Annotated in this window: 34 protein-coding genes; 16 read left to right on the forward strand and 18 right to left on the reverse strand. The window is 39.7% G+C overall.

Annotated elements, in window-relative coordinates:
- Positions 1 to 7: 7 nt before the first annotated feature.
- The 3 genes from CXF89_RS06425 to CXF89_RS06435 all read left to right on the forward strand — a co-directional run bounded on the left by CXF89_RS06425 (position 8) and on the right by CXF89_RS06435 (position 2,516).
- A complete protein-coding gene (locus CXF89_RS06425; protein ID WP_121954120.1) occupies positions 8 to 640 on the forward strand; it encodes a c-type cytochrome in 633 nt (210 codons plus the stop codon).
- A 751-nt stretch (positions 641 to 1,391) separates the two neighbouring features.
- Positions 1,392 to 1,988 carry a Der GTPase-activating protein YihI gene (yihI, locus tag CXF89_RS06430; RefSeq protein WP_007582074.1) on the forward strand — a complete coding sequence of 199 codons (597 nt, stop codon included), beginning with the start codon at positions 1,392 to 1,394 and terminating at the stop codon, positions 1,986 to 1,988.
- Between the two features lie 12 nt (positions 1,989 to 2,000).
- Positions 2,001 to 2,516 carry a DUF2489 domain-containing protein gene (locus tag CXF89_RS06435; RefSeq protein WP_010553820.1) on the forward strand — a complete coding sequence of 172 codons (516 nt, stop codon included), beginning with the start codon at positions 2,001 to 2,003 and terminating at the stop codon, positions 2,514 to 2,516.
- A gap of 94 nt (positions 2,517 to 2,610) precedes the next feature.
- Here the strand turns inward: CXF89_RS06435 and hemN are convergent, their stop codons facing one another.
- A complete protein-coding gene (gene hemN, locus CXF89_RS06440; protein ID WP_121954121.1) occupies positions 2,611 to 3,984 on the reverse strand; it encodes an oxygen-independent coproporphyrinogen III oxidase in 1,374 nt (457 codons plus the stop codon).
- Between the two features lie 124 nt (positions 3,985 to 4,108).
- Positions 4,109 to 4,642, reverse strand: coding sequence for a ribosome biogenesis factor YjgA (gene yjgA / locus CXF89_RS06445; RefSeq protein WP_007582068.1), 534 nt, complete (start codon positions 4,640 to 4,642; stop codon positions 4,109 to 4,111).
- Positions 4,643 to 4,786: 144 nt separating this feature from the next.
- Here yjgA and pmbA point away from each other — a divergent pair, with 144 nt between their 5' ends.
- The 3 genes from pmbA (at position 4,787) to CXF89_RS06460 (ending at position 9,185) form a co-directional block, all read left to right on the forward strand.
- Entirely contained in the window at positions 4,787 to 6,136 is a 1,350-nt protein-coding gene (pmbA, locus tag CXF89_RS06450; RefSeq protein WP_121954122.1) for a metalloprotease PmbA, read from the forward strand.
- 72 nt (positions 6,137 to 6,208) lie between these two features.
- Complete coding sequence (locus CXF89_RS06455) at positions 6,209 to 6,694, forward strand: DUF721 domain-containing protein (RefSeq protein WP_024589904.1); 486 nt, start codon at positions 6,209 to 6,211, stop codon at positions 6,692 to 6,694.
- A 415-nt stretch (positions 6,695 to 7,109) separates the two neighbouring features.
- Complete coding sequence (locus CXF89_RS06460; RefSeq protein ID WP_121954123.1) at positions 7,110 to 9,185, forward strand: M13 family metallopeptidase; 2,076 nt, start codon at positions 7,110 to 7,112, stop codon at positions 9,183 to 9,185.
- A 275-nt stretch (positions 9,186 to 9,460) separates the two neighbouring features.
- Here the strand turns inward: CXF89_RS06460 and CXF89_RS06465 are convergent, their stop codons facing one another.
- The 4 genes from CXF89_RS06465 to CXF89_RS06480 form a co-directional block, all read right to left on the reverse strand.
- Complete coding sequence (locus tag CXF89_RS06465) at positions 9,461 to 10,528, reverse strand: phosphotransferase enzyme family protein (protein ID WP_121954124.1); 1,068 nt, start codon at positions 10,526 to 10,528, stop codon at positions 9,461 to 9,463.
- Between the two features lie 23 nt (positions 10,529 to 10,551).
- Positions 10,552 to 10,950 carry an 8-oxo-dGTP diphosphatase MutT gene (gene mutT / locus CXF89_RS06470; protein ID WP_007582062.1) on the reverse strand — a complete coding sequence of 133 codons (399 nt, stop codon included), beginning with the start codon at positions 10,948 to 10,950 and terminating at the stop codon, positions 10,552 to 10,554.
- 67 nt (positions 10,951 to 11,017) lie between these two features.
- Entirely contained in the window at positions 11,018 to 13,732 is a 2,715-nt protein-coding gene (gene secA, locus CXF89_RS06475; protein ID WP_007582061.1) for a preprotein translocase subunit SecA, read from the reverse strand.
- Positions 13,733 to 14,103: 371 nt separating this feature from the next.
- Positions 14,104 to 16,131 (reverse strand): methyl-accepting chemotaxis protein, encoded by a 2,028-nt coding sequence (locus tag CXF89_RS06480; protein WP_121954125.1) that lies wholly within the window; start codon positions 16,129 to 16,131, stop codon positions 14,104 to 14,106.
- Positions 16,132 to 16,247: 116 nt separating this feature from the next.
- Here CXF89_RS06480 and CXF89_RS06485 point away from each other — a divergent pair, with 116 nt between their 5' ends.
- Positions 16,248 to 17,018, forward strand: a complete 771-nt coding sequence (locus CXF89_RS06485; RefSeq protein ID WP_121954126.1) for a Rossmann-fold NAD(P)-binding domain-containing protein — start codon at positions 16,248 to 16,250, stop codon at positions 17,016 to 17,018.
- On the opposite strand, the gene hutH is transcribed toward CXF89_RS06485, so the two are convergent.
- From hutH to hutC, 3 genes are all read right to left on the reverse strand, one after another.
- Positions 17,015 to 18,550: a histidine ammonia-lyase gene (hutH, locus tag CXF89_RS06490; protein WP_121954127.1), complete on the reverse strand. Its 1,536-nt coding sequence runs from the start codon at positions 18,548 to 18,550 to the stop codon at positions 17,015 to 17,017. The two genes, CXF89_RS06485 and hutH, sit on opposite strands and share 4 nt — an antisense overlap.
- A gap of 2 nt (positions 18,551 to 18,552) precedes the next feature.
- A complete protein-coding gene (gene hutU, locus CXF89_RS06495) occupies positions 18,553 to 20,226 on the reverse strand; it encodes a urocanate hydratase (RefSeq protein WP_121954128.1) in 1,674 nt (557 codons plus the stop codon).
- Between the two features lie 66 nt (positions 20,227 to 20,292).
- Complete coding sequence (gene hutC, locus CXF89_RS06500) at positions 20,293 to 21,000, reverse strand: histidine utilization repressor (RefSeq protein ID WP_007582045.1); 708 nt, start codon at positions 20,998 to 21,000, stop codon at positions 20,293 to 20,295.
- A 119-nt stretch (positions 21,001 to 21,119) separates the two neighbouring features.
- Here hutC and hutI point away from each other — a divergent pair, with 119 nt between their 5' ends.
- Both hutI and CXF89_RS06510 read left to right on the forward strand, forming a co-directional pair.
- On the forward strand, positions 21,120 to 22,367 hold the full coding sequence (gene hutI / locus CXF89_RS06505; protein ID WP_121954129.1) for an imidazolonepropionase: 1,248 nt from the start codon (positions 21,120 to 21,122) through the stop codon (positions 22,365 to 22,367).
- Positions 22,368 to 22,487: 120 nt separating this feature from the next.
- Positions 22,488 to 24,152 (forward strand): bifunctional diguanylate cyclase/phosphodiesterase, encoded by a 1,665-nt coding sequence (locus CXF89_RS06510; RefSeq protein ID WP_121954130.1) that lies wholly within the window; start codon positions 22,488 to 22,490, stop codon positions 24,150 to 24,152.
- Here the strand turns inward: CXF89_RS06510 and CXF89_RS06515 are convergent.
- Both CXF89_RS06515 and rraA read right to left on the reverse strand, forming a co-directional pair.
- Positions 24,149 to 25,198: a formimidoylglutamase gene (locus tag CXF89_RS06515; protein WP_121954131.1), complete on the reverse strand. Its 1,050-nt coding sequence runs from the start codon at positions 25,196 to 25,198 to the stop codon at positions 24,149 to 24,151. The two genes, CXF89_RS06510 and CXF89_RS06515, sit on opposite strands and share 4 nt — an antisense overlap.
- Before the next feature lies 1 nt (position 25,199).
- Positions 25,200 to 25,697, reverse strand: a complete 498-nt coding sequence (gene rraA / locus CXF89_RS06520) for a ribonuclease E activity regulator RraA (RefSeq protein ID WP_002959955.1) — start codon at positions 25,695 to 25,697, stop codon at positions 25,200 to 25,202.
- Positions 25,698 to 25,902: 205 nt separating this feature from the next.
- Here rraA and CXF89_RS06525 point away from each other — a divergent pair, with 205 nt between their 5' ends.
- From CXF89_RS06525 to CXF89_RS06535, 3 genes are all read left to right on the forward strand, one after another.
- A complete protein-coding gene (locus CXF89_RS06525; protein ID WP_033026551.1) occupies positions 25,903 to 26,442 on the forward strand; it encodes a phosphatase PAP2 family protein in 540 nt (179 codons plus the stop codon).
- Entirely contained in the window at positions 26,439 to 27,470 is a 1,032-nt protein-coding gene (locus tag CXF89_RS06530; RefSeq protein ID WP_121954132.1) for an MJ1255/VC2487 family glycosyltransferase, read from the forward strand. The genes CXF89_RS06525 and CXF89_RS06530 overlap by 4 nt, the downstream gene beginning before the upstream one ends.
- 109 nt (positions 27,471 to 27,579) lie before the next feature.
- Positions 27,580 to 29,460 (forward strand): methyl-accepting chemotaxis protein, encoded by a 1,881-nt coding sequence (locus CXF89_RS06535; protein ID WP_007582034.1) that lies wholly within the window; start codon positions 27,580 to 27,582, stop codon positions 29,458 to 29,460.
- 86 nt (positions 29,461 to 29,546) lie between these two features.
- Here the strand turns inward: CXF89_RS06535 and CXF89_RS06540 are convergent, their stop codons facing one another.
- The 5 genes from CXF89_RS06540 to priA form a co-directional block, all read right to left on the reverse strand.
- On the reverse strand, positions 29,547 to 29,921 hold the full coding sequence (locus tag CXF89_RS06540) for a gamma-butyrobetaine hydroxylase family protein (RefSeq protein WP_010553804.1): 375 nt from the start codon (positions 29,919 to 29,921) through the stop codon (positions 29,547 to 29,549).
- 62 nt (positions 29,922 to 29,983) lie between these two features.
- Complete coding sequence (gene hslU, locus CXF89_RS06545; protein WP_007582032.1) at positions 29,984 to 31,312, reverse strand: HslU--HslV peptidase ATPase subunit; 1,329 nt, start codon at positions 31,310 to 31,312, stop codon at positions 29,984 to 29,986.
- Positions 31,313 to 31,323: 11 nt separating this feature from the next.
- The gene (gene hslV, locus CXF89_RS06550; RefSeq protein ID WP_002958366.1) at positions 31,324 to 31,842 is read right to left on the reverse strand and encodes an ATP-dependent protease subunit HslV; all 519 of its coding nucleotides are present in this window, start codon (positions 31,840 to 31,842) and stop codon (positions 31,324 to 31,326) included.
- Positions 31,843 to 31,921: 79 nt separating this feature from the next.
- A complete protein-coding gene (locus CXF89_RS06555; protein WP_007582031.1) occupies positions 31,922 to 32,449 on the reverse strand; it encodes an SPOR domain-containing protein in 528 nt (175 codons plus the stop codon).
- Between the two features lie 20 nt (positions 32,450 to 32,469).
- Positions 32,470 to 34,656, reverse strand: coding sequence for a primosomal protein N' (priA, locus tag CXF89_RS06560; RefSeq protein ID WP_024594431.1), 2,187 nt, complete (start codon positions 34,654 to 34,656; stop codon positions 32,470 to 32,472).
- Positions 34,657 to 34,886: 230 nt separating this feature from the next.
- Between priA and rpmE the strand changes: the two genes are divergently transcribed.
- Together rpmE and CXF89_RS06570 are read left to right on the forward strand one after the other, a co-directional pair.
- Positions 34,887 to 35,102: a 50S ribosomal protein L31 gene (gene rpmE, locus CXF89_RS06565; protein ID WP_007582029.1), complete on the forward strand. Its 216-nt coding sequence runs from the start codon at positions 34,887 to 34,889 to the stop codon at positions 35,100 to 35,102.
- Positions 35,103 to 35,628: 526 nt separating this feature from the next.
- Positions 35,629 to 36,870, forward strand: a complete 1,242-nt coding sequence (locus CXF89_RS06570) for a malic enzyme-like NAD(P)-binding protein (protein WP_121954133.1) — start codon at positions 35,629 to 35,631, stop codon at positions 36,868 to 36,870.
- Positions 36,871 to 36,953: 83 nt separating this feature from the next.
- Here the strand turns inward: CXF89_RS06570 and metJ are convergent, their stop codons facing one another.
- The gene (metJ, locus tag CXF89_RS06575; protein WP_007586263.1) at positions 36,954 to 37,274 is read right to left on the reverse strand and encodes a met regulon transcriptional regulator MetJ; all 321 of its coding nucleotides are present in this window, start codon (positions 37,272 to 37,274) and stop codon (positions 36,954 to 36,956) included.
- A gap of 289 nt (positions 37,275 to 37,563) precedes the next feature.
- On the opposite strand from metJ, the gene metB reads away from it, so the two are divergent.
- Positions 37,564 to 38,811 carry a cystathionine gamma-synthase gene (gene metB / locus CXF89_RS06580; protein WP_121954134.1) on the forward strand — a complete coding sequence of 416 codons (1,248 nt, stop codon included), beginning with the start codon at positions 37,564 to 37,566 and terminating at the stop codon, positions 38,809 to 38,811.
- A 5-nt stretch (positions 38,812 to 38,816) separates the two neighbouring features.
- Complete coding sequence (metL, locus tag CXF89_RS06585) at positions 38,817 to 41,162, forward strand: bifunctional aspartate kinase/homoserine dehydrogenase II (RefSeq protein WP_121954135.1); 2,346 nt, start codon at positions 38,817 to 38,819, stop codon at positions 41,160 to 41,162.
- 64 nt (positions 41,163 to 41,226) lie between these two features.
- Here the strand turns inward: metL and CXF89_RS06590 are convergent.
- A partial coding sequence (locus CXF89_RS06590; RefSeq protein ID WP_180961384.1) for a penicillin-binding protein 1A occupies positions 41,227 to 43,704 on the reverse strand: 2,478 nt, incomplete at its 5' end.

A 43,704-nucleotide genomic window follows, 5' to 3' on the forward strand; every position in this document is an offset into this window, starting at 1 on the left:
ATTCACCATGAAAAAAATAGCACTATCTTTAACAATATTGCTTGGTGCGTTGTCAGCAAGCAACGCAACAGCATTTGATGGCGATGTAAACGCAGGTAAAGAAAAATCAGCAACGTGTGCGGCTTGTCACGGCCCAGACGGTAATGCGCCGGTTAATATTTACCCTAAAATTGCAGGTCAACATCCAGATTATATCCTTAAGCAACTTCAGGATTTAAAATTAGGTATGACATCAGGCGGCAAAGAAGGGCGTATGGATCCAGTAATGAGCGCTATGGCTATGCCACTTAGCGAGCAAGACATGCAAGATCTAGCTGCTTATTTTTCTTCAATGAACATGTCTGAAGGTGCTACACCTAAAGATGTTGTTGAAGTTGGCGAGATGCTTTTTAAAGCAGGCGATGCAGAACGTGGAATTCCATCATGTGCAGCATGTCATGGCCCACGTGGTAATGGCTCGTCACTTGCTAAGTTTCCAAAAATTTCTTTTCAGCATCCAGGATATATCAAGGCTCAACTTGAAAAATTCCGTGATGGTACTCGTCATAATGACTTAAATGGCATGATGGGCGATATTGCAAAAAAATTAACAGATAAAGACATCGAAGTACTTTCTCAGTATTTAGGTGGCTTACACTAAAGTCGTATTTATTTAGCAGTTAATAATAAATAAACTACAATGTGTTAAAAAAAGCAGCCTAGGCTGCTTTTTTTGTGTCAAAAATTAACGATATCGTCCGTTTCAATGTAAGACATTGACCATGTCTGGTTGTAAGAAAAGTCTTCTTTTCATTTTTTATTATTGATTAACTTATTGTAATTTATGTTTATTTTTATATCTCAATGTAATAAAGATAATAAAAGTTATATAAACCAGTTGTAACAAAATCATTAACGAGTAAATTAACCACTGTCGCAAAACAACAATAACAAAACGGAAATAACTACCAAGGAAAGTAACGCGGCATGACTACATAGCATAAGATTAGTGCTACTAAAGGAAATAATAAAAAAGTGTCAGGATGACCGAAAATAATAAAAAACTCATGGAAGTTTAATAATAAAAAAAAATGGAATGTAACAAGGAACGTAAAAATAATAACAATACGGACTGATAATAATAAAAATAATAAAGACTAAAAAAAGTCGAAGGGAGAAGTGTCCAGATAATGGCGCTCAGATTAGCAGGCGGTAGAGATGTTTTCTCTACCGCCTTTTTATTTGTCCTGTTACAATACCCACCGTTTAAAATTAGCGATTAATTAGCTAAGGCGCTTTTAAATGAGAGACCCAACCTCTAAGCGCAAACTGAATTCTTCTGGCTAGGCCAGCACTGCGATGCCCATTAATTTGCGCTTCGCTCAAAACCTCTTAAGTGAGATGATCAAGATATGAGTAGAACTAAAAAGTCACGCAAAAGCCCAGCAAACGGACCTGTTCGTTTAAGCCAAGATAAGCTTAAAGAAATGCGCGCATTAAAAGAGCAGCGAGTTAAAAAAACCAAAGGCGCTAAGCCAGGTTCTCGTAACGCGCCAGATTTACTAGATAGCGAAAGCCATAATGCTGGTCACGCGCCTAAAGATAAGCGTGTAGGCAGTAAAAAGCCGGTACCATTAATTGCAACTGCGCCTGAGCCTAAAGTTGAAATGAAACGCAACTTAAAGCCAACTATTGAGCTGAAAAAGGTAATCGAGCCTGAATTTACACCTGAACAAGAGCTAGAAGCACTTGAGAATGACGAGCGTTTACTTAAATTAGTAGAGCGTCATGAAGAAGGTGAAATGCTAACTGGTAAAGATGCTAAGTACTTTAATAGCCGTATTGCTCGTCATCAGGCGCTATGTGAAATTCTTGGTATTGAAGACGAGGATGAAGACGAATTTGAAGATGACCTTGAAGATGATATTGAAAGCAAAGGCAATTCTGATTTCGATCAATACTTATCTGACGATTTAGCCAACGAATGGTTAGATGAAGACGACAAATAGTAAGGATAAATAATGAGTACCGCGGTAATTTTAGCCTTACTTTTAGGCGCTGCTATAATAGTTGGTCTGGCATTTTATGCGGGTCAGTTGCTGTATAAGTTAAATGCGCAAAAAAAGTTAATTGCTAAAACGCAGGCTGAACAAAAGCAAAAGCTTGAGAAGTCGCGTTTAAAGCGAAATGCCAAACTAGCCGATAGTATTCATTTAATTGCGCGTGCAATGAATGAAGAGCAGTGTGAGTTTTCTGAAGGCTGTTTACGTATTTGGGTACTTATGTCTCAATATGGCTTTGAGAGCGAGCGTGATTTAACGACACAATATCCTGGCATTTATAAAATGTACCAGGTAGTTAAAGAAATGCCGACACACGATGCACGTAAAAAATATGCTAAAAAAGAGATTTTTAAGCTAGATAAGGCTCGCTGGCAAGCTGAAGAAACACTTAAAGATGAAGTTAAAGCCGATTGCGCTAAAATTATCATCGAGTTTAAAGCCGCTCCTGGCAGCGATAAAGTGGTTTTTAACTAGCTTTAATTTTTCTAGTACTCAAAAAAAGCAGACCTTGGTCTGCTTTTTTTATGCGTAAAAATTTTCATACTAATTGCATTAAATTAGTGATCTGCTAAATCACTCGTGAAAAACGCGTCGCATTTATTTGTTTTTGTAAATGAGCATCGAAGCACATGCAAATAATACGAATGAATAAGTTGCCGCGTGGCGTTACGCTAATTTTATTATCATTTATAGTGACTAGTTCATCTTTTATAAGTGGCGTAAGCGCAATTAATGCATCCTCAAAGTAGTCATTAAATATAAGCGCATGCTTTTCGCTAAAGTCTTGTATATCTAATTCAAACTGGCAAATGAGCTGCTTAATTGCATCAGCACGAATTACATCATCATGTGTTAAGTGCATACCTTTATTAAGAGCACAGCCGATTTGTGTTTCTACGCTGTGGTAATAATGTTTTAATTCTTTTTGATTTTGTAAAATGGCAGTGCCAATTTGTGAAATTGATGATACGCCTAAGCCTAATAAATCACAATTTCCATGTGTTGTATAACCTTGAAAATTACGATGTAACTTGCCTTCATTTTGCGCAATAGCTAGTTCGTTATCGGTTTTTGCAAAGTGGTCCATACCAATAAATTGATAGCCTGCTTGCGTCATCTGCTCCAGCGTGTTTTTAAACATAGTGAGTTTATTATGTGCATTGGGTAAATCTGCATCTTTAATCTTACGCTGTGCGGCAAAGCGCTCTGGTAAATGCGCGTAGTTAAACACCGATACTCGGTCAGGGCTTAACTCAATAAGTTGCTCTATAGTTTGCTTAAAGCTCTCTGGCGTTTGCAGAGGAAGCCCGTAAATCATATCTGCATTAATAGATTGAAATCCCAGCTCGCGAGCTTGTGTAATTAATTGCTTAACCGTATCTGCATTTTGCGGGCGATTAACAGCAAGTTGCACGTCGTCGTTAAAGTCTTGAATCCCAAATGAGACACGGTTAAAGCCAAGCATTCTTAAATCAACAAGCATATTATCGGCAAGTGAGCGTGGGTCTATTTCAATGCCGCGCTCTGTTGTGCTTGTAAAATTAAAGTGCTGCTCTAAAAGCTTAATTAGACGAGTCATTTGTTTTGCGGTTAAAAAGGTGGGAGTACCGCCACCTAAATGTAATTGCTCAACCGTGTAGTTTTTAAATAAATGAGCTTGGGCAGTAATTTCTTTTGCTAAAAAGTCGAGATACGTATCGGCCTTAGATTGATGGCGGGTAATTATTTTATTACAGCCACAGTAGTAGCAAAGCTGGCTACAAAACGGGATATGAATATATAGAGAGAGTGAACGACTCGTTGACGATTCTACAGCGCTTAGTAGGTCTTGTTGTTGATACCCATCACGCAGTGATAGAGCGGTGGGGTACGAGGTATAACGCGGGCCAGACACATTATATTTGTTTATTAGGGTTTGATCCCAGTGTGGAAGTTTAATCATCACGCGCACCTAAGTATTTATTTAGGGGGTGATTATAAAAAAGTACGCAGTGAGGCGGTTTGATCTATAACAAAAAAGGTGCCGAAGCACCTTTTTTAATAAAATATCAATTAATGCGGTCTAATTAATACGTAACAGTATGGGCATCTTTGAGATATTGAAATAACTCTTTATAACCTTTACCCGGCTTTTCAGCTTTCGCTTCTTTCGCCGCATTACGAACCAATTGACGCATTTGCTGACGATCAAGAGACGGAAACTGTTCAATAGTCTCATTGATAAGGTCATCACCTTGTTCAATTAGGTCTGAACGTAATTGCTCAATTTTTTTGACCAATACTTCAGCTTGGTTATTTTTATTAAGCATTACATCGATAATCGCTCTAATAGCGTCAATGTTTTCTACAGTACGCAACGTTTTAGCGATGTAGTTTAAGTGACGGCGGTACGCGTCACTTTTATTACTTATTTTATCAGCAACAACCATTGCCGCTTTTAAATCGTCATTTAATGGCAGGCGTTCGCGCTGTTTTTTACCCATTTTGGCAATTTCAGTACCTAACTGATGAAACTCTTGCGCTTCGCGCTTAAGCTCCGTTCTTGATACATATTCAATTTCTTCTTCAATTTCAGCAGGCTTGCCTTTTTTCTTTGCCATGGGGTGCTCTTAAATAAAAATAACTTTTGCCATTATACATGAATATGATACTTAGGAATATTAGCTGATGTGATGCATTGAGTGTGTTAGCATTTAAATATAAGAAATGCGTGCATTATGCCTCTAAGGCTCAGGACTTAATTTATGAAAAGCCAACAAAACGATCCAATTTATTCTCAAATATCGCAAGTTAAAGATGCGGTAGCAGAAGTACTCGAACATGCTAAAAAATTAGGCGCTACAGCTGCAGAAGCTGCCATGTCTAGCACGTCTGGTTTATCGGTTAGTACACGAATGGGTGAAGTAGAAACCATTGAGTTTAACCAAGACGGCGGCTTAGGCATTAGTGTATATGTTGGTAATAATAAAGGCTCAGCATCGACAGCTGATTTAAATCCAAAAACATTGCGCATGGTAGTCGAAAAAGCGATTGATATAGCCAAATTTACATCGGATGACCCATTTAACGGCGTTGCTGACAAAGAGTTACTTGAATTTAATCCTAAAGATTTAGATTTATACCATCCTTGGGATGTAAGCCCTGAAGAAGGTATTGAGCTTTGTCATGCTGCTGAGCAAGCTGCATTAAACGCAGATGAGCGCATTGTTAACTCTGATGGTGCGAGTTTTTCATCTCACCAAGGATTACGTGTTTATGGTAACAGCCATGGTTTGATAACGGGCTTTCCACGCACTCGTCATAGCATTAGTACGATGGTAATAGGTCAAGATGGCGAGCAGATGCAACGCGACTCTGCTTATACTGTTGCACGCGATCAAGTGGGTTTAAATGACGCAGCAGCAGTTGGGCTTGAAGCAGCAGCTGAAACGCTAGCTAAATTAAATAGCCAAAAGTTAGGCACAATGAAAGTGCCTGTTATTTTTAGAGCCGATATTGCAAATTCATTGTTTGGTCACTTAGTGTCGGCAATAGGTGGTGGCGCACTTTATCGTAAATCAAGTTTTTTACTTGATAGCTTAGGCACACAAGTATTTAGTAATTGTGTGAATATTGCTGAGCGCCCACATATTTTAAAAGGGTTGGCATCATCACCGTTTGATAGCGAAGGTGTTAAAACATTCGATAGAGAAATTATTCAAGGTGGCGAGCTACAAACTTATTTATTAGCAAGTTATGCCGCGCGTAAAATGAATATGACCCCAACAGGACATGCTGGCGGTATACATAACTGGCTTGTTGAGCAAACTCATAACGATTTAACTGCACTATTAAAAACGATGGGCACCGGCTTATTAGTTACAGAGCTAATGGGGCAGGGCGTAAATACCGTAACGGGTGATTACTCTCGTGGTGCTGCTGGTTTTTGGGTTGAAAATGGTGAAATTCAATATCCTGTAAGCGAAATTACCATTGCTGGTAATTTAAAAGATATGTTTAAAGGCATATCTGCTATTGGTGGTGACATCGAACGCCGTGGTGGTATTCAAACTGGCTCAGTATTAATAGAGCAAATGCAAATAGCCGGCGCGTAGTATTAATACGCAGTGTATACTTAGACCTAGAGTATTATCTCTGGGTCTAAGTGAGCTTTTACGAGGTGTAAAATGGCTAAAGATAGATATGCACCAAAACCGCTAACCGATATTATGGCGGGGTTAAATAATCGTTTATCGGCTTATGCAGGCAAAAGCCAAGCACTTGATACACAGCAAACCCTATTAAAAGATTTTTTAGGCCCTAAGTTGGGTGATAAATGCCGAGTCAGCAATTACCGAGACGGTACGCTAATGATAGAGGCGGTATCTGCACCTATCGCGCTTAGGCTTAATTATTTAAAAATGGATATGCTTTCACATTTTAGAGCTGCCGGAATGGCAGAGCTCGGGCAAATAAAAATAACTGCAAATCCTCAAGCAACTCAGAGATTAAGTACAGCGAATAAGTCGGGCAGTCCTGCAGTTACCAACTCACGTAAAATGAGTGAGCAAACAGCTGATTACTTAAACGCGATAGCATCTTCTGCACCCCCTTCTTTAAAAGAAAAACTAGAGCGTTTAGCGCTTCACGGAAAAAATAAAAGTAAGTCTTAACTACCCACCATCTTGTTATTGGTGGGGCTAATTTGGCAGCTCACCGCATTCAAAATACTTTGTTACATATTCCATTTTATTGTTGGCTTAATGAGGTTTATGATACTGCGTGGGCTTTATATTGATCGAAAGCTCTTTGATACCCATTCCATTAAGTAAAAGCGTGTAGGCAGTGCTATTTTTACTCCTGCTATATTCAAGAATTTAATGGAGTTGGTATGTGATACCAACCTGCATAAGTCTTTGATCAATTTAACGAATTAAATTGCACTATAACGTCGTTAAAAATTTTTTATTTAGAGCAACTAGATACAAAAACTTTTGCCTGGTTCTAGCGTAATTTTCTTAACGTTAAATAGACCCCATATATAAGCAGATTGGTATGATTCAATTCTAACTAACAAACGGAATAATTATGAATAAAGTAACAATGGCTGCTGCAAGTATCGCACTTGCGCTTGGCTTGGTAGGTTGTGGTGAAAAACAACAAGAAACAAAAGTAACCGACACTCCAGTAGTAACAGCACCCGCTGAAAAACCACTAGAGCTTGGTATTGAATTAGCTAATATGGATAGTTCAGTACGCGCACAAGACGATTTTTACTACCATGTAAATGGTCAGTGGTTAGCTAAAACTGAAATACCAGGTGATAAATCTAACTACGGTTCTTTTTCGCAGTTATATGATGAGTCGCAAAAAGCGATGAAAATAGCCCTTGAAAGTGCAGCCGCAAACAAAGCCGCTAAAAAAGGCAGTGATGAGTACAAAATTGGTGCATTTTATAAAAGCTATATGAATAAAGATGCGCGTAATGAGCTAGGTATTACGCCATTACAACCGTCATTAGATACAATTGATAGCGTTAAATCTAAAGCTGATTTAGTGGGTTTAATGGCTAAAATTCAAAAACAAGGCGGTACTTTACCGTTTGGTTGGTTTGTAAATAACGATGCTAAAAACTCAAGCGAGTATGCATTGTATTTATCTCAGTCGGGTCTTGGTTTACCAGATCGTGACTATTACTTAAAAGATGACGAAAAATTCACTAAAATCCGCGCTTCTTACGAGCAATACATCACTGATGTTTTAGCTAAGTCAGGCGTTAAAAATGCAGCAGAAGCTGCTAAGAGCGTACTTGCATTTGAAAAAACACTAGCTGATGCTCAGTGGAGCCGTGTGCAAAGCCGTGATGCAACTAAATCTTATAACAAGATGACAGTAGCAGATGCAAGCAAGCTGATGGGTGACCTTGATTTAGCTGCATTCTTTAAAGATGCTGGCGTGAGTGCAAGTGACATTATTGTACGTCAACCTAGCTATTTAGAAGCACTTGCTACTATTTACAAAGACACTGATTTAGCGACGTGGAAAAGCTACTTAAAATTTCATTTTGTAAGTGGTTATGCAGAGCTACTTAGTGAAGATTTAGTTAACCTTAACTTTGACTTTTACAGCACAACACTTCGTGGCGTAGAAGAACAAGCACCTCTTTGGAAACAAGCGGTTGATGCATCTAACAGTGTACTTGGTGAAATTTTAGGTAAGGTATACGTTAAAGATAACTTCCCGCCAGAAGCTAAAGCACGCATGGAAGAATTAGTTGATAACGTAATTAAAGGTTACGGTGTTGCTATTGAAAATCTTGAGTGGATGAGCCCTGAAACAAAGCTTGCAGCGAAAGAAAAACTAGACAAATTTACGCCTAAAATTGGTTACCCAGACACGTGGAAAGATTACTCAGAGCTAGATATTAACTCAGATGAGCTAGTAGGTAACTACATTCGTTATAGCGAATGGGCATACGCAGACATGATTGCTAAATTGGGTAAACCAGTTGATCGCTCTGAGTGGCACATGACTCCGCAAACAGTAAATGCGTATTACAATCCAGTAAACAACGAAATTGTATTTCCAGCAGCTATTTTACAACCGCCATTCTTTAATTTAGAAGCGGATGATGCTGTAAACTACGGCGCAATTGGTGCAGTAATTGGGCATGAGCTTGGTCATGGTTTTGACGACCAAGGTGCTAAATACGACGGTGATGGCAACTTACGTAACTGGTGGAGTGAGACTGACCTTAAGCAATTTGAAGAGCGTACAGCGGCTTTAGTTGCACAGTATAACGAATATAAACCGTTTGAAGATGCAAGTGTTAATGGCGAGCTAACGCTTGGCGAAAATATTGGTGACTTAGGTGGCTTAACGGTTGCGCATAAAGCGTATATGCTGTCTTTAGGTGATAAAAAATCACCAGTGATTGATGGTTACACAGGCGATCAACGCTTCTTTATGGGGTGGTCACAAATTTGGCGTCGTAACTATCGCGATGAAGAGTTACGTAATCGTTTATTAACAGACCCTCATTCACCAAGTCACTACCGTGTAATCGGTATCTTGTCGAATATGCCTGAGTTTTACGAAGCGTTTGACGTAAAAGAAGGTGATAAAATGTATATCAAACCAGAAGATCGCGTAAAAATCTGGTAATTGCATATAAACAACAAAAAACCAGTAAGTTTTTTAGCTTACTGGTTTTTTTATATCTTGAATTTGTAAATAACCTGAACTATGGATAATAAATCTATCTCAAGCAGCTAGTTTCAGCGCTAACTGCGTTGAATTTACTTGCAATAGGCCAGCTATTGACGCGTAAATTCGCCTTGTTTTCAATAAAAATCTCTGGCTAGAGAAAATAAATTTAAATATCACCATGATTCAATACGTTAATAAATCTCTTAACCAGAGTTCAGGTTAAATAAGCTTTAGCTCATCAAGCATTGGTGCATCCATTTTTCGTTACTGAGTATATTTTTATAAAGCGCGAGTTGGTTTTGTGCTCGCTCTAAATTATGCTCTGCATGAGCCACTTTAAAGTACACATCGTTATTTAAGTAATCAGTTAAAAAGCGCACACTTAACATGAGCGGCATTATTTTAGCGCCTAACAGCAGGCTTTCTTGTTCTTTTGTACTCATGCCGCTTTTTAATGGCGTTACATAGCCTTTAACAATGGCTGAAAATATATCTTTTCGAATAATAACGTTGTGCAAGTTTGTTGAATCCTCGGCTTCGGGGGAGCAGAAAGTGCGTACCATGTCGCCAAAATCATAAAGCCTAAATCCCGCCATGCAGGTATCTAAATCAATCACTGCTTTTGCTTTGTGAGTTGCACTACAAAACAGCATATTATTTATTTTTGTATCGTTATGACACACTCTAAGCGGTATCTGCTTAGCTATATTACTAAGCTCAGTAATTAAATGCTGCTGTGATAAGCAATATTCTATTTCGTCAGCGCAGTGCTTTACTCTATTTACAGAGTTATTTGTGATTGCGGTATTTAATTGCTCAAAGCGCATCGCTAAGTTATGAAAATCAGGAATTACAGTATGTAGTTGTTGTGTATCAAAATCTTGTAATGCATGAGCAAATACGCCAAAGGCGTAAGCCGCTTGCTCGCTCTGTTGCGCATTTTTAACAACGTCTTCGCTGTAACTGTCACTAATATAGTTGAGGACGCGATAATGCGCGCTATCAATTTCTATTAAGTGTTCGTTGTTTTGTATGGCTATATGCTTAACTGTTTCAAGGGGGTAGTTGCTTTGTAGTTGTTTGGTATTTAAATGCTGCTCAATTAGTTTTGCATTACTTACTAACTGAGCAGGGTATTTAAATACCTCAGTATTAAGTTTTTGCACAATAAACTGTTTATCAATACACGTAAGTAGCCATGTACTATTTATATGGCCGCTACCAATCACACTAACTTGAGTTAACTCAGTATTTAATGCTAATTGTTCGCTTAGCTTATTTTGTATTGAGATGTTCATTGTGCTCACTTGTACCTAGTTTATTATGCGTATCGGGCTACTATTTTTTCGATAATTTCAGCATTAGCTTCAGGAAAATCATAATTTTCTAATTCACTAATTGCTACCCATTCACTAGGTTGCCCTTCAGCGCCATGTGCTTCACCGCTAAAGTTACTTACTACGTGTACATCTAATTTAACGCACTTATCGCCGTAGTCATGTTCAATCACCATAAGTTGACTAGAGCTGTGAATTGTTAATCCAACTTCTTCAATAAGCTCGCGTTTAAGTGCAACAAAAACACTTTCACCTGCTTCTACTTTGCCACCAGGAAATTCCCATAAACCGCCTTGATGTTGTTCATCTGCACGTTTACAAATGAATATAGCGTTATTTTTCTTAATAACACCAACAGCTACATGTACAATTTCTATAGTCATTACTTTAAAACTCCATAAAAAAAGCGACGCTAGCGCCGCTTTTTAATAAGCTAATAACAATATTGGGCTATTTTAATTTACCGCAACATTGTTTGAATTTTTGACCTGATTTACAAGGACAAGGGTCATTACGACCTACTTTTGGTTCTGTACGAGCCATTACAGTAGCTGTTTCTGGTGCTGGCGCTTCGCCACCTACTTGCTCAGCTTCTTCATGTTGGTATTCGCGAGGAGCATTTTCACTTTTACGGTGTTGCTCTTCTACTTTTTCAACATCTTCTTCTGCGCGTACTTGTACTTTACTTAGGATGCTTACAACATCTACTTTCAAGTTTTCAAGCATTTCAGAAAACAGCTCAAACGATTCACGCTTATACTCTTGCTTAGGATTCTTTTGCGCGTAACCACGTAAATGAATACCTTGACGTAAGTGATCCATAGCAGCAAGGTGATCTTTCCAATGCTGATCAAGACTTTGTAGCATAATCGCTTTTTCGAATTGACGTAAAACAGAATCGCCAACTTGCTCTTCTTTTTGCTTGTACGACTGCTCAACCGCCTGCTCAATACGCTCACGAAGTTTTTCTTCGTATAGTTTATTGTCATCTGCTAACCACTGAGTGATTGGCAACTCAAGTAAGAAGTCTTGTTTTAAACGCTCTTCAAGGCCAGGAATATCCCACATTTCAGCAAGGCTTTGTGGTGCAATGTACTGATCAATTACACTAGCAAGAACATCACCACGAATTGCTGTGATAGTTTCTGAAATATCGCCTTCTTCAAGTAGCTCATTACGTTGAGAGTAAACAACGCGACGTTGATCGTTTGCTACATCATCGTACTCAAGCAATTGCTTACGAACATCAAAGTTACGTGCTTCTACTTTACGCTGTGCATTTTCAATCGCACGGTTTACCCATGGATGTTCAATTGCTTCACCGCGTTGCATACCTAGTTTACGCATCATGTTAGTCATGCGTTCACCAGCGAAGATACGCATTAATGCATCGTCCATCGATAGGTAGAAACGGCTAGAACCGGCGTCACCTTGACGACCAGAACGACCACGTAATTGGTTATCTATACGACGAGATTCGTGACGTTCAGTACCAATGATATGTAAACCGCCAGCATCAATTACCGCATCATGGCGAATTTTCCAAGCTGCTTTAATTTCAGCAATTTGCTCAGCAGTTGGGTTCTCAAGTTTTTCAACTTCACTGTTCCAGTTACCACCTAACACGATATCGGTACCACGACCGGCCATGTTGGTTGCAATTGTTACTGTACCGGGTAGGCCAGCATCTGAAACGATATCTGCTTCTTGCGCATGAAACTTGGCATTAAGTACGTTGTGCTTAATTTTTTCTTTGCGTAAAAACTGTGATAAATACTCAGAACTTTCAATTGAAATAGTACCTACAAGTACCGGTTGTCCGCGGTCTTGGCAGTCTTTAATGTCAATTAAAATTGCTTCGTATTTTTCTTCTTGCGTTAGGTAAACTAAGTCGGCGCGATCATCACGAACCATTGGCTTATTAGTTGGCATAACAACAGTATCTAGGCCGTAGATAGATTGAAACTCAAAAGCTTCAGTATCGGCAGTACCTGTCATACCTGCTAATGTTTCGTATAAACGGAAGTAGTTTTGGAACGTAATAGATGCAAGTGTTTGGTTTTCGTTCTGAATATTTACACCTTCTTTAGCTTCAACAGCTTGGTGTAAACCTTCTGACCAACGACGACCTTCCATTGAACGACCAGTATGCTCATCGATAATGATTACTTCGTTTTCTTTTACTACGTAATCAACATCTTTTTGGTATAGCTTGTGGGCACGAAGGGCGGCATAAACGTGACTTAGTAGCGTAATGCTTGCTGCTGAGTAAAGCGAATCGCCTTCTTCAATTAAGCCGCGTTCAGTAAGTAGCTCTTCTACTTTAATTTGACCACGTTCTGTTAAATGAACTTGCTTAGACTTTTCATCAATAGTGTAATCGCCGTCGCCTTCAACACCTTCTTCGTCTTCTTTTTCTTGAAGTTCAAGTAAAGGAACGATGGTATTTATTTCAGTGTATAGCTCAGAGCTGTCCTCAGCTGGGCCTGAAATAATAAGCGGAGTACGCGCTTCATCAATTAAGATTGAATCCACTTCATCGACTACGGCATAAAATAATGGACGCTGAACACGTTCATCAATGCTAAAAGCCATATTATCGCGAAGGTAGTCAAAACCAAATTCGTTATTTGTACCGTACGTAATGTCAGCAGTATAAGCTAGCTTCTTCTGCTGTGGCATCATACCCGGTACGTTACAGCCTACAGTAAGGCCTAAAAATTCAAATAACGCACGGTTGGTTTCAGCATCACGTTTAGCAAGGTAGTCATTCACAGTAATTACGTGAACACCTTTGCCTGTTAAGCCGTTTAAATAAGCTGGTAGGGTAGCTGTTAGTGTTTTACCTTCACCGGTACGCATTTCTGCAATGCGACCTTGATGTAAAACCATACCACCTAATAACTGCACGTCGAAATGACGCATGCCATTTACACGCTTTGACGCTTCACGTACCACAGCAAAAGCTTCAGGTAGGATATCGTCAAGGCCTTGTCCGTTATCGTAACGTTCTCTAAACTCAGCTGTTTTAGCTCTTAAATCTTCATCAGAAAGCGCTTCAAGTTGCGTTTCTAGCGCATTGATTAGCGCGACCGTCTTTCTTAAGTTTTTAATAGTGCGGTCATTGCGACTACCAAAAAGCTTGGTAAATAAATTAGATATCATGATAAAACCGTTACAATGTATTCTTTGTCAGCCGAGTATCGGCTAACCCATTTTTAACAATTGGTAATTAATATGTGCTTTTAAATAACACTTAGAACATATTAATTAGCAATATTGTATTAAACCGCTCAAAAAGCACTGTTTATTACGTGCGCTACTATACCAGACTCTGCCAAACAACAAACTATCTCAATAAAAAGATCTGTGTATAAAATCGAAAAATTTGATCTGGTTCGTAAAAATAACTTTGTATTATTCAATTACAGTAGAAATAGCAGCGAACTGTAAAGATATGGTGCTAAATAAATTAAAAACAAGGGTTATAGCTGCGCTTAAGTTTGACGCTTAAACACAGCTATTAAATGAGTGTTTTATAATTTAAATTGGTTAACCGTTTTGTTAAGTGCTGCAGCTAAATCACTTAAGTCACGAGCTTCGTCAGCGAGGGTATGTGCATGGTCAGCGGTACTGTTCACTAAGTTATTAATTGCCGAAAGGCTCGTATTAATATCTTCAGCAACGACTGTTTGCTCCTCAGTTGACGTGGCTATTTGATGACTTTGGTCTTGTACTTTAGTGACCGACTGCGCAATATTGTGAAGTGAGCTAAGTACTTCTTTAGTTTGCAGTACTGAGCCCTCGGTTTGATCTTGTCCTTGTTGCATCATCACTGAGGCCTGTTGAGCTATTTGCTGCAAGCGCGAAATCATATTACGAATATCGTCAGTTGATTCTTGTGTGCGACTTGCTAGTGAGCGTACTTCATCAGCAACAACGGCAAAGCCTCGACCGTGTTCACCGGCACGAGCTGCCTCTATAGCCGCATTAAGTGCAAGTAAGTTGGTTTGATCGGCTATTGAATTAATTACGTCGACTAGCGCACCAATATTATTACTTTCTTGCTCAAGGCCTGCTACCACTTTAGATGCTTCACCAATATGTAGCGCAAGTTCAGTCATTACTTTTTGCGCCTGTGTAGAACGGCTTGCACCTTCTGCTGTAATTGCCTGAACTTCTTCAGCTGCGTTATTTGTATGTTGTGCATTACGTGATATTTCAAGCACAGTAGTCGCCATTTCAGTTACCGCGGCGCTGACGCTATCAACTTGCTGCTTCTCTTGCTGAATTTCAGAATTAGTTTGCTCAGAAACATGTCTTAGCTGAGCTGCTGCATTACTTAGCTGTTCTGCTTGCGCTGCGGTTTCTAGCATCATGGCGCGTAATTTATCAATAAAAGTGTTCATATGATTGGCCAGCTGTCCCACTTCATCTTGGCTATTAATATCAATTTTTTGAGTAAGGTCGCCTTCACCCGATGCTATATCACGCATAATGTGCGTAAGTGTTGTGATGGGTTTTGAAATCATATGGGTAGCCCATAAAATCATGGCTAATATAATAATTAAGATAATAACTACTGCAGTTGTTGTTGCGGTTACTGCGGCATTTACGGGCTCTTCAATCATGCTAGTCGGAATAAGTAGACCTACATACCAATCTATATGAGGCTGCTCTAGCTGCAGACGATGGTAAACCACATAAAACTGCTCACCTTTAAAAGTAACCATTTGGCTGCCTTTAAGGTTATTTCGCATTTGTGTATTTAATTCTTTAAAGCCTGCTGTATCTGTAAATTGTTGCTCAAGCGCATCGAGTCCTTCTTTACCGTTTGCACCTTCATCTGTAATTGAAAGTTTGTGTCCAGTGGCTTTTGAAAAGTGAACTACTTTTTGATTTCCATCGAGTAAAAATCCATAACCTTGGCCGTTAAAGCGAATATTTTCGACCATGTCGTTAATTTTGTTTAGTTGTAAATCAACACCGCCCATACCAATGAGTTTACGCTGTGCGTTATAAACAGGTTGTTGTACTACTGCAGATGCTACGCCTGTGGTTAAATCAACAGAGATTGGACCTACGTAAAGTTTGTTAACTTGCATGGCTTCTTGCCACCAACCACGCTTGTAGGCGTAATAAGGCTGGCCGTTGTAGTGACTTGTACGTTCATTTTCTTTAAAGTATTCACCGGTGGTTGCTGAGGCAAAAAAGGCCGATAAGATGTTTTCGTCGTTTGAGCTTAAACGCACAAAGTCTTGGTTTACTTCGTTGTAACCTGGCGCGCTTTCGAGTGCTTGATCGCGAGTATCCCAATTTTCAAAAAAATTGATTAAATGTGGGTTATTAACAAAGGTTGATACCATTTTACCGTACATCGCAAAGTAACTTTGCATTGAAAGTTGCTCGGTCTGTAGATAACTTTGTGCTTCGTTTTCTATGTTTTCTCTAGAGAGATTAGCAATGTGTTTAACAAAAAATGTTGAGGCGATAATTAGTAAAACGGTAATTGTTCCACCAATCAATAATAATATTTTCTTCCGTAATGATAAATTATTTAGCATGAGTGCGCATATTTTTATTATTTATGAAATTATATCTAATCATATCTTACTTAAAATCTCTATAAAGTTAGATAGAAAGAACTAATTATGCGTTTAAAATAAAGGCTTATACAAAAATGACAAATAAAAGTAATAAATTAGTAGTATTAGGTGCAGGTTGGTTAGGGCATGTTTTATGCGTAAGTGCGCAAAAAACTGATTGGCAAGTACAAGGAACGCATAGAACAGATATACACGAGTTTGATTTTGAGCGTCAGTTTACACTTGAAGATGGGCAATTAAGACATCAAGTTGATTTACAAAATGCTTATTGGGTATGTGCTATTCCACCACGTAGCAGGCACAGTGAAAGTAATTATCCTGAAACACTCACCGCAGCGCTTAAGCTCTCAAAGGAGTTAAACGCAAAGGGCTTTTTATTATGCTCATCAACCGGGGTATACGATCAAGAGCCTGGTGTATATAGCGAAAGTTGCGATATTTCATGCACAAACGAGCGCCAAATAAAGCTCTATGAGGCAGAAGAGCAAGTACTTGAGCAAGACGGGAAAGTGCTGCGTTTAGCTGGATTACTAGGGCCTAATAGAGAACCGGGTCGTTTTGTGGCAGGCAAAGAGCTTAATACATCAAGTGAGCAAGTAGTAAATATGGTGCATCAACAAGATGTAATTAATGCTGTTTTTGCGGTGATAGAGCACTGGCAAGTAGGGCAAAATATTTATAATGTTGTTAATCCTGCGCACCCAACAAAAGCTGAATACTACGCAGTGAAGTGTGCAGAACATGGTGGCGAGTTACCACGCTTTACCAGTGATGATAAAGCTGAGCGCAAAGTTATTGGCTCAGCTATTGAAGCGCTAGGCTTTACTTACCAATATGGTATTTAATATGCTGAAGGCAGGGGACTGCTCTCTATGAAGTCGCATAGCTTACCTTCACTTAGTAATGTATTAGCAGCTTCGATATCGGGAGCAAAGTAGCGGTCTTTATCATAGTAACTTACATGCTCGCGTAACAACGCTTTAGCGCTTTGCACTTTATGTGATGGTTCAAGCGGCTTTCTAAATTCTAGCCCTTGAACCGATGCTAACCATTCTATTGCCAAAACACCTTGGGTATTATTGGCCATTTCATCTAAGCGCCTTGCTGCAAAGGTTGCCATAGAAACATGATCTTCTTGATTTGCAGATGTAGGCAAGCTATCGACCGAAGCCGGATGTGCTAATGATTTGTTTTCTGACGCAAGCGCTGCTGCGGTAACTTGGGCAATCATAAATCCTGAATTTACCCCGCCGTTTTCAACTAAAAATGGCGGTAATTTGGATAGGTTTGAATCGATAAGTAATGCAATTCGCCTTTCTGCTAATGCACCAATTTCGGCAATTGCGATAGCTAAGTTATCGGCGGCCATTGCAACTGGCTCTGCATGAAAGTTACCTCCCGATATTATGTCGCCTACATCGGCAAAAACTAGCGGATTATCGGTTACACCGTTTGACTCGCATAACAATACTTCTGCGGCTTGGCGTATTTGAGTTAGGCAAGCACCTAGCACTTGAGGTTGGCAGCGAAGGCAGTATGGATCTTGTACTTTTTCACAATTTACGTGGGAATCACTAATTTGAGAGTGCGTATCGAGTAGCTCTCTAAATACTTGAGCGGTGTCTATTTGTCCGCGCTGACCACGAATATCATGAATACGTGCATCAAATGGCGCGCGACTACCCATTGCAGCTTCTATGCTTATCGAGCCGATAACGCAGCTCTGTGCATATAAGTTCTCGCTTCTAAATAGGCCTTGTAGTGCAAACGCAGTCGACGCTTGTGTACCATTTAATAATGCTAAGCCTTCTTTAGCTGCAAGGGTAAGAGGTTCAAGCCCCGCTATTTTTAACCCTTGTGCTGCACTAATTATTTTTCCTTTATGTCGCATTTGACCTTCAGCTAATAAAGGTAGGCACATATGCGCAAGAGGGGCTAAATCCCCCGATGCCCCCACAGAGCCCTTTTTAGGCACGCACGGATATACTTCGCTACTAAGCAGCTGCATAAAAAATTGGATTACTTGCAGGCGAATACCCGAGTAGCCGCGCGAAAGCGAGTTTACTTTTAAGGTGATCATTAACCTTACTGTGCTGTCATCCATGTATTCGCCAATGCCCGCAGCGTGTGAAAGCACAATGGAGCGCTGTAATAATTCAAGTTCGTCGTCGGCTATTTTGGTATTAGCTAATAACCCAAACCCGGTGTTAATCCCGTATACAGTGCGGTGCTCATTAATAACGTTTTGAACGGTTTGCGCGCTTGCTGCTATTTGCGATTCAGCATGCTTTGCAAGGCTTAACTTTACCGGTGAATTATTAATTTTTCTCAGTGTGTTTAAATTAAGTGAGCCTGGTGTGAGAGTAAGTTCGAACATGATCATTCCTCGTTTAGCATAGGTAGGTCTAACTTTTGTTCTTTGGCGCAGTTCTTTGCTATGTCGTATCCAGCATCAGCATGGCGCATTACACCCGTTGCAGGGTCGTTCCAAAGTACGCGAGCAATACGCTCTTTAGCTTCATTTGTACCATCGGCAACAATAACCACACCAGAGTGCTGACTAAAGCCCATACCTACACCGCCGCCATGATGAAGGGACACCCAAGTAGCGCCACTTGCTGTATTAAGCAGTGCATTGAGTAATGGCCAATCCGATACCGCATCAGAGCCATCTTTCATACTTTCTGTTTCGCGGTTAGGGCTGGCAACTGAGCCAGAGTCGAGGTGGTCACGACCAATAACGATAGGGGCTTTAAGTTCGCCATTTTTAACCATTTCGTTAAAGGCCAATGCAAGGCGTGCTCTATCTTTTAAACCTACCCAACAAATACGTGCAGGTAGCCCTTGAAATTGAATACGTTCACGGGCCATATCAAGCCAGTTATGCAAATGTGCATCATCAGGAATAAGCTCTTTTACTTTTGCATCGGTTTTATAAATATCTTCTGGATCGCCTGATAGTGCTACCCATCTAAATGGTCCAATACCTTCACAAAATAAAGGGCGAATATAGGCGGGTACAAATCCAGGAAAATCAAACGCGTTGGTAACACCTTCATCAAACGCCATTTGACGAATATTATTTCCGTAATCAGTAGTGGCGGCACCCGCTTTTTGCAGCGCCAGCATGGCTCTAACTTGGACTGCCATTGATTGTTTAGCAGCTTTTACTACCGCTTTTGGATCTTGCTCACGCATTTTTGCTGCGTGCTCCATTGTCCAGTTTTGTGGTAAGTAACCATTTAATGGATCGTGAGCTGATGTTTGATCTGTGACTACATCAGGTGTAATACCTGTTTTAACCAGTGTACTAAATACATCGGCAGCGTTACCAAGTAGGCCAACTGATAGGGCTTCACCTTTTATGCACGCATCGGTTATTAATTGCAGTGCGTGTTCAAGGTTCGCTGCTTTTACATCAACGTAGCCTGTTTTTATACGAAAATCGATACGGCTTTCATCACATTCAACAACTAGCGCACTAAACCCAGCCATTGTAGCGGCAAGTGGTTGCGCACCGCCCATACCACCAAGGCCACCCGTTAATACCCACTTACCTTTAGCACTGCCTGAAAAATGTTGCTTTGCCATGGCTATAAAGGTCTCGTAAGTGCCTTGTACAATGCCTTGCGAGCCAATATAAATCCAAGAACCCGCTGTCATTTGCCCGTACATCATCAAGCCTTTTTTATCGAGCTCGTTAAAGTGCTCCCAATTCGCCCAGTGTGGAACAAGGTTTGAGTTGGCAATAAGTACACGAGGGGCATTACTGTGGGTTTTAAATACACCAACGGGTTTTCCTGATTGTACAAGCAGAGTTTCGTCGTTTTCGAGTCTATCGAGGGTTTCTATAATTTTGTCATAACTTGGCCAATCACGAGCTGCTCGGCCAATACCACCATATACAACAAGTGCATGAGGATGTTCTGCAACTTCAGGGTCTAGATTATTCATTAGCATGCGCTTAGCAGCTTCAGTTTGCCAGCTTTTAGCACTTATTTTATCGCCATGAGGTGCACGTATTACGCGACTTGTGTCGAGTCGGTTGTTCATGTTTTGCTCCTGTTGTATATACAAGGTGATTTGTTATAAAAAAAGCGCAGTAAGCGCTATTGTTTGTTATTTTTTAAATGTTAAGTGTCCACCTAAGCGATATTTACTGCCTGGTGATACAAGGCGCGCAAAGCTTACAATGCCGTTAATAGACCATGTGCGTCGAATAACTTGTAAGCATGGCTCTTCGTTATATAAATTTAACCATTGGCACATTTCGCTGTTTGGCATAATAGCCTCTACGGTATGCCTCGCTTGGGTAAGTGGTGCAACACTAGATAGATACTCATGAGGTGTAAGCGTGCTAAAGTCTTGTTGTAAGTAACCAGCCGCAAGCGCAGGGTTTACAAAACGCTCTTCTAGCTGCAAGGGGCTGTCGTTTTCGTTATGCACGAGTACACTTCGATATACAACACTGTCAATCTCAACACCAAGCGCAATGGCAATAGGTGCGACTGCATTTATTGATTCAAGTATGAGTACACTACAGGTGTAGTTGCCGTTACGTTCTTTTACTTCATCAGCAATGTTTTTTATTTCGAGTAACGATGACTGCGATTTAAATGTGGCTACAAATGTACCTAACCCTTGGCTGCGGGTTAAAATACCTGCCTCGGTTAATTCGCTTAGTGCTCGGCGGGCTGTCATTCTGCTGACACTAAATTGACTACTTAGTTCGTTTTCAGAGGGAACACGTTGGTTTTCTTGCCACGTACCGCTGCGAATTTTATCAACAATGAATTGTTTTATTTGCGCAAATTTAGGTGTCGTCATTAAATTTATGGTTACATTAAAAATAAACTATATAAATAAGATGACACAATTATCTTGTATATACAAGATGGGTTGTTAGACTATATTTTCATCACTCTGGGCGTAAAAAGGGCTGCAAAATGCAAAGTACAACAAAAAATTATGAGTTAGAAGAAATCGACTTACTTTTAACTGATGCCAATATTGCCACTATGGATAGCAATATAAATGCCCCTTATGGCGCAATCGAAAATGCTGCTATAGCTATTAAAAATGGTAAAATTGCGTGGATTGGAGAGCAATCAACGTTGCCCAGTTTTGATGTGTTTGCAACGCCGACATTGAGTATAAAAGGGCAGTGGTTAACGCCGGGCTTAATAGATTGTCATACGCATCTAGTGTTTGCAGGTTCAAGATCGCAAGAGTTTGAGCAGCGCTTGCAGGGTGTAAGTTATGAGCAAATTGCGGCACAAGGCGGTGGCATAGCAAGTACGGTTAAAGCGACGAGAGCAGCCGACCGTGAACAATTGTTTGTTGATGCAAAAGATCGCTTAAATACGTTGTTAAAAGAAGGTGTAACCACCGTTGAAATAAAGTCGGGCTATGGGCTAGATACTGAAAACGAGATAAAAATATTAGAAGTAGCTCGTTTATTAGGTGAGCATCATCCTATTGATATTAAAACTACTTTTTTAGGGGCGCATGCTCTACCGCCTGAATACAAAGGCCGTGCTGATGAATATATTGATTTGGTATGTACTGACATGCTTGATCAGGTAGTGGCTAATAATCTTGCTGATGCAGTCGATGTATTTTGTGAAAATGTAGGCTTTAGTTATTCGCAAACCAAACGTGTTTTCCAGGCGGCTAAAAAGCATAACCTCCCAGTAAAATGCCATGCTGAGCAGTTATCTAATCAACATGGTGCTGAGCTGGTGGCGCAGTTCAATGGCCTTTCGGCAGATCATATTGAGCATCTCGATGAAGAGGGTGTAAAAGCCATGGCAAACGCTGGGACGGTCGCGGTGTTATTGCCCGGTGCATTTTATTTTTTAAGAGAAACTAAATTCCCACCTATTGAGTTACTTAATCAATATAAAGTACCTATAGCTATTGCGAGTGATTTTAATCCTGGCACTTCACCGCTGTGCTCAGTGCACTTGATGATGAATATGGCATGCACATTGTTTAGATTAACACCCGAGCAAGCATTGGCAGGTGTTACTTGCAATGCTGCTAAAGCACTAGGGTTAGACGACCGTGGTATTTTAAAGGTTGGTGCAAGAGCTGATATTGCGCATTGGCAAATAAGTCATCCATCACAATTAAGTTACCAATTTGGCGTAAATAAACTGTTAAATTTATGGATTTTGGGTAGAATTAACTAATTTTTATTATTTTTACCCACATATAACCTGGTTTAAACTTTTTTAGCGAATACGGATGCCGTTAATTTGAACATACTAACCGACAGTAATTTCCCAATATTTTTTAGTGGTGCACTATTGATGGCGATGATTGCCACTTTATTTGCCGTTAAAAATGTCAGTATTAAATTTAGCTATTTATGCACAGCAGCTGTTGGTTTGGCTATTTTGAGTACGGGCGCAGCTTGGCTTGCCATTTTACTTGCCTTTGGATTTTGTTTTCATTTATGGCAAGCCTTCGAGCGAAATAATTGGAGCATGATTATTACCAGCTCAATGGCTGGTCTTTTATTTGTTGTTCTATTTTCAGCTCATTTATTATTGGAAGTTCCGTTATTTTGGGTTGTGTTAGCAATATTATTATTAGCTATTGTTGGCTTTTTAAATGACGAAAGCGCTGAAATAGAAGTCGTGATAGAGCCAGAACCTACAGGTGATGCATTTATTGAAGAGTCTCCGCTTTCGGTTTTTGCAGATAGAAAACAGTTACGCCAAGGTTACTATGCATGGTGCGACAACAAGCAAGTAAGTGCAGCGTTAATCGTTATTCGTCTTGAAGGATTTGAGCAAGTTAACCAGCATATAGGACGTGACTTTGGCGATATACTTTTAGCACAATCGGCTAATCGAATAAAAGAACTGCTTTCAAGTGACGAGATAGTGACTTTAGTTGGGCAAGAAAAGCTAGCCCACTTAGGGGGCCTTAACTTTGCATTTATTTGTAGTTTTGCGAATCAAAAACATTTACATGAGTTGGTTATTGAACAAATACTGGGTGCAACACTTAAGCCATTTAATGTTGCTAACTGCACTGTAGAGGTAAAAGCGAGGGCGAGTTATGTTGATTGTAATGAGCAAGACAATAACTTTGATAATTTAATATCGTACGCATACCTAGCACTCGATAGCCACCCAAATCGCAAGGTTGTGCCTTATCATCAACAAATGATGATTGAACTGCGAGAGCAACAAGCGCGACTAAAAGAATTAGCAAATATTGATTTTTCGAGCGAATTAGAACTCTATTTTCAACCTATAATTTGTAACGAAAACGGTCAAATTGAGTTTTTAGAATTACTACTGCGTTGGCAGCACCCTAAGCAAGGAATTTTATCTGCTAATCGTTTTATTGACGACATAAGAATAGCAGGGCTTGGTTACCCGCTTGCTAAATTTGTAATGGAGAGAGCCGCTGAGCTTGCAATGGCGCTTAGAGTAGAAGGTATTTCCATACCGCTTAGCATTAACGTATTTGGCCCTGAAATGCTAAATGAAGAGTTTGTTGAATTTGTTGATGTTGTTATAAATGAACATCACTTAGAGGCGGGAGACTTGATTGTTGAATGCCCTTTACATATTTTTGCTGGTTTAGATGACAAAGGTCGAGGCATGATCGCAAGGCTTAATAACATAGGCTTAAAAGTATGTGTGGATGGACTTGGTGATAACCCGGTACTACTTTCTAAGTTACCAAGTTTAGCGGTTGAGTATATTAAGGTTTCACCTTCACTTACCGCTGACTTTAGTAATCAAAACAATATACGCAGTTTAGTTGGTGGAATGGTTGATATGCATAGCCAACAAAAAACAAAAGTGATTTTTGAAGGAGTAGAAACACTTGAGCAACTTAAGTTTGTAAAAAGCTTAAAAGGTTATGCTGCCCAAGGTTATTACTTTGGTCACCCGCTAAGTAGTATCGGTTTAATGAGCTGGCTAAAAGAGTGGCGATCGGTTCAACAACGTTAAGTGTTTTCTTTGGCTTGTAGGTAGCTATTTACAAGTGCACTAATCACTTGCCCTACATGGGCAGCACCGACATCTAACCCGTTAGGGTGCTGGCTAGGCGCTGCTTCACATAAGTGTAAGTACTTAGAGTGCCGGTGGCTTGCAGCTAAATGCACAAAGTGCTCAGTGTCACTCACACTAAATCCGCAATATGTATACGCACTAACTGGCATATAAGTAATACTATCTAAATCAACTTCAACACCCAGTGGTAAATCATTAAAATTACTTAGTGCATTTTCAATTGCCTGCGTTAGTGTAATTTTTCGCTTAACTTGTATAGATTGATAGCTATCAAACTTAAAGTTAGCTTCACTCATTGCATCTATAATTGCTTGATTATTTTTTAATTCATGTAAGCCAATAACATGGTAATTACTTAGATGTTGCTCGTTATACGCGTAGCGAAAACCATTACCACTATGGCGACCTTCACATTCTCTAAAATCGGCATGAGGGTCAAAATTGATAGCATTAACAGGCGTGTTTTTTGACTTACTTAGCGCGCGAATAATACCTAAGCAATTATTGTGACCTCCGCCAATTACGATTGGCTCAAGCCCTGCTTTAAAAATAAGGCTTAATACTGACTCTACGCGTTCATCAAGTTGTTGGCATAAATCTCGTAATTGAGTTAACTGCTGGGCTTGCTGATTATTAAGTTGGTTGCTTTGCGCCATTAAATCATCAGTATTTACTTCACCCAATAAAAGTACTTTTTGAGTGGCAATAAATTGATTATGAGATTGGTTTAAAAAACGTTTTAAAAAAGCAGGCCATGCTTCATTTGCACCGCTATTTCCTAAATTTGCTTTTGGGCCAATATCTTCGCAAATACCAAGAAGTACGTAGCAAATGCCAAATTGAGCTGCGTCAATAAGTGCTTGTTGCAGGTTTACTTGAGTGTCTAGCAAGGCCATTGATTGCCATGCTTTTTTTTCATTTACGCGGTTAGAGCAGAGTGCTCTAACCGCGCTTTCATCATATACTTTTAAATGGGAGGTCACGTTATACTTCTACAACTTCCAATTCTAATTCTTCTGCAGATAAAACAATGCCAGTACTATCGGCATAAATAAAGTCATCATCAAAAAATGATACACCGGCAAAGTTAACGCCTATAGCATCCTCGCCAGCACCTTCACTGTCAGCTGCAACAGGAATGGAAGCAATTGCTTGAATGCCTAAATCAAGTTCTTCAAGCTCATCAACGTGGCGTACTGCGCCGTAAACAACAATACCATTCCAGTTATTTTCAAGTGCAAGTTCGGCCAATTCAATATCAATAAGTGCACGGCGAGTTGAGCCACCACCGTCAATAAGAAGCACTAAGTCTGTACCGTCTTGAGAAAGTAATTCGCGGATCAGTTCATTATTTTCAAAACATTTAACCGTTTTAATGCGGCCACCAAAGCTGTGTCGACCACCAAAGTTGATGAACATTGGCTCTAGCACGTCAACCACATCAGCAAAGTGGTCACATAAATCAGAAGTGCTGTAATCCATTATTTTATCCTCAAAAGGTACATTAATTTATACCTCAGTATACCCTCCTTATAAGCAATAACAACGACTTAATCGCAGTAAATTTAGACAAAACAAGCGCTAAATCATTAATCGCAATAATAGTGTCTTAAAAGCGTCACTCAATTGTTATTTACAACACATAAGCTAAATCGGTGTTCATATATTATGCAATGAGGGGGAAGTGATGGATAACAATAATATGTTTAAAAGGGCAGCTCTGCTAGATGAGCAATTATTTTTAACTCTGTTTAATTGCAACTCACCGAAGTGGTTTAAAACAATGGCGTTTGGATTATCAAAAAGCGGTGATGGAGGGCTTTACATACTTGTGTGTTTAGCGGTGTGGTGGCTTAGTAATAATGAGCAGCAACAATTATTACCTGTAACGATATTAGTTGGTTTTGCTATAGAAAGGCCCATTTATTTATTGGCCAAAAATAGATTTGCCCGTATCCGTCCATGCGACTGCTTAGTAACAAATGCTTACATAGTACCAAGTGATAAATTTAGTTTGCCCTCGGGTCACAGCGCTGCAGCGTTCTTAGTTGCGATTATACTAAGTCACTTTTTCCCTGAATATATATGGCTACTACTTAGTTGGGCTGCTGGTGTGGCTATTTCTCGTGTTGTATTAGGCGTACACTTTCCTGCTGATATTATTATAGGTGCTATTATTGGCAGTGTTTGTGGCTTATTCGCATTAGCGCTTGTGGTACCTGTATGAAAATATTGTATGGAGTGCAGGGGACCGGTAATGGTCATATAACGCGGGCTAGGGTTATGGCAAGCTGCTTTAATAAACTTGGTATTGATGTTGACTATGTGTTTTCAGGGCGAGCAAATAAAGATTACTTTGATATGCACGAATTCTCAGATTATAAAGCGTATCGGGGCTTATCGTTTAGTACTGAAAATGGGCAAGTCAAAAATTTAAAAACACTTAAAAACATGCGGGTTTGTAAGCTGGTGAGTGATATAAAATCGCTTGATATAAAAGAGTACGATTTTGTACTTAACGACTTTGAGCCAGTCACAGCATGGGCTGCAAAACGGGCCGATATACCAGTTATCGGTATTAGTCACCAAGCCGCATTTTTGTCAGAAAACGTACCTATATTTGGTCGTGGTGTACTCAGAAAATCGCTCATCAAGCATTATGCACCAGCATCTACCTATTTAGGCGTACACTGGAAGCCATTTGCAAATAATATAATCCCGCCTTTTATTGCTCATCATAATCATGAGAATCCTGTCGCGGTACTAAATAAGGTATTGGTATATTTACCGTTTGAAAACTTAGATAGCATTGTTGATTACTTAAAAGACTTTCCCGAAAAAGAATTTTATTGTTATCACCCAAATGCCTGCAATCAGTCTTTTGGACATATACATTTGCGACTCCCCTCACGTTCTGGTTTTTTAAATGACTTAGCAAACACGAGTGGCGTTATTGGTAATGCGGGGTTTGAGCTTGCCAGTGAGGCGCTTAAGTTAGGTAAGAAGTTACTATTAAAGCCTTTAGATGGGCAGTTTGAGCAAACCGCAAATGCACAAACTTTGTTTGCCATGGGCATGGCGCATGTTATGAACTATTTAAACTCGCAAGCCCTTGACGACTGGAATAGCGCCCCGCAAAATAAGCAAATAAATTACCCTAGCGACCCAGCGCCTTTAATTGATTGGTTGGTTAAACAACAGTGGAATAACACACAATCGTTACACAAAGGTTTGTGGGATAGTGTCGCTTTATAGCCATCACAATTAAGTCGCTTAGAATAACCAATAATAAAAAGTTAAATTAATGAGTCGCTTCTGAGCTATCAGCTATAATACAAATGCATATTTAAAAAAGGCGTTAGCGATGAATTTTTTACAAAACTTAACAATCAAACGACGTTTACAGTTAAACGCAGTCGTTGTTGGTTTAGCAATGGTGGTCCTTTTATGCGTAATAATTTATGAAGCGAGAACAACGTTAAGCTTAAATAAAACAATTCAGCTTGCTGAAGAGCTTAATATCCATGAATTAGAACTGCGTAAACATGAAAAAAACTTTCTTTTTTATAAACAAGAAGAAGCATTAGACTTATTTGAACAAGATTATAACCAGCTTAAAAGTAAAATTGCTAAGTTGAATGTAATTATGCAAGAGCAGGGTATCGAAACCCAAAAAATAAGTAATCTCGATAATTTGGTAAGTGCTTATAACAATGACTTTATGAGTGTTGTTGTGCTACAAAAACGCATAGGATTACACCCAAAAGATGGGCTGTATGGCGAACTAAGAAGTGCAGTACACGAGGTCGAAAGCTTGCTCAAAGAGCAAGATAATTACAAACTCTTATCTTCTATATTACAATTAAGACGGGCTGAAAAAGATTTTATGCTACGTTTTGATCTTAAGTATTTAACTCGATTTGATGAAGGGGTTGATACTTTAAAGCAGCAAATCGCTCAGGCTCAATTTGATACAGGGTACACAGCTCAATTAAATGGCTTTTTAAATTCCTACCAAACGCAATTTCAAGCATTGGTCCAGGCACAGGTTGAATTGGGCTTAGATTTAAATTCAGGTGCACTTGGAAAAATGCGTAAAAGTGTTGAACAAAGTGATGCAATCGTTGCGCAGATACTATTAAGCACTAAGCAACAGGTAGATAAAAGCGTTGAACAGGCACAATTTTTAGCCATTCTTATTTTTGTGATTGCTGGCATTATTGTTTTGATGTTGGTTTATTTCACGAGCCGCTCGATTATTGTGCCTATAGAGCGGGTTTATCACACCATTAACGATATTCGTCGTAATAATGATTTAAGCGTGATGATAGAGCAAACAGGTAAAGACGAAATTACCACCATGACGGTCGACTTTAATAGCTTAATAGGCGATTTTAAAAACTTAATTAACGAAGTTAATGGTGCTTTAAATACGCTTAATATAGCAACAGAGCATTTATCAGAAAGTACTGCAGCAACAAGCTCCGGTATGCAAGAGCAATTACATGAAGCCGACATGGTTGCAACTGCAGCCACCGAAATGCAGGCGACGATTCAGGATATTTCACATAATACTGAAGCGGCTGCTAAAAAAGCAGAGTCAACAAATTTAAGTGCTCAACAAGGGCGCAGTGAAGTTGACTCTACCGTTAAGCACATTAGGGCCCTATCTGATTCGTTAGGGAATGCATCAAATGTAGTGTCGCAACTTGAAAAAGATGGCGAAACAATTGGTTCAGTGCTTGATGTAATTCGGGGGATTGCAGATCAAACAAATTTACTCGCACTTAATGCGGCAATAGAAGCGGCCCGTGCTGGTGAGTATGGTCGTGGCTTTGCTGTTGTTGCAGATGAGGTTCGTTCATTAGCGAAGCGTACTCAAGAGTCTACGAGTGAGATTGAAGGTATTATAAGTACCTTACAGCAGCGTACTCAAGAAGTGGTAAGTATTATGCACAAATGTCGTTCTCAAGGCGATGAAAGTGCCTCGCAAGCAATTAAAGCAGGTGAGTTATTAGGCGCAATTACTGAAGATGTACAAACAATAATGGAAATGAGCTCTCAAATAGCGGTTGCTATTGACGAGCAAAGCCAAGTGGCATCAGAGGTTAATAAAAATGTAGTAAGAATTCGCGACATTGCGCAAGATGCAACTGAACATGCTGCTAAAAACGCCCAAACTAGCGAAGAAGTATCTGAGCAAGCTAGAGTGTTATTTAGCGCTATTGATAAGTTTAAAGTGTAACTAACTTGAACCCTGGATAGTAAATATCTTAACCAGGGTTTAGGTTAACTAATCTAAAAATACCCACCTAAAGTTACCAATAAGGTTTAAGGAATAAACTTTATTGGTACACTGTTTTTGTTTTGTTCGTGCTCGGCTACGCGTGCCGAATATTCATCGCTCAACGTTTGTTGCTGCGCTTGTAGTTTTTCAAAGTAACTCCAACTGAACAGTCCGCTATTGTGACCATCATCGAAATCTAAACGCAGTGCATAATGCCCAACAGGTACTATGTTTTTTATACCTACAGATTGTTTATTAAGTACTAGCTTCATTGGACCAGAGCCATGGCCTTGCACTTCAGCAGAGGGAGAGTGAACGCGTAAAAATTCACAGCTAAAGACTGCTTGGCTATCGTCGTCAAAATAAACATCTAAATTTTTACTCACGCTGTGGTAATGCACTTTTGTAACGTGTTTCATTTTATATATCCCATTAAAAAGCCCCCAATCTGGAGGCTTTTAGTATAACGTTTATATTCGTTTTATAGAATGAAGCGGCTTAAGTCTTCATCTTCAACAAGTGCGCCTAGATGTTTTTCAACGTAAGCGGCGTCAATGACAAGTGATGAACCTGCTTTTTCAGAAGCATCGTATGAAATTTCTTCCATCAATCTTTCCATCACAGTATGCAAGCGACGAGCACCGATGTTTTCGGTTTTTTCGTTAACTTGCCACGCTGCCTTAGCAATACGCTCAATAGCATCATCACTAAACTCAATCGTTACTTGCTCAGTTTTAAGGAGCTCTCGTTGTTGCTCAGTAAGCGATGCATGCGGCTCTGTCAGGATACGTTTAAAGTCATCTGCAGTTAGTGGTTCAAGTTCTACTCGAATCGGTAAGCGACCTTGTAGCTCAGGTATCATGTCTGATGGTTTAGACATTTGGAACGCACCTGAGGCAATAAACAACATATGGTCAGTTTTAACCATACCGTGTTTAGTGTTTACTGTTGAGCCTTCAATTAGCGGTAGTAAGTCGCGCTGAACACCTTCTCGGCTCACATCAGGGCCTGAAGAATCACCACGTTTACAAATTTTGTCTATTTCATCTATAAACACAATACCGTTTTGCTCTACTGCAAAAATAGCTTGTTCTTTTAGCTCTTCAGGGTTTACTAATTTAGCGGCTTCTTCTTCCGTTAATAGTTTGAAGGCCTCTTTAATTTTTAACTTACGTTTAGTGCGTTTATCGCCGCCCATGTTTTGAAACATGCTTTGTAACTGGTTGGTCATATCTTCCATACCAGGAGGCGCCATAATTTCTACGTTTGATTGAGCTTGCGCTAATTCAATCTCGATTTCTTTATCATCTAATTGACCTTCACGTAATTTTTTACGAAATGTTTGGCGAGTAGATGAAGTATCGTCGCGTTGGCTTTCGCCATATTGATCTTTAACCGGTGGTAAAAGTGCATCTAAAATTCGCTCTTCTGCTGCTTCTTCGGCGCGATGTTTAAACTTTTTAGTTTGCTGTTCGCGAGTCATTTTAATTGAAACATCAACGAGGTCACGTATGATCGTATCTACTTCTTTACCAACATAACCAACTTCAGTAAATTTAGTCGCTTCTACTTTAATGAATGGTGCGTTAGCAAGTTTTGCTAAACGGCGGGCAATTTCTGTTTTACCTACACCTGTTGGACCAATCATTAATATATTTTTTGGTGTTACTTCACTGCGTAAATCTTCATTTAATTGCATACGGCGCCAGCGATTACGAAGCGCAATAGCGACCGCTTTTTTAGCTTTAGCCTGACCTATAATGTGCTGATCTAGCTCGTGAACAATTTCTCTTGGGGTCATATCAGACATAATAGTTCCTATTATAATTCTTCGATTGTTTGGAAGTTATTAGTAAATACGCAGATGTTGCCTGCAATAGTTAAGCTTTTCTCTACTATTTCACGAGCGCTTAAATCTGTATTTTCTAAAAGGGCGGTTGCAGCTGATTGCGCAAAGTTACCACCACTACCAATTGCAATTAAATCGTTTTCTGGCTGAACTACATCGCCATTACCGGTAATAATTAAAGAGGCTGTTTCGTCTGCTACGGCGAGCAGCGCTTCGAGTTTTCGAAGTGCACGGTCACTTCGCCAATCTTTAGCCATTTCTACTGCGGCTTTAGTTAGGTTACCTTGGTGCATTTCTAATTTGCTTTCAAAACGTTCGAAAAGAGTGAAGGCATCAGCAGTACCGCCGGCAAAACCAGCGATTACTTTGCCATTATAAAGACGTCGAACTTTGCGGGCGTTGCCCTTCATTACGGTGTTACCAAGTGAAACTTGGCCATCGCCGCCAATTACAACTTTGTCGCCGCGGCGAACACTTACAATAGTAGTCATGTTATTCCTCATCATCGAGCTGCAGAGGCAACTCGTAAAAAACGATTATGATGAGGTTATATGGGTGAATGGTTTATTTTCAAGTCCAGCCCCAAATTCCGCAGCCGACTATTTTTACACGTTTAAGTTTGTTTTTATCGCTTTCGGCTTGGCGTTTGGTTTTATAAGGGCCTAAACGTACTTTATACCAAGTACCATTGCTGCCTTCAGCCTGTTTTATCTCAGAAATGAGCCCTGCAAATGCGATTTTAGCTTTTAACGATTCAGCTTGTGCATGAGTTCTGAACGAACCGCATTGCATAACATAAGGACCTTTTTGCTCAAGTTCTTTTACTTCAACTTGAATCTCGTGGTTTCTAATTTCTTTAATAAATTCCGGTGTACGTGGAATAACAACTTCTACTTTTGCGGGTGCAGTTGGGTTAGCTTGTTTTTCGACAAGTTTTGGATCGGCATTACTTTTTATAAACCATAGTGTGTAGGCAAAACCACCTACAAGTAAGATGGCTATAACGGCTAAAAGAATAGGAAATGGTTTTTTAGCGGGTGCGTTTTTTTTACTGTTTCTGCCTGCAGGCTTTTTATTAATATAATCGTGCTGTGCCATGGTGTTATTTTGGCCTTAACCTAAATCATGTCTATAGGGTCTACGTCTAAGCTCCAGCGTACTTTTTGTGCAAGTTTACTGGTACTTAAATAATCAACCATTTGCGCAAGGTACTGATGTAATATGCGACGATCTTGCGCTTGAATATGCAATTGAAAACGATACATACCTGCGACTCTTTCAAGTGGGGCAGGGATCGGACCGAGCAATTGTATACCAGATACCCCATTCACAGGAACCAAATCCGTCAAAAAATCGACGACTAGTTTAATACTATGCCCTTGTGCACGCACAATGGCCATATTTGTAATGGGCGGTAAGTCAGCATCATCGCGCTCACTAAGAGCAAAGCGGGCAAAGTCTTGGTAACCATTATTAACTAAGTCTTGCAAAAGAGGGTGTTCTGGAAAGTGTGTTTGTAATAACACTTGGCCAGGCTCACCTGAACGTCCAGCACGCCCCGCTACTTGGGTGACTAATTGCGCTAAATGTTCTGTTGCTCTAAAGTCGCATGAGTATAAGCCGCTATCTACATCTAAAATTATAACAAGGCTTACATCTGCAAAGTGATGGCCTTTGGCAAGCATTTGTGTGCCCACTAAAATGCGTGCGCCCCCTAGGTTTATTTCATCAAGTGCTTTTTCAAGGCTACCTTTTCGGCGAGTTGAATCGCGGTCTATACGAGTAACTGGTGTATCAGGGAACTCGGTCGATAAAAACTCTTCAATTTGCTCTGTGCCTTTACCGTTAGGAAATATTTGCGTACTTCCACAGTCAGGGCATTGGTGAGGGACAGGGTACTGGTCGCCACAGTGATGACAGATCATTTGCCCAATCGCTTTATGAAATGTAGCGCTGGTACTGCATCGTTTACACTCGCTCAACCAACCGCACTCATGGCAAATAAGGGTTGGTGAGAAACCTCGGCGATTTAAAAATACCATAACCTGTTTACCGCGATTTAAGTGCTGACGCATAGTAGCAAGGCTTGCATGTGCAATACCTGCTTGGTCGGGCTGACCTTTCATATCGAGTAACTTAAACTGGTTGTCAGTCGCTGTTTGTGCACGCTCGGTTAAACTTAATAGCTGGTATTTGTTATTAATTGCTTTGTGTAGTGTTTCAAGCGCGGGTGTGGCGCTGCCTAATATAAGCGGAATTTTATGCTGAAAAGCTCTGTAAGCGGCTAAATCACGAGCATGGTAACGAAGGGTATCTTGTTGTTTAAATGACGAGTCGTGTTCTTCATCAACAACAATCATACCGAGTTTTAAAAATGGTAGAAAAATACTCGAACGCGTGCCAATAACTATCGCGCAACTGCCTTTTTCGCAAAAACGCCATGTTTGTAAACGTTCGTTGTCGGTAAGTGCAGAGTGCCAAAGCATAATGGGTGTATCAGGAAAACGGCGGCGAAAACGGTTTACGGTTTGTGGTGTTAGACCGATTTCGGGCACGAGTACGAGGGCTTGCTCGCCACGTTTGAGTACTTCTTCTAGGCACTGTAAATACACTTCGGTTTTACCGCTGCCCGTTACGCCTTCTAATAAGAAGCTGCTAAAGCCAGTACTTTGATTTATAGCTGTGCAAGCAACCGCTTGTTCTTTATTAAGTACTGGTTTACTACCGACGGTTGGAGCAACACTTTGCCATTGGTTATCGTGCTCAATAGTTTGTGTTATGAGTTCTTTATCTATTAAGCTATCTATTGTTTTTTTACTAAAGCCCAGTGCTTTTAACTCAGTTAATGATGACTTACCTGATTGTGATAACTGCTTTAATAGGTTGAGCTGTGTTTTAGCTTTTAATGACGGTACTTTTGCACCTTTTTCTGTCAGGGCAACCATATTAATACTGGTTTTATCAGGCGATTCACCTTGGCGAAGTGCACCAGGTAGCGCTATATGAATAGTTTCGCCTAATGGATAGCAATAATAGCGGGCAGTAAAGCTAAGGAGTTCTAAATGCTGGGCACTTAAAATAGGGGCGTCGTCTATTACCTCTATAATATTTTTAATTTTATTTAAAGGGACGTCGGTACTGCTTTTAATACCCAGAACAACCGCTACTTTTTTTTGATTACCAAAAGGTACCAAAACCCGCATGCCAGGTAGTAAAGGAGTTGATAAGCCACTGAGCTGTTCTTCTATTTTATAATCAAAGGTGCGTGGAAGCGGGACTTTAATAGCAACTTCAACAAAACTCATAACAACTCAACCCGTAAAATTAATGCTGTAATGTACTAAAAATAACGCTAAAAACCTACTAGCAATAGCGCTTGAGACAGAGATTGTTCACTTTTTTAGCAAAAATATAAATAAATACTTGTGTGGGGGGAGGTTGTTGGATAAAATCCGCCACCAACAAATTTGTTTTAACGACGTATGGTGCCAAACTCCGGGTTTGGAGAGCGATGCGGCCTTAACTAGAGGTTCCTATGAAAGAAGGTATTCACCCTAAGTACGAAGTAATTTCTGCAACATGTTCATGTGGAAATAAATTCGAAACTAGCTCAACTCTTTGTAAAGACATTCACTTAGACGTATGTTCTGCGTGTCACCCGTTTTACACTGGTAAGCAAAAAGTTTTAGACACTGGCGGACGTGTTGATCGCTTCAACAAGCGCTTCGGTGCACTTGCCAGCAAGAAGTAATTATTGCTGTTTAGTTAAAAAAAGCACCTTAGGGTGCTTTTTTTGTGCCTAAAATTTGCCATTTCCTGTTCTATTTAGCTAACTTTAGCTATTTTCTTATTTTGCATAACTATTTCCTATTCTTATTCTGAGTATGCATAATCCTTTACAGACAAATCGATAGATATTCTCTATATTTTAAATAGTACAATTTTTAACTAGGTTGATAAAAGTAGCTAACGTGGGCTTATCTGTTTTTAAAGTAGGGTAGTAGGCTGTTATTCTAAGTTTATGCTGATACTTTAAGTATACATTTTATAAGATTTTGGTAGGCATAAAAGCACCTTAAAACTTACTTTTTAGGTGAATTTTTATTTATTAAATGTCGATATAATCCTGCAAAGTTACTGAAAAACCTCTTAAAATTAAAGGATATAGCATATAACAGGATAGACCTGATATTGCTTGGAATTTAAAAATAATAAGGGTATCGTACCCCAAGACTCCATCTCTCACTTTAACTTAAATTGCAGGATACCATCGCGTTATGTCTGACTTTCGTGAACAAGCACTACATTACCACTCACATCCCGTACCAGGTAAAATTAGCATTGAGCTTACAAAACCAGCTGAAACGGCTCATGATCTTGCACTTGCGTATAGCCCAGGTGTTGCCGAACCTGTACGTGAAATAGCTGCAGATCCTGCAAATGCTTATAAATATACTGGTAAAGGTAACATGGTTGCGGTTATTACTAATGGTACTGCAATTTTAGGCCTTGGTAATTTAGGTCCTTTAGCGTCTAAGCCTGTAATGGAAGGTAAAGCGCTATTGTTTAAACGTTTTGCAGGGCTTGATTCTATCGATATTGAAGTTAAGCACAAAACAACAGAAGACTTTATTAATACGGTTGCCAATATTGCCGACACATTCGGTGGTATTAACCTTGAAGATATTAAAGCACCAGAGTGTTTTGAAATTGAAAAAGCATTAATAGAGCGTTGTAGCATTCCTGTTTTTCATGATGATCAACACGGTACTGCCATTGTAACGGCTGCTGGTATGTTAAATGCGCTAGAAGTACAAGGTAAGTCAATTGAAGATGCAATTATTGTATGTTTAGGTGCAGGCGCTGCTGCTGTTGCGTGTATGGAGCTGTTAATTAAGTGTGGCGCACTGCGCGAACACATTTATATGCTTGACCGCAAAGGTGTTATTCATACCCGCCGCGATGACTTAAATGAATACAAACAGCTTTTTGCTAACAATACCGATAAGCGTACATTGCAAGATGTAATTGCAGATGCTGATGTGTTTGTGGGCGTTTCTGGCCCTAACTTATTAGCGGCTGAAGATTTAAAGCTAATGGCTGAAAAACCAGTTGTGTTTGCATGTTCAAATCCAGATCCTGAGATTGATCCTGCACTTGCGCACGGCGCACGCAACGATTTAATCATGGCAACAGGACGCTCTGATTACCCTAACCAAGTTAATAATGTTTTATGTTTCCCGTTTATTTTCCGTGGTGCACTTGATGTACGTGCAAGCGCTATTAACGATGAAATGAAAATTGCTGCAGTAGATGCTATTCGAAGTATTGCCAAAGAGCCAGTACCTGCAGAAGTTTTAAAAGCCGCTGGTGTAGATAAACTAGAATTTGGTGCGCAGTATATTATTCCAAAACCAATGGATCCACGTTTACTGCCGCGTATAGCAAGAGCTGTTGCACTTGCTGCTATTGAGTCAGGTGTTGCACAAATTGAGCTACCTGAAAACTATATGCAGTAAATCTATACAGTAGAGCTATGCAATAAAATTTAGATATAAAAAAACCTCAGTAATTACTGAGGTTTTTTTTGTCTTTGTAATATTTATTCTTCGTTTAAAACGGGTACTTCTAGACCCATTTCTTGCATTATTTTTTTAACTTCTTCTGGCACTTTTTCGGCGTTATCTTTACGTAAGTCATCGTCATTTGGTAAAGGTTGGCCAGTAAAAGCATGCAAAAATGCCTCACATAGCAATTCACTATTTGTAGCATGGCGAAGGTTATTGATTTGACGACGTGTACGTTCGTCAGTTAATACCTTTAATACATTTAGCGGGATCGAAACGGTGATCTTTTTAACTTGCTCTGATTTTTTACCGTGTTCTGCGTATGGGTGAATATACTCACCATTCCATTTAGCCATAAGATGTATCGTTGCCTCAGATTATTAATTTCTCACACGGTATAAAAAGCGTGTAAATATGCGTGAAATTCTATCGATTTAAAAAAGATAGTCAAATAATAGATACCGATCTATCTTAATAAGCCTATTGTAGGTGTAAAGATAAGCACACTTTTGTGAGCTAAAATGTGTTATTCGCAAAGGCCCCTTCTACTTTTAGCCATCTAGAGCTTTAAAATACTTTGACTTATCAAAACGGATAACTTACTCTTTTAGACGTCTAAACATCCAAATTAATCAGGTGACGAATATGAGCGAAAAAAACAAAGCGACCATTGCTGTACGTAACGGCGTTGATGCTGATAAACATCATGGTGCGGTGGTACCGCCAATTTATTTATCGACTACTTATTCGTTTGCCGACTTTGATACTAAGCGTGAGTATGATTATGGTCGTAGCGGTAATCCTAATCGTGATATTTTAGCTGAGACGCTTGCTAAGCTTGAAGGTGGCGCTCGTGGCATAATTACAGCTACAGGCATGGCTGCCGTGCATTTAGCTACTCAGCTACTTAATAGTGACGATACGTTAGTAATTCCACATGATTGTTATGGTGGCAGCTATCGTTTATTTACATCTTTACAAAAACGCGGACTACTAAAGCTCGAAATATTAGATTTAACAAAAGAAGAAAGTCTTCAACAAATTTTAGTAATTAAACCAAAGCTTATTTGGATAGAAACCCCAAGTAACCCAGTACTTCGTTTAACAGATATTAAAGCGGTTACCGATGTGGCTAAGCAATGCGGTGCATTGGTGGCTGCAGATAACACGTTTTTGTCGCCTGCTTTACAAAATCCTCTTAAGTTTGGTGTAGATATTGTGGTGCATTCAACCACTAAATACATTAACGGACACTCAGATGTAGTAGGCGGCGCTGTTATTGCCGCAACACAAGAGTTAGGCGATGAGCTTGCTTGGTGGGCTAATAACATTGGTATTACGGGTGCGCCTTTTGATAGCTATTTAACGCTTCGTGGTTTACGTACTTTAAATGTGCGCCTAAGGCAGCATCAAGAAAATGCACTGGCAATAGCTAAGTACCTTGAAAGCTCTGAATATGTAAGCCAAGTTTACTACCCAGGTCTTGAGTCACATCCTCAACATGAGCTGGCTAAAGCACAGCAACTTGGTTTTGGTGGCATGGTTAGTTTTGATATTAAAGGCGATATAAACGACGCTGCGGCATTTTTAACTAGCCTTAAAACGTTTAGTTTAGCTGAGTCATTAGGTGGCGTAGAGAGCTTAATTTGTCACCCTGCAACTATGACGCACGCAGGTATGGAGGCAACAGCACGTTTAGAGGCGGGTGTGGGCGATACGCTTATTCGTATTTCGGTAGGTATTGAAGATATACACGATTTAGTCGCTGATTTTGAACGAGTGTTTGAACTTGTAAAACCAGGGCAAAATAAAAATGTTGGCCGTGTAGGCAAAGGAGCAGGCACTCCTGGTGGTAACGTTAAATTAAGTGCAGCTCGTCCGGCGCTTTGGTGATTAATATGGTTAATTGTATACATAAATTTGGTGGCTCGAGTTTAAGCTCAAGTGAGCGATACCAAAGCGTAGCAAAAATAATAATTACACATACTCAGCCGGGTGATTGTGTGGTGGTATCGGCTGCGGGTAAGACAACCGATACGCTAGTATTACTTTGGCAAAGCTATCAAAAACAAGATACTCAAGCAGTAGCTGATATTTTACTGCAGTTAAATAACCATCAAAGTGATTTAATAGAGCAGTTATTAGAAGCTGATTTAAAACGAAGTGCACTTAAAACACTAAGTATCGAACTTAGCTATATTGCAGAACTTGCTCAAGCTGAGCAGCTAAAAGAGGCTGCATTACTTGCACATGGCGAACTGTGGTCAGCACGTTTACTCGCTACTTATTTACAGCAGCTAAATATTGAGGCATGCGCTCAAGATGCACGTACTCTTTTTACCTTAAATGATGGCGAATTAATGCATGCGCAAAATGCGCAGCAATGTGGGCAGTTAATTTTGCCTAATAAAATAAATGTTGTTACTGGGTTTATTGCCGCAGATATCAAAGGCGAGACAGTAACGCTTGGCCGAAATGGCAGTGACTACAGCGCAACACTACTTGCAAATTATTGCAATGCTAAGCAAGTATGTATTTGGACTGATACACAGGGAGTGTATAGCACTGATCCTCGCAAGGTACAAAAAGCGATTAAGTACGGCAAAATTTGCCGTGGGCAGGCTAATTTATTAGCTCGTTTGGGTAACCCTGTATTACATGCAAAAACACTATCGCCACTTAAAAACACAGATATTAAGTTAGCTGTTCGCAGTAGTTTTGACGTACAAGCAAGTCCAACAGATATAGTAAAAGAAGGTTCAGCGAAGAAAAAACGTTTTATAACCACGTTGCAAAATGTTGACCTATTAATGGTTGAAGGATTAAGTGAAGGTGAGGTCTCAAGCGTTAGTCAGCTTATTCAGCATAGCCTTCATCACTTTAACCATAATGGTGAAGTGTATTTAGTAGTACCTGCAGCACAAACTTATCTGGTTATTAATTATTTTGCGGGTAGGGCAAATATTAGTGAGTCAAATTTAAACGGTTGTGCAATTGTAGCGCCTGAGCAAGACGTTAATACATTAAGCTTACAAGCATTAGATTTATTAAAAATCCACAGCATAAAACCTCGTTTTGTCCATCAAGATACTGGCTATGCTTTATTGCTTACCGATCAATTTATAGATAGTGATATACAAAGTGCCTTACACGATAAGTTAATTAATAAAGGCCAAGAAATCGCAATTATAGTTGCGGGGCTTGGTAACGTTGGCGACGCTTTTATTAAACAGTTATCGGCACAATTTGAGCGTTTATCGGATGACTTTAGTATTAAATTAGTCGGTCTAATTCGCTCTAAAAAAATGCTGTTTAATGCAAGTGGTATTAATACACAGCAATGGAAAACTCAATGGCAGCATGAGGCAAATAGCTATCAATCTGCAGATTTACTGAATGCTATAAATGAGCTCGATTACGAGCATAAAATTGTAATTGATATTACCGCAAGTGAACAATTTAGCTTGTTATATCCAGACTTTGTAGATAGAAACTGTCATTTAATTAGTGCTAATAAATACGCTGGAACAGCACCGACTACTTGGTATAAAGCACTTCGTAGTAATATTACAGAACGTAATTTACATTGGCGATATAACACCAGTGTAGGCGCTGGCTTACCTATTAACTTTGCTTTGGCTGATTTGCAAAATAGTGGCGATAAAATAACACGTATAGAAGGTGTTTTCTCAGGCACGCTTTCGTGGTTATGCAGTAAATATGATGGAACAAGGCCATTTTCTGAGTTGCTACTGGAAGCTCAGAAAATGGGATTCACAGAGCCAGACCCTCGCGAAGATTTATCTGGGCGAGATATGCAGCGTAAGCTACTTATTTTAGCTCGAGAGCTAGGTGTTGAGCTTGAACTTGACGATATTGGTTTATCGGCATTGATGCCAGATGAACTTGCGCTGGGAAGTTGGGATGACTTTTTAAATAAAAAAGCACAGCTAGACGCGTTCATCGAAGAGCATGCAGTGACAGCAAAGTCTAAAAATTTAGTACTTAGATATACGGGCTTGTTAGAAATCACACAAGGTGAAGTAATTGCTAAAGTGGGAATAGCGTATGTGCCTAATGGCGATGCGTTAGCAAACCTTACACCTGGCGATAATATTTTTGTAATTAATAGCAAATGGTATAGCGATAACGCATTAGTGATTCAGGGGCCTGGAGCGGGTAGAGAAGTGACCGCTGCGGGTGTGCACTCTGATTTATATTGGCTTGTTCAAAACTTAAAATAAACCTTTGGTTTAAACAAAAACGGCAGCTTAAATAAGCTGCCGTTTTTGTATTACATACATATTACTAAAATAGCTCTTCTTCTGTTTTAGTGTCTTCTTCAAATATATCGTTAGGCTGAGATAGCACATACTTTGTAGGTGCGGTGCCTTTTTCAAAATATTCAAATCGACTTGTGTAGTCATTTTTATGGCTAAGTAAGCCTGTAGCTAAATCAATACGAATAGAAACAAGTCCCTCAGGCGGCTCAATTGGGGCTTCAGGCTTGCCTTCAAGTGCCGCTTTCATAAATTCAACCCATGCTGGCTGCGCGGTTTTAGCGCCAGATTCCGCACCTGATATTTGGCTGCTATCTAGGTTGTTATTATATGTAGAGCGACCAAGAGCGTTGCCCGGATTATCAAAGCCAACCCAAACTGAGGTCATCACATTACTATTAAAACCGCTAAACCAGGTATCTACTGAGTCATTAGTTGTGCCTGTTTTACCTGAAATATCGCGACGATCTAGCGCTTGTGCTCGCCAACCGGTTCCACTCCAACCTGTTTTATGAGCCCAGCTACCACCCCCCCAAATTGCACTATTCATAGCATCAGCAATTAAAAATGCATTTTGCTTAGAAATAATTCTCGGCGCACATTTTTTCGTTTGCTCCATTTCATCATCACTATTATGCATCGAGAGTACATTGTGTGTTGGCAAAGGCTCTTCGTCACAGGCAAGAGCAGGGTTTGCTTTAAACAATACATTGCCGTAAGCATCTTGAATTTCTGAGATAAAGTAAGGTTCAATTAAGTGACCACCGTTGGCAAATGTGCTCATGCCTCTTGCAAGTTCAAGCGGAGTAATAGAAGCACTACCAAGTGCTAATGATTCACTACGATTAATGTCAGCGTCTTTAAAACCAAATTTTAGTAAGTGATCAGCTGTACGTTGCAATCCAACACCACGTAGTAAGCGCACCGAAATAACGTTTTTAGACTGTGCTAAAGCACGGCGAATTCGAATAGGACCATTGTAAACAGCAGGGCTGTTTTTAGGGCGCCATGCTACGCCTTGGCTCTTATCCCACTGGTTTATAGGTGCATCATTTAATATAGACGCAAGCGTGTAACCTTTTTCAAGTGCTGCTGAATATATAAAAGGTTTTATATTAGAACCCACTTGACGCTTAGCTTGTATCGCTCGGTTGTATTGACTTTGCTCAAAGCTGTAACCCCCTACAATAGCTTTTATTCTACCGTCTTGTGGGTCGAGGGATACAATAGCGCTTGATGCTTCTGGTATTTGGCTTAATAAGTAGCTGTTATCTTCGTTTTGACGTACCCATATTTGCATACCTGGCGTTAAAATATCAGTAGCTGCTTTTGGAGCAAAGCTTTGGCGGTAGCGAGTAATATACTTACGCGCCCATTTTAAACTATCCCAACTGAGAGTTGTTTGCTCACCGTTTTTAAGTAGTACTGTAGCTGTTTTATTATTAACACTGAGTACTGCTGCAACTTTTAAAGTGCCTAACTCATTTACGCTCTGTAATTTATTGAGTATTTGTTGCTCAGTTAAAGCTGGTTGTGTTTCAGGATTCCATAAAACATCAGTTGGACCTCTAAAACCATGACGCATATCGTAACTGTGTAAGTTATTTACAAGTGCGTTTTGCGCTGCTTTTTGAACCTTTGACTCTACTGAGGTAAAAATTTTAAAACCAGAGTTGTAGGCTTTATCTACCCCATAGCGCGAAACCATTTCAGCGCGCACCATTTCAGAGATATACGGTGCGTATAAGTTTATTTCTGCACCGTGAAAATAAGCTGTAATAGGTTGGCTAGTTGCTTCGCTATATTGCTCTTGTGTTATATAGTCTTCGGTCAGTAAACGGCCTAAAACTACATTTCGGCGTGCTTTTGCACGCGTTGGGTTACGAATTGGGTTTAAAGCTGAAGGTGCTTTAGGTAAACCTGCAATCATCGCCATTTGCGCAAGTGTTAAATCTTTTAGCTCTTTACCGTAATAAACTTGCGCTGCTGCACCAATACCGAAAGCACGATTACCTAATTCTATTTTATTAAGGTAAAGCTCTAAAATTTCGTCTTTTGTTAACACTCCTTCAATATGAAGCGCTATAAATATTTCTTTAACTTTACGGATATACGCTTTTTCGCGTGTTAAAAAGAAATTACGAGCAAGCTGCATAGTAATAGTACTTGCACCTTGTTTTTTCTCGCCAGTAGATATAAGAACAACAGCCGAACGTACTATACCAATAGGGTCTATGCCTATATGATCGTAAAATCGATTATCTTCTGTCGCTAAAAATGCATTAATGAGTGTTTGAGGAATTTCATCAATAGTCACTGGAATACGACGTTTTTCACCAAATTGATTGATTAAAAGCCCATCTTTAGTGAATACTTGCATAGGAGTTTGTAATTGCACGTCTTTTAAAACTTGCACACTGGGGATATCAGGTTTAACGTAGTAATAAAGACTGATCAAAGTAATCAGACCAATTAACACACAAATGATAAAAAATTGTAAAGTTCG

Origin of the sequence: Pseudoalteromonas sp. MelDa3 (assembly GCF_002863625.1) — a bacterium.
Classification (GTDB): domain Bacteria; phylum Pseudomonadota; class Gammaproteobacteria; order Enterobacterales; family Alteromonadaceae; genus Pseudoalteromonas; species Pseudoalteromonas arctica.

Coding starts and splice junctions, on each gene's coding strand:
- CXF89_RS06425 (WP_121954120.1), top strand. CDS start 8: ATGAAAAAAATAGCACTATCTTTAACAATATTGCTTGGTGCGTTGTCA.
- yihI (WP_007582074.1), top strand. CDS start 1,392: ATGAGTAGAACTAAAAAGTCACGCAAAAGCCCAGCAAACGGACCTGTT.
- CXF89_RS06435 (WP_010553820.1), top strand. CDS start 2,001: ATGAGTACCGCGGTAATTTTAGCCTTACTTTTAGGCGCTGCTATAATA.
- hemN (WP_121954121.1), bottom strand. CDS start 3,984: ATGATTAAACTTCCACACTGGGATCAAACCCTAATAAACAAATATAAT.
- yjgA (WP_007582068.1), bottom strand. CDS start 4,642: ATGGCAAAGAAAAAAGGCAAGCCTGCTGAAATTGAAGAAGAAATTGAA.
- pmbA (WP_121954122.1), top strand. CDS start 4,787: ATGAAAAGCCAACAAAACGATCCAATTTATTCTCAAATATCGCAAGTT.
- CXF89_RS06455 (WP_024589904.1), top strand. CDS start 6,209: ATGGCTAAAGATAGATATGCACCAAAACCGCTAACCGATATTATGGCG.
- CXF89_RS06460 (WP_121954123.1), top strand. CDS start 7,110: ATGAATAAAGTAACAATGGCTGCTGCAAGTATCGCACTTGCGCTTGGC.
- CXF89_RS06465 (WP_121954124.1), bottom strand. CDS start 10,528: ATGAACATCTCAATACAAAATAAGCTAAGCGAACAATTAGCATTAAAT.
- mutT (WP_007582062.1), bottom strand. CDS start 10,950: ATGACTATAGAAATTGTACATGTAGCTGTTGGTGTTATTAAGAAAAAT.
- secA (WP_007582061.1), bottom strand. CDS start 13,732: ATGATATCTAATTTATTTACCAAGCTTTTTGGTAGTCGCAATGACCGC.
- CXF89_RS06480 (WP_121954125.1), bottom strand. CDS start 16,131: ATGCTAAATAATTTATCATTACGGAAGAAAATATTATTATTGATTGGT.
- CXF89_RS06485 (WP_121954126.1), top strand. CDS start 16,248: ATGACAAATAAAAGTAATAAATTAGTAGTATTAGGTGCAGGTTGGTTA.
- hutH (WP_121954127.1), bottom strand. CDS start 18,550: ATGTTCGAACTTACTCTCACACCAGGCTCACTTAATTTAAACACACTG.
- hutU (WP_121954128.1), bottom strand. CDS start 20,226: ATGAACAACCGACTCGACACAAGTCGCGTAATACGTGCACCTCATGGC.
- hutC (WP_007582045.1), bottom strand. CDS start 21,000: ATGACGACACCTAAATTTGCGCAAATAAAACAATTCATTGTTGATAAA.
- hutI (WP_121954129.1), top strand. CDS start 21,120: ATGCAAAGTACAACAAAAAATTATGAGTTAGAAGAAATCGACTTACTT.
- CXF89_RS06510 (WP_121954130.1), top strand. CDS start 22,488: ATGGCGATGATTGCCACTTTATTTGCCGTTAAAAATGTCAGTATTAAA.
- rraA (WP_002959955.1), bottom strand. CDS start 25,697: ATGGATTACAGCACTTCTGATTTATGTGACCACTTTGCTGATGTGGTT.
- CXF89_RS06525 (WP_033026551.1), top strand. CDS start 25,903: ATGGATAACAATAATATGTTTAAAAGGGCAGCTCTGCTAGATGAGCAA.
- CXF89_RS06530 (WP_121954132.1), top strand. CDS start 26,439: ATGAAAATATTGTATGGAGTGCAGGGGACCGGTAATGGTCATATAACG.
- CXF89_RS06535 (WP_007582034.1), top strand. CDS start 27,580: ATGAATTTTTTACAAAACTTAACAATCAAACGACGTTTACAGTTAAAC.
- CXF89_RS06540 (WP_010553804.1), bottom strand. CDS start 29,921: ATGAAACACGTTACAAAAGTGCATTACCACAGCGTGAGTAAAAATTTA.
- hslU (WP_007582032.1), bottom strand. CDS start 31,312: ATGTCTGATATGACCCCAAGAGAAATTGTTCACGAGCTAGATCAGCAC.
- hslV (WP_002958366.1), bottom strand. CDS start 31,842: ATGACTACTATTGTAAGTGTTCGCCGCGGCGACAAAGTTGTAATTGGC.
- CXF89_RS06555 (WP_007582031.1), bottom strand. CDS start 32,449: ATGGCACAGCACGATTATATTAATAAAAAGCCTGCAGGCAGAAACAGT.
- priA (WP_024594431.1), bottom strand. CDS start 34,656: ATGAGTTTTGTTGAAGTTGCTATTAAAGTCCCGCTTCCACGCACCTTT.
- rpmE (WP_007582029.1), top strand. CDS start 34,887: ATGAAAGAAGGTATTCACCCTAAGTACGAAGTAATTTCTGCAACATGT.
- CXF89_RS06570 (WP_121954133.1), top strand. CDS start 35,629: ATGTCTGACTTTCGTGAACAAGCACTACATTACCACTCACATCCCGTA.
- metJ (WP_007586263.1), bottom strand. CDS start 37,274: ATGGCTAAATGGAATGGTGAGTATATTCACCCATACGCAGAACACGGT.
- metB (WP_121954134.1), top strand. CDS start 37,564: ATGAGCGAAAAAAACAAAGCGACCATTGCTGTACGTAACGGCGTTGAT.
- metL (WP_121954135.1), top strand. CDS start 38,817: ATGGTTAATTGTATACATAAATTTGGTGGCTCGAGTTTAAGCTCAAGT.